Here is a 47402-nt window from a genome sequence, read left to right as displayed (position 1 = left end):
CAGAGCGGACATTACTATTTTGCTCTTACAGCAAACGGTCGAATATCTTGTAAAAACACCCTCGATGGTGATATATTCTGTCATCTCGTCCGGGCAGACTTGCTAAGTTGTCCGGATTTCCGGTTGGTAAGCAAACGGAAATGGGCTCTTCTGGCCCATTTTTTTTTCTCGGGTGAAACATGGTGGATCTGGAAGCCTTGGTCGAGCAGGTGGTCTCAGGCATGGGGTTCGAGCTCGTCGATTTCGAAGTCTCGCCCCGGGCGCGCATCCTGCGCGTGTTCATCGACATCGAACGCGGTGTCACCGTCGACGACTGCGCCACGGTGAGCGATCAGCTGCAGCGTGTCTTCGAAGTCGAGGACATCGACTACGACCGGCTGGAGGTCTCCTCGCCGGGGCTCGACCGGGTGCTGAAGAAACCGCGCGATTTCGCCCGTTTCGTCGGTTCTCAGGTCCAGCTCAAGCTGCGCGAACCCTGGCAGGGGCGCAAGAACCTGAAAGCGGAGCTGCTGGGCATCGAAGCGGATCGGGTGCGCGTGGCGAGCGAGCTGGGAGAGCATGAATTCGCGCTGGCGGAGATCGATCGGGCCCGCCTCGTTCCTCAATTCGATGGCTTTGGAGGTAAGAAGCAATGAGTCGCGAACTGCTGTTGCTGGTCGATGCGCTGGCCCATGAAAAGAACGTCTCCAAGGACGTGGTCTTCGCCGCCCTGGAAGCGGCGCTCGCCTCTGCCACCAAGAAGCATCTGCATGAAGACGCCGACGTGCGCGTGGAGATCGACCGCTCCACCGGCACCTATCGCGCCTGGCGGCGTTGGCTGGTGCTGCCCGATGCCGAGGTGACCAACGACGAGCGCGAGATGGGGCTCATCGACGCGCGCGAGCTCGATCCGGACATCCGCGTGGGGGACTACCTCGAAGAAGAGATTCCGGTGCAGGATCTCGGGCGGATCGGGGCGCAGACGGCCAAGCAGATCGTGCTGCAGAAGATCCGCGACGCCGAGCGCGAGCAGATCCTCGAAGAATTCCTCTCGCGCAACGAAACGCTCGTCTCCGGTACCATCAAGCGCATGGAGCGCGGCAACGCCATCGTCGAGATCGGCCGGCTGGAAGCGCTCCTGCCGCGCGAGCAGATGATCCCGCGCGAGGCGCTGCGCGTCGGTGACCGCATCAAGGCGGTGGTCATCCGGGTCGACCGCAGCGGCCGTGGGCCCCAGCTGATCCTCTCGCGCACCTCGCCCGAGCTGGTCGTCAAGCTCTTCGAGCTGGAAGTCCCCGAGATCGAGGAGGGGCTCATCGAGATCAAGGGCTGTGCCCGCGATCCCGGCCTGCGCTCCAAGATCGCCGTGCATTCCAAGGATCCGCGGCTCGATCCGGTGGGCACCTGCGTGGGCATGCGTGGCTCGCGCGTGATGGCGGTCAGAAACGAGATCGCCCAGGAGCAGATCGACATCATCGTCTGGTCGCCCGACCCGGCGCAGTACGTGATCGCCGCGCTGCAGCCGGCCGAGGTGCTCTCCATCGTGGTCGATGAAGAAAAGCACGCCATGGACGTGGTGGTCGACGAGGCCAATCTGGCGATCGCCATCGGCCGCGGCGGGCAGAACGTGCGGCTCGCCTCCGAGCTCACCGGCTGGATCATCAACCTGATGAGCCAGGCCGAGTCGCAGCAGAAACAGGAGGAAGAACGCCAGGCTCTGCGTGCGCTCTTCATGGAGAAACTCGACGTGGACGAGGAGCTGGCCGATCTCTTGATCGACGAGGGTTTCTCTTCGCTCGAGGAGATCGCCTACGTGCCGCTCTCCGAGATGCTGGCCATCGAGGGGCTGGACGAGGAGACGGTGCAGGCGCTGCGCGAACGCGCGCGCACGGCGCTGCTCAGCGAGGCGATCGCCATCGAGGAAGCGCTCGAAAAAGTGGAACCGGCGCTCTTGGCGCTGGAGGGAATGGACAAGGATCTGGCCGTGAAGCTCGCCCGACAGGGCATCACTCGGCTCGACGATCTGGCGGAACTGGCGACCGACGAGCTCGCCGAATTGACCGGCATCGACCATGAGCGCGCCGCCGATCTGATCACCAAGGCGCGCGCACATTGGTTCGAGTAAGGGGGTAGTAGGATGGAAGCAAAAAACGTCAAGGAATTCGCCGACGAGCTCAGGCTCGACGTGCAACGCCTGCTCGACCAGTTTCGGCAGGCGGGAGTGGAGAAGAATGGTGCCGAGGATCCCGTCACGGCCAGGGACAAGGCGCAGCTGCTCGCCTTTCTCAAGCGCCAGCACGGCGAGAACACCGGCGGCAAGATCACGCTTACGCGCAAGGAAACCACCGCCCTGAAGGCCACCGACGCCCAAGGCCGGGCGCGCACGGTGCAGGTCGAGGTGCGCAAGAAGCGGGTGCTCGTCAATCGCGATGAAGTGCTGGCCAAGGCGAAGGAAGAGCAGGCCAAGGTCGAGGCGGCGCTGAAGGCGGCGCAGGCGGTGGAAACGGCGGCGCGTGCCACGACTCCTGTCGCCGAAGAGGCCGCTCCTGCCGTGCGAGCCGAGACCGCCCCCCAGGCCGAGACCGCGCCGATCTCCGTCGAAGCGCAACCCCTTCCCAGCGAGGCCGCTGCATCCGTCGCCGAAGAAAAGCCTTCGGCGGAGGAAACTCCCGCAGAGGTTGCCGAGCCAGTCGCGACCGAGGCGTCTGCCGTGGCGGCGCCGGCCGAAGTCGCAGCGCAAGCGCCGGCCGTCGCCGAGTCCCGCGCCGCCGGGCCTCAGCTGGCTCCTTCGGCGCCCAAGACGAAGCTCACGCGGACCGCGACCCCGGCGGCCTCCATTTTGTCGCCTGAAGAGCTCGCGCGCCGGGAAGCCGAAGCGAAGCGCCAGGCCGAACTGCGCGCCCGCCAGGAGGCCGACCTGCGTGCCAAGCGCGAGCGTGAGCTCGCCCGCCAGGCGCGTGCCCAGGCGCAGCTGCAAGAAGAAGCGGCGAAGGCCAGAGAAGCTGCCGAGGCGGCTGCCGCAGCGGCCGCACCCGCTCCCGCGGTGACCAAACCGGCTACCGAGGAACGTCCGACCCTGCACAAGGCGAAAGACAAAGAGAAAAAGGTCGAGAAGAAGGCCGATGAACGCGCGCCCAGCAAGCGCGGCGGGCTCAAGGTGCGGGCACTCGACGACGGCAGCGCCGGCTGGAAAGGCGGCGGCAAGGGAGGCAAGGCCGGAAGGCGTGCCGCCCGCGGTACCGAGTCGCACGCGCAGCAATTCCAGGCGCCGACCGAGCCGGTCGTGCGCGAGGTGCATGTGCCCGAGACCATCACCGTGGCCGAATTGGCGCACAAGATGGCGGTCAAGGCTACCGATCTCATCAAAACCATGATGAAGATGGGCATCATGGCCACCATCAACCAGGTCATCGACCAGGAAACGGCCATGATCGTGGTCGAAGAGATGGGGCACAAGGCCGTGCCTGCCCGCCTGGACGAGCCCGATGCCTTCCTTGAGGAAGTCGGCACGCAGCACTACGAAGAAAAACCGCGTCCGCCGGTGGTCACCGTCATGGGCCACGTCGACCACGGGAAAACGTCGCTGCTCGACTACATCCGCCGCACCAAGGTGGCGGCGGGCGAAGCGGGCGGCATCACGCAGCACATCGGGGCGTATCACGTGGAAACGCCGCGCGGCACCATCACCTTCCTCGACACGCCGGGCCACGAGGCCTTCACGGCCATGCGGGCACGGGGTGCGCAAGCCACCGACATCGTGGTGCTGGTGGTGGCGGCCGACGACGGGGTGATGCCGCAGACGCGCGAGGCGATCCATCACGCGCGCGCCGCCGGTGTGCCCATCATCGTGGCCGTCAACAAGATCGACAAGCCCGACGCCAACCCGGAACGGGTGCGGCAGGAACTGGTGGCCGAAGGGGTGATCCCCGAGGAATACGGCGGCGACACCATGTTCTACAACGTCTCGGCCAAGATGGGGCAGGGGATCGACGAGCTGCTCGAAGGCATCCTGCTGCAGGCCGAGGTGCTGGAGCTCAAGGCGCCGGTCGAAGGGCCGGCGAAAGGCATCGTGCTGGAGGCGCGCCTGGACAAAGGCCGCGGTCCGGTGGCGTCCGTCCTGGTGCAGAGCGGCACGCTGCGCAAGGGCGACGTCGTGCTCGTCGGCTCCACCTGGGGCCGGGTGCGGGCCATGCTCGACGAAACCGGCAAGCCGGTCGACTCGGCCGGTCCGTCGATGCCCGTTGAGATCCTTGGGCTGGAAGACGTGCCGCAGGCGGGCGAAGAGTTCGTCGTGCTGCCCGACGAGCGCAAGGCGCGCGAGATCGCCCTCTATCGCCAGGGCAAGTTCCGCGAGGTGAAGCTTGCCAAGCAGCAGGCGCTCAAGCTGGAGAATCTCTTCGAGCAGATGAGCGAGGGCGAGGTGAAGACGCTGCCCATCATCATCAAGGCCGACGTGCAGGGTTCGCTCGAAGCGCTCAAGCAGTCGCTGGAAAAACTCTCCACCGACGAGGTCAAGGTGCAGGTGATCCACGGTGCCGTGGGCGGAATCAGCGAGAGCGACGTGAACCTCGCACGCGCTTCCAACGCCATCATCATCGGCTTCAACGTGCGCAGCGACGCCAGCGCGCGTAAGCTCGCCGAGAGCTACGGCGTGGACATCCGTTACTACAACATCATCTACGATGCGGTCGACGAGATCAAGGCGGCCCTGAGCGGCATGCTCTCGCCCGAGCGCAAGGAAGAGATCATCGGTCTGGCCGAAGTGCGCCAGGTCTTCCGTGTGCCCAAGGTCGGCACCGTGGCCGGCTGCTACGTGCTCGAGGGCACGATCCGGCGTGGCGCCAGGGTGCGCGTGCTGCGCGACCACGTGGTCATCCACGAAGGCGAGCTCGATTCGCTCAAGCGCTTCAAGGAAGACGTGCGCGAGGTCAAGGCCGGCTACGAGTGCGGCCTGTCGGTCAAAGGCTACAACGACATCCAGGTGGGCGACCAGATCGAGGTGTTCGAAGTGCGCGAAGTGGCGCGGGAGCTGGCATGAAGGGAGGAAACCGCACGCGCCTGCCGCGGGTGGCCGAGGGCATCCGCGAGGAGCTCGCCGAGCTGATCGCGCGGCACGTGAAGGATCCACGCGTGGGCTTCGTCACCATCACCGCCGTGGAGGTGAGTCCGGATTTCGCGCATGCCAAGGTGTACGTCTCCACGCTCGCCGATCCGGCCACCATCCCGGAGCTCCTCGAGGGGTTGCAGCACGCGGCGGGATTCCTGCGCCGCGAGCTCGGCCGTCGTCTGCGCATCCACACCATCCCGCAGCTCACCTTCGTCTACGACGAATCGATCGAGCGCGGCGTGCGCCTGGCGCATCTGATCGACGAGGCGGTAGCCAAGGAACCGGGAAGGGATGACGAGGGCGAAGACCGTGGCGCTTGACGGCGTAGCGCTGCTCGATAAGCCCGAGGGCATCACCGCGAACGCCGCGCTGCAGCGGGTGCGCCGTGCCTTGGGGGCAGCGAAGGCGGGGCATACCGGTACGCTCGATCCCATGGCGACCGGTCTCATGCTGCTCGCCTTTGGCGAGGCGACCAAGTTCGCCCAACGCTGGCTGGAAGCCGACAAAGTCTATCTCACGCGCGTGCGCTTCGGCGTGGCCACCAGTACGGGAGACGCCGAAGGCGAGGTGATCGCGCGCGCGCCGGTTTCTTTTGGCGCCGAGGCGCTGCAGGCGGTGCTGCCGCGTTTTCTCGGCACCATCGAGCAGGTCCCGCCCATGGTCTCGGCCCTGAAGCACGAAGGCAAGCCCTTGTACCGCTACGCCCGCGAGGGGGTAGTGATCGAGCGGGCGGCCCGGCCGGTGACGATCCACGAACTGCGCCTCATCGAGTGGGACGAGGCACTCGCCGCGGCCACCCTCTACGCCCGCGTCGGCAAAGGAACCTACATTCGCACCCTCGCCGAAGACCTCGGCGCGGCGCTGGGGGTGCCCGCGCACATCGACCGGCTGCGGCGCCTGGCGATCGGCCCGTTTTCGCTCGAGGAGGCGAGGACGCTCACCGAATGGGAGGAAGCGGGGGAAAGCGGGCGGGAATGGCTCTTGCCGCCCGATGCCCTGGTGCGCGATCTGCCTTGCGTTACACTGGATGTGGCGCGCACCCAGGCGTTCCTTGCCGGTCAGCGCATCGGCCGGGCCGCGCTCGGCGACTCCCTTTCCTCCGGGATGGTGCGCGTCTATGGCAGCAATGACGAGGACAAGCCGCTTTTCATCGGATTGGGCGAATACGAGCCGACGCGGGGCTTGTCCCCGAAGCGCGTCATTGCTAATATAACGCCGCCTTCGTCGCGTGTTCCGGTCATCCCGGCCGAGTGATCCCTTCCGGATCGCGGCCTGTTCCATTTTTTTGCGTTCAGATTCACGAGAGAGAACCACATCCATGGCGCTAGACAACGCAACCAAAGCCCGCATCATCGCGGAATACAAACGCGGCGACAACGACACGGGTTCGCCCGAAGTGCAGATCGCATTGCTTACCGCCCGCATCGAGGGGCTGCAGCCGCACTTCGGCGCGCACAAGAAGGATCACCACTCCCGCCGGGGGCTGCTGAAGATGGTGTCGCAGCGTCGTCGACTGCTCGACTATCTCAAGCGCACCGAACCCGAGCGTTACCTCGAGCTCATCAAGCGGCTCGGCCTGCGTAAGTAATTCCCTCTTCCGGGCCGATCGCTGTCGTCCGGCTAGGCGAGGGTCGGCCCTCTCACCGAGAAAGGATCGTCCCTTGCCTACTGCCATCAAGAAAACCTTCACCTACGGTCGTCATCAGGTCACGCTGGAGACGGGCGAACTCGCCCGTCAGGCCTCCGGCGCCGTGCTCGCTTCCATGGACGACACCGTGGTGCTCGCCACCGTCGTCGCCGCCAAAGACGCCAAACCCGGGCAGGATTTCTTCCCGCTCACCGTCGACTACATCGAAAAGTTCTACGCTTCCGGGCGCATTCCCGGTGGCTTCTTCAAGCGCGAAGGCCGCCCCTCCGAGAAAGAGACGCTCACCTCGCGCCTCATCGACCGGCCGATCCGCCCGCTCTTCCCCGAAGGGTTCTACAACGAGGTGCAGATCGTCGCCACGGTGCTCTCGCTCAATCCCGAGGTGAACGCCGACATCGTGGCGATGATCGCTTCCAGTGCGGCGCTCGCCATCTCCGGAGTGCCCTTCCACGGGCCGATCGGCGCCTGCCGCGTGGGCTATCTCGACGGTCAGTATGTCCTCAACCCCAGCGCGAGTGAGCTCGAGAAGAGTGCGCTCGACCTGGTGGTGGCCGGCACCGAGAACGCCGTATTGATGGTCGAATCGGAAGCGCAGGAGCTGCCCGAAGACGTGATGCTCGGCGCCGTGGTCTTCGGTCACGAGCAGATGCAGGCGGCGATCCAGGCGATCAACGAACTCGTCGAGGTCGCGGGCAAGCCCGCCTGGGACTGGAAAGCCCCAGAGCCCAACGAGGCGCTGGTGGCGCGCATTCGCGAGCTCGCCTTCGCCGAGCTGGAAGAGGCCTTCCGCATCACCGCCAAGCAGGCGCGCAACGAGCGGCTCAAGGCGATCCGCGCGCAGGTGATCGAGAAGGTGCTCGCCGAGTTCGATCCGCTGCCCTCCATCCCCGACATCGAGGACATCCTCTTCACGATGGAAGCTTCCATCGTGCGCGGACGCATCCTCGCCGGAGAGCCGCGCATCGATGGGCGCGACACGCGCACCGTGCGCCCGATCGACATCCGGGTCGGGGTGCTGCCGCGCACGCACGGCTCCGCGCTCTTCACCCGCGGCGAGACGCAGGCGCTGGTGGTGGCCACGCTCGGCACGGGGCGCGACGAGCAGATCATCGATGCGATCGCGGGGGAATACCGCGAAAGCTTCATGCTGCACTACAATTTCCCGCCGTTCTCCACCGGTGAGACGGGGCGCGTCGGCTCGCCCAAACGCCGCGAGATCGGCCACGGCAACCTCGCCAAGCGGGCGCTTGCGGCCGTGCTGCCCAAGCAGGAAGATTTCCCCTACACCATCCGGCTCGTGTCCGAGATCCTGGAATCCAACGGTTCGAGCTCCATGGCCACCGTGTGCGGCGGCTCGCTCGCGCTGATGGACGCCGGCGTGCCGACCAAGGCGCACGTGGCGGGCGTGGCCATGGGCCTCATCAAGGAGGGCAACCGCTTTGCGGTGCTCACCGACATCCTGGGTGACGAGGATCACCTCGGCGACATGGACTTCAAGGTGGCCGGCACCGAGCGCGGCGTGACGGCCCTGCAGATGGACATCAAGATCCAGGGCATCACCAAGGAGATCATGCAGGTGGCGCTCGCCCAGGCGCGCGAAGGGCGCATGCACATCCTGCAGCTGATGCGCCAGGCGATGGGCGAAGCGCGCGGCGAGGTCTCGGCCTACGCGCCGCGCATGATCCAGATGAAGATCAACCCCGAGAAGATCCGCGACGTGATCGGCAAGGGCGGTTCGGTGATCCGGGCGCTGCAGGAAGAGACCGGCACCGTCATCGAGATTTCCGACGACGGCAACGTGACCATCTCCTCGTTCAGCGCCGAAGGAGCCGAAGAGGCCAAGCGGCGCATCGAGGAGCTCACGGCCGAAGTCGAGATCGGCAAGATCTACGAGGGTACGGTATTGAAGCTGCTCGATTTCGGTGCCATCGTCAACATCATGCCGGGCCGCGACGGGCTGCTGCACATCTCCCAGATCGCCGACGAGCGGGTGGAGAAGGTCTCCGACTACCTGCAGGAAGGCCAGAAGGTGCGCGTGAAGGTGCTCGAGACCGACGACCGCGGGCGCATCAAGCTCAGCCTCAAGGCGGTCAAGGAAGGAGAATGAGGCTTTGACAAGAAAGGCGATCGCGTTATAATGATCGCCTTTCCGGGGTGTAGCGCAGTCCGGTAGCGCGCTTGCTTTGGGAGCAAGATGTCGGGGGTTCGAATCCCTCCACCCCGACCACGCTACACCGGAATACTGCCTGGAACGGAATCTGCCCGTAGCTCAACCGGATAGAGCACCGGCCTTCTAAGCCGGGGGTTACAGGTTCGATTCCTGTCGGGCAGGCCACGCAAGGTTTTCGGCGGCGGCATTAGCTCAGTTGGTAGAGCACTGGATTGTGGCTCCAGGTGTCACCGGTTCGAATCCGGTATGTCGCCCCAGTTTTCATGAATAGGCCGGCCCTGCGTCGGCCTATTTTTCTTGACGGGTGCCCGATGACCGCTGAACTCATCGACGGAAAAGCCATTGCCCAGGCTCTGCGCCGCCGCATCGCCGAGCGCGTGCACGCTTTGCAGGAGCGCGGAGTCGTTCCCACGCTCGCCGTAGTTTTGGTGGGCGAGGATCCTGCCTCCCAGGTTTATGTGCGCAACAAGGTAGCCGCCTGCGCCGAGGTCGGAATCCGCTCGCGCAAGTATGAATTTCCAGCCGACGTCACCGTCGAACGGCTCTTGGCCTGCATCGACGCCTTGAACGGCGATGCCGAGGTCGATGGCATCCTCGTGCAGCTGCCACTGCCGCCGCACATCGACGAGACTCTGGTGCTCGAGCGCATTGCCGTAGCCAAGGACGTCGACGGTTTTCACGCCGAGAACGTGGGGCGGCTGGTGCAGGGCCGGGAGTGCTTCTGGCCCTGCACGCCGCACGGCGTGATGCAGCTGCTTGCCTGGGAAGGCATCGAGCCGCAGGGGATGGACGCGGTGGTGGTGGGGCGTTCCAACATCGTCGGCAAGCCCATGGCGCTCATGCTGCTCAACGCGGGGGCGACGGTGACGGTGGCGCATTCGCGCACGCGGGAGCTCGCCGCGCACACCCGCCGCGCCGATCTGCTGGTAGTGGCGGTGGGTAAGCCCGAATTCATCACGGCCGAGATGGTCAAGCCCGGGGCGGTGGTGATCGACGTGGGCATCAACCGCCTGCCCGACGGTCGACTGGTGGGGGACGTGGCCGCCGAAGTGCGTGAGGTCGCCAGCCGGATCACACCCGTGCCCGGCGGCGTGGGGCCGATGACGATCGCCATGCTGCTGGAGAACACCTTGCTCGCAGCCCAGCGCCGCCGGGGGATCGCACCGTGAATGGAGAAGTCCTGCGCTACGGCGCCGGAGCGCCGCTCATCGGCGTGGTGATGGGATCTTCTTCCGACTGGCCGACGATGCGCGCCGCGGCCGAGGTGCTGCGCGAGTTCGAGGTGCCTTTCGAGGCGCGGGTGGTGTCGGCGCACCGCACGCCGGATCTGATGTTCGCCTACGCCGAGACGGCGCTCGAGCGGGGCTTGCGCGCGATCATCGCTGGCGCCGGCGGGGCGGCGCACTTGCCGGGGATGCTGGCGGCGAAGACGACGGTGCCGGTGCTGGGCGTGCCGGTGGAGTCGCGCGCGCTGCACGGGCAGGATTCGCTGCTCTCCATCGTACAGATGCCCAAGGGCGTGCCCGTGGCCACCTTCGCCATCGGCGCGGCGGGAGCGGCGAACGCGGCGCTCTTCGCCGTGGCGATGCTCGCCGCCACGGACGAAGTGCTCGGGCAGCGGCTTGCCGATTTCCGCCGCCGCCAGAGCGAGGCGGTGCTCGCCATGCGCCTGGAGCCGCTGGAATGACGGTCGGGCGGATCGATGCGCCGGCAAGGCTGGCGATCCTGGGCGGCGGGCAGTTGGGGCGTTTCTTCGTGCGGGCGGCGCAGGAGCTGGGCTACGCGGTCTGGGTGCTCGATCCCGATCCCGAGGCGCCGGCCGGGCGCATCGCCGAGCGCCATCTGTGCGGGGCCTACGACGACGAGGCGCTGCTCGCCGAGCTCGCCGCGCATTGTGCCGCGGCAACCACTGAATTCGAGAACGTGCCCGCTACGAGCCTCGCCCGTCTCGCCCAGTCCATGCCCGTGCGTCCCGGCGCGGCGGCGCTCGCCGTCTGCCAGGATCGCATCGAAGAGAAGTCCTTTCTCGCGCGCCACAGCCTGCCTCATGCCCCTTTCTTCGCCGTGCGTACGGCAGAAGACCTCGAGCGCGCACCCGAGTCGCTTTTTCCCGGGATTCTCAAGACGGCGCGCTTCGGCTATGACGGCAAGGGACAGGCGGCGGTCGCTGATCGGCAAGAGGCGCAGGCAGCCTTTGCCCGCTTCGGGCGCGACTGCGTGCTGGAAGCGCGGCTCGCCCTGGAGGCGGAGCTCTCGGTGGTGCTTGCCCGCGGCGCCGACGGGCGCATCGCCGCTTTCGCGCCCGGGCTCAACGTGCATCGCAATGGCATTCTGGATACCACCTTCGCCCCGGCCCCCTTGCCGGCGACCGTGCTGCGCGAGGCCGGCGAGATCGCCGAGGCGCTCGCCGAGGCGCTCGAGTACGTCGGCACGCTGGGAGTGGAATTCTTCTACGCCGACGGCAGGCTCTACGTCAATGAGATGGCCCCGCGGCCGCACAACAGCGGGCACCATACGCTGGATGCGCACCGCGTCTGCCAGTTCGAGCAGCAGGTGCGCGCACTGTGCGGTTTGCCGCTCGCCGTGCCCGAGGCGCATTCGCCGGCGGTGATGGTCAACCTCTTGGGCGAAGCATGGTTCGTGGGCGAGACGCTGCGCGAGCCGCCCTGGCACGAGATCCTCTCCCTGCCGGGCTTGCGGCTGCACCTCTACGGCAAGCGTGAGGCGCGGCGAGGACGCAAGATGGGTCATTTCACCGTCACGGCGGCAACGCTTACCGAGGCGCTTGCCGTAGCGAGCGAAGCGCGGCAACGTCTGGGGCTGCCGCCGCTGCCGCCCTTGCCCCGATGAGCGCGCGCATCCTATCCCCCAGCGAAGAGGCTCTGGCCGAGGCGGCAGCAAGGCTTCGCGCCGGCGAACTGGTGGGGCTGCCGACCGAGACGGTCTATGGCCTTGCCGCCGACGCGCGCAATCCCGCGGCGGTACGGCGCATCTTCGCTGCCAAGGGACGGCCCAGCGATCATCCCCTCATCGTGCATCTGCCTTCGGCCGAACACCTGCCGCAGTGGGCGCGCGACATCCCTGAAGAGGCCTGGACGCTCGCGCACCGTTTCTGGCCCGGTCCTTTGACCCTGGTGCTTCGGCGCAGCGATGGGGTGCCGCTGGAGGTGACGGGGGGGCAGGAGACGGTGGCGCTGCGCGTACCGGCGCATCCCGTGGCCTTGGCGCTGCTGCGCGCCTTCGGCTCGGGGCTCGCGGCACCCAGCGCCAACCGCTTCGGCCGGGTGAGCCCGACCACCGCCGCCGACGTGCTCGAGGAATTGGGCGAGGCGGTGGCGCTCGTGCTCGACGGCGGCCCCTGTCCGGTGGGGGTGGAATCGACCATCCTCGATCTCTCCCGCCTCGACACCGTGGGTCCCGTCATCCTGCGTCCTGGCGCGATCGGCGCCGAGGAACTGACCGAGGCGCTGGGGCGTCCCGTGGCGATGGCCGATGGCGGCGCGCCGCGCGTCTCGGGCTCGCTTCCCGGCCATTATGCGCCGGCGACGCCGGTGCGCCTCGTCGCAGCCGGGGAGATCGAACCCGTCGTGACCCAGCAGCTCGCCCAGGGAAAACGCATCGCCCTGTGGAGCAGGCATCCCGTTGCCGCCTCGCAGGTGGTGTGGCAGGAACTGCCCGCCGCGCCCGAAGATCTCGCCCGCCGCCTCTACGCGCAGCTGCGCGCCTTCGATCGGCTCGGGGTCGACGAAATCGTCATCGAACGTCCGCAGGGGAAAGAGCCCCTGGTGCGGGCGCTCGCCGACCGTCTGGAGCGCGCCGCGCGCGGCTCCGGCGGGCGCTGAACCTTTGCTCATCGAGGAGCCGTTTCGATCATGACCGTCCGCACGCGTTTCGCTCCCAGCCCCACCGGTTATCTGCACATCGGCGGTGCGCGCACCGCGCTCTTTTCCTGGGCCTATGCCCGCCACCACGGCGGTGCGTTCATCCTGCGCATCGAGGATACCGACCGCGAGCGCTCGACGCCCGAAGCGGTCCAGGCCATCCTCGACGGCATGCACTGGTTGCAGCTCGACTACGACGAAGGGCCCTATTACCAGACGCAGCGCATGGAGCGCTATCGCGAGGTGATCGCGCAGATGCTCGCGGCCGGCACCGCCTACTACTGCTACATGAGCCCGGAGGAGCTGGAAGCGCTGCGCGAGGCGCAGCGGGCCCGCGGGGAGAAGCCGCGCTACGACCGGCGCTGGCGTCCCGAGCCCGGCAAGACCCTGCCGCCTCCGCCGCCGGGGGTGCGGCCGGTGGTGCGCTTCAAGAATCCACTCACCGGCACCGTCGCCTGGGACGATCTCGTCAAGGGGCGCATCGAATTCGCCAACGAGGAACTCGACGACTTCATCATCGCCCGCGCCGACGGCACGCCCACCTACAATTTCTGTGTGGTGGTCGATGACTGGGACATGCGCATCACCCACGTCATCCGTGGCGACGATCACGTTAATAATACGCCGCGCCAGATCAATCTCTACCTTGCGCTCGGCGTGCCCCTGCCGCAGTTCGCCCACCTGCCGATGATCCTGGGGCCGGACGGGCAGAAACTGTCGAAGCGCCACGGGGCGGTGTCGGTGATGCAGTACCACGAAGACGGCTATCTGCCGGAAGCGGTGATCAACTATCTCGCCCGCCTGGGCTGGAGCCATGGCGACGACGAGATCTTCACCCGCGAGCAGTTCGTCGCCTGGTTCGACCTCAAGGACGTCAATCCGTCGCCCGCGCGCTTCGACTTCGACAAGTTGCGCTGGCTGAATGCCCACTACATCAAGCAGGCCGAGGTGCGCCGGCTCGCAGCCGATTGCGCCGAGCGGCTCGCACGGCGCGGCGTCGCGGTTACTGACACGGCGGCGCTCGAACCCGTGGTGGCGCTCTACCAGGATCGGGTGCAGACTCTGGAGGAACTGGCCGACTGCGCCGAGCCGTTCGTGATCGAGGTGCACCCCCTGCCCGAGCTGCGGGAAAAGCACCTCGACGAGGAAGCGCGCCGGGCGCTCGCCGAGCTCCGTCGCCGGCTCGAAGCGATTCCGGAAGAAGAATGGCGGCGCGAGCGGCTCGCCGCAGCGATCAAGGAAACGCTCGCCGCGGCCGGCGTGAAGATGCCCAAGCTCGGCATTCCGCTGCGGGTGGTGCTGCTGGGCGTGCCGCAATCGCCGGCGCTGGAGGCGGTGCTCGAAGTGCTGGGGCGGGAACGTACGCTTTCGCGGCTCGAGCGCGCCCTCTGAGCGCGCGGCCATGGCGGGGATCCTCGAACTCACGCCGGCGCGCCTGCAGTGGCGCGAGGGCGTGCCGGCGCACGGCGACTACGACGACGTCTATCACTCGGTACATGGAGCGCTCGCCCAGAGCCGGCACGTCTTTCTCGGCGGCACGGGGCTGCCGCAGGCGTGGGCGGGGCGGGCACACTTCGCCATCCTGGAGACGGGATTCGGGCTGGGAGGGAATTTTCTCGCCACCTGGGCTGCCTGGCGTTCGGATCCCCGACGCGCGCAGCGGCTCGATTTCGTCTCTCTGGAAAAGCATCCACTCACGGCCGAAGACTGGCGCTGCGTATGGGCGCACGGCGAACCCGAACTTCGCCCGCTCGCGCAGGCGCTGGCCTCGCGTCTGCCGCCGCTCGTGCCGGGCATCCACACCCTTGAGCTCGACGAGGGTCGGGTGCGGCTCTTTCTCGTCTATCACGACGCTGCGACGATCGGAGAGATCGAAGGCCGGTTCGACGCGGTCTATCTCGACGGCTTCGCGCCGGCGAAGAATCCCGCCATGTGGTCGGAAGCGCTCATCGCCGAGGTGGCGCAGCGCATGAAACCAGGCGCGCGCCTTGCCACCTGGTGCGCGGCGGGCGAGGTGCGCCGCAGGCTCGCCGCTGCGGGCTTGAGCGTGCATCCGGCGTCCGGATTTGCCGGCAAGCGGGAGATGACCGTCGCCTGGCGCGAGGGAGTGCTCGCCGAGGAGCGCCGTCCCGGACGGGTGGCAGTGATCGGCGCGGGCGTGGCAGGGGCGAATCTCGCCCATGCGCTCGCACGCCGCGGCGTGCCGGTCACGCTCTTCGAACGTGAAGCGTCGCCGGGACAGGGCGCTTCGGGCAACCTCGCCGGGGTGCTGCGCTGGCTGCCGAGCGCCGATGACAATCGCCTCTCGCGCTGGACGCGCGCTGGCACGCTCGCCGCCCACGCCATGCTGCGCGAATGGGAAGCGCAGGGGATCGACGCCCCTTGGGGACCGAGCGGGGTGGCGCACCTGGCACGCGACGAAGCGCAGGCGCGCAAGCAGCGGATAGCGCTCGAGCGCCTCGTCCCGCCGCCCGAGGTGTTGACCTGGCTCGATGCGGCCACCCTCTCGGAGCGCATCGGCTGGCCGGTGGATCAAGGCGGATGGTGGTTCGGCATCGGCGGCTGGATCGGCCCGCAGCGCTGGTGCCGGCGCCTGCTCGAACTCGCCGGCTCCTGTCTTACCTTGCGCTGCGCCACGGCGGTGGGCTCGCTCGAGCCGTGCGCGCCGGGTTGGCGCGTGCGCGACGCCGAGGGGAGCGTCCTGGAAGAAGTCGATGCGGTGGTGCTCGCTGCTGGCGCGGAAGTCCCTTCGTTCGCCCAGGCGGCCAGCCTGCCGATCCGGCCCGCGCGCGGCCAGGTGTCGCTCGCACCGGCCGAGGCAGGTTCGCCGCCCCGGGTGACGGTATGCCGCAACGGCTACGTGACACCGGAAGTCTCGGGGCAGCGCGCCTTCGGCGCCACGTTCGCCGTGGGCGACACGGACCCCGCCGTGCGCCCTGCCGATCACCGGGAAAACCTCGTCAAGCTCGAGGCGATCCTGCCCGGCTATACGGCGGGGCTCGATCCCGCTTCGCTCGAAGGGCGGGTCGGGTTTCGGCCGGCGGTGCCCGATCGCCTACCGGTGGTCGGGCCCGTGGGCGATGCACCGGGGCTCCTCGTGCTCTCGGGGTTTGGTGCGAGGGGGCTTGCCTTCGCGGTGCCGGCCGCGCGGCTTGCCGCGGCCCTGCTCTGCGGCGAACCCTGGCCGCTCGAGCGCACTACGGCGCTCGCAGCCGATCCGGCACGCTTCGCCCGCCGCTGAATCGCTTTACTCCTCCGGCCGCATGGCGGGGAAGAGGATGACGTCGCGGATGTTGGGACTGTCGGTGAGCAGCATCACCAGCCGGTCGATGCCGATGCCGCAGCCGCCGGTGGGCGGCATGCCGTATTCGAGTGCCCGGATGTAATCGGCGTCGAAGTACATTGCTTCCTCGTCGCCGGCCTCTTTTGCCCGCACTTGCGCGAGAAAGCGTTCGGCCTGGTCTTCCGGATCGTTCAATTCGGAAAAACCATTGGCGATCTCGCGCCCGACGATGAAGAGCTCGAAGCGCTCGGTGATCTCGGGATTGGTGTCGCTGCGGCGCGCGAGCGGCGAGACTTCGGCCGGATAGTCCACGATGAAGGTCGGCGACCAGAGTTCGGCTTCCGTCGTCTCCTCGAAGAGCGCAAGCTGTAGCGCGCCCAGGCCCATGTCGGGTTTGACCTCGACGCCCAGCTCGGTGAGCTTGGCGCGTAGCCACTGGGGATCCTCGAGTTGGGCGCGGGACCAGCCAGGATGATGTTTCTGGATCGCCTCGACGATGGTGAGCCGCGCGAAAGGCTGCGACAGGTCGAGCTCACGCCCCTGGTAGAGGAAGCGCTCCGAGCCCAGCGCCACGCGCGCCGCATGACGGATCAGCCCTTCGGTGAAATCCATCATCTTGCGGTAGTCGCTGTAGGCTTCGTAGAACTCCATCATGGTGAATTCGGGATTGTGCCGCGGCGAGATCCCTTCGTTGCGGAAGTTGCGGTTGATCTCGAAAACCTTCTCGAATCCCCCCACCACCAGGCGCTTGAGGTAGAGCTCGGGGGCGATGCGCAGGTACATCGGTATGTCGAGCGCGTTGTGGTGGGTGACGAAAGGCCGGGCGTTGGCTCCACCGGGGATGGGGTGCAGCATGGGCGTTTCGACTTCGAGAAAGCCGTATTCGAGCATGTAGTCGCGGATCGCCTGGATGAGTCGGCTACGTGCGACGAAGCGCCGGCGCGTTTCCTCGCTCATGATGAGATCGACGTAGCGCTGGCGGTATTTCAGTTCCTGGTCGGCGAGTCCATGGTACTTGTCCGGTAGCGGGCGCAGGCTCTTGGTGAGCAAGCGGATCGATTCGGCGTGGATGGTGAGCTCGCCGGTGCGCGTCTTGAAGAGATGGCCTTCCACGCCGACGATGTCACCGATGTCCCAATGCTTGAAGTCTTCATAGACTTCGGCCCCGACGGCGTCGCGCGCCACATACACCTGGATGCGGCCGGAGAGATCCTGGATCGTGATGAAGCTCGCCTTGCCCATCACGCGCTTCAACATGATGCGGCCGGCCACGACCGCAGCGGGCTTGAGTTCCTGCAGTTTTTCCGGCTCGGCTTCGCCGTAGGCTTCGTCGAGCTTGGCGGCGAGGTTGAGCCGCTCGAAATCGTTGGGAAAGGCGGGGCCGCGTACACGCAGCGCCGCGAGCTTCTTGCGCCGTTCGGCGATGATGCGGTTCTCGTCGGCAAGGGAGAGAGGCTCGGAATTCATCGGTTCCGTCATTGGAGGGCTCGGGATCTGGGCGAACGAAAGGGGGAATTTTCGCATTTCCGCAGCCGGAGGGCAAACGGAGGGGACCTCTGCTGGAGAAAGGGTGACATCTCACCGACCTCGATGATAAGCTTCTAGCACCAGAGAATGAAATCATGGAGGATGAAATGGCATCGGAGCAGATCGGGATTTGCGCCCTGCAGCTCGACAGACGCCTGGATGATCTGCCGGTCGTTTTCTATCGCCTCGTTTCGTCCTGTGATGCCGAAGACGAAAACCCCGTAAAAATCACGCGCCGTGGCGCGGCCTGCTTACGCCGAAGCAATGCCAACGTGCCAATGACCGATCTCGGGGCATGGAAATTGGTGGCGCTGCACCCATTGCAAGCCGCAGAGGGCGAGTGGGATGGGCAGCACTTCTCGGCAGAGGATCCAACGCAAGGAGCATTGCATGCCGCCGATCCCGACGAGCGTGAGGCCCTGCGGCGTCTCCTCAATGTCGCGCTCTACGAGGGGGTCAGGGCAACGCTGGATGCCGGAACAGATCGGAAATCGAGACAGGTCGTGTATGGCCTGGGCCATTCGGTCGAGATCATCGATTCCGTTCCGTCAGAACGTGTCCGCCTGCCGCGCGACGCGTATCTCGAAGTATTCAAGACGGTTCGGCTCACCCCCGAAGTGCTTCCCGACGGTACCGGCATCGTCTTCTTTCATATCCAGCATCGTTTGATGCCCAAGGACTACGTCACCCTCGAATGGGTCATCCGGCACCGCCCCCATTGGCTCGGAGGAATCCGCCGGGTCCGCCATCGCTATCGGGAAAACGGCAGGGAAGAAGCCACGGCCGAATTGCTTGGCATCGCGGAGGAGAACGCCCTGTCGACCTTTTCCGGTCCGCAAGGAGAGATCAGCTATTTCGAATATCATCGGCTTCGGGGCCGCATCCGGGAAAATGAGCTCGAAGAAGTGCGCCGCAGCACCGTCGTACGGCTACGTTATCCAGGGGGAAACAGCAAACCAAAGGAGTGGAAACACCTGGCGGCCCTGCTTCGTCCCCTGTTCGACTTCGAAACTCTGCAGGAGATCGACGGCGAGTTGCTCGGAAGCATTGCCAAACGGCTGCCCTGGTCGGTCGACGAACGTCTCCGAACGATCTCCGAGTTTTTGCAGGGAATCGAGGTTCCCCAGTTCGGTGCCCGCCTCGTTCCTCTAGCCGAAATGCAGGCGTCCGTTCGCCGCTGGTGTCCGGATATCCGCCTGCGCGTAGGAAAGTCGCGCCTTGCCACGAGCGAGCAGGCGGTGCTCACCCATGGTGCCTATCGCCCTATGAAGAAAAAACGCATCGTCTTCGTGACGATCGGTACCCCGTCGCAGCGCAGCGAGGAACACTTCTCCCAAGTGCTGGAGCGATGCCGCCACTGGTGCGGCGGTGGCATCGAGGGACAAGTCGCTCCGCCGGCAACGGATGCCCAGGAATTGGATCTTCGTCTGGAACGCAGATGCCCGAAAGATGCCGTCCTGCTCGTGGGGCTAGCGGCTGGCGCCGATAAGCGATCGGTTCGCGACGTGCTGTTTCGGCACGCGCTGCCCGTCCAGTTCATGCGCCTAGATCACCCGCCGAAGCGCTATACATCATCTTACTACAACAATCTTGCTGCCGGCGTATTCAGCAAGGGTGGCGGGGTGTTGTGCGCCATCGAGGACATGCCGGGTGAGGCGGATCTCTTTCTGGGGCTCGACCTGGGTGGTATTCATCAGAGAGTACCGGGTTTTGCCTTTCTTTTCACCCGCGACGGAGCCCAGCTCGGCTGGCAGCTGGCCGAAGCACAGTCGGGGGAGCGGATCGCCGACGAAAGCCTGAGGCTGTTGCTCGAGCGTAGCCTCGAGGCCTATCGCAAGGTTCATGGCGGGGAGGGGCCGCGGCGTATCGTGTTGCATCGCGACGGCAGATGGTACGAGTCCTTCGAGGTCATCGGTTCGTTCGAGCAGCGACATGGCATTGGCATCGACGTGCTCGAGGTGATCAAATCGGGTGTGCCGGTGCTCTATCGCCGGTTCCGTGACCAAGACACGGGACGAAAACGGTTCTGCAACCCCGGGGTTGGGGACGCATTCGAACTCTCAGGGCTCGACGAGGCGATCCTGTCAACGTACAGTGGCGCGGAGCTCGGCAAGGATTGGGGGGGCAAGGTGACGGTACGCCCCTTGCGCCTGCGTAAACGCTACGGCGACACTCCGCTCGAGATCCTTGCCCAGCAGGTCGTTCTGTTGAGCCGAATTCACGGCGCTTCTCTCTATCGGCATCCGCGTCTGCCGGTGACCACGCATCATGCCGACCGGTTCGCTTCTTTGCGCCGCGAATGCAACATCGACGACCTGTCGCGCATGGACCGTCTGTGCCCTGTCTACCTTTGACGCGTTCGCTGTCGCAGAACGGTACCCCCGTCAGCCTCGTGCAAGCGAAGCGTGCCAGAATCGGCTAAAGTTTTTTCGAGGGGAGCCGATAATCCCCAAAACACCGAGGAAAGAGGACATGGACTGGTTCTGGCGCGCCTACGACTGGGTGGAGCGAACGTTCTTTACCACGGTCACGAAGAAATTCTCGAGCTTTCTGCTCTTGCCGCTCATCGCTTCGGCGGGGTTCCTGCTGCTGCATTCGTTGCGGGCCAGGATCGACGAGCTGCTCTTGCGGCAGGGGAACGAGGCCTTGCGCGCCGAGGTGGCGGCGGTTTTCGCCGATGTCTTTGGCGAATTCGGGGTGCTCATGGTCGCGATGCTGCTCGTCGCCGTCGGCCTCATCCTCTACATGCGCCACCTCGTCGTGCGGCCGCTGCGGCGCATGACCGAGATTTTTCGCACCCTCAGCAACGACCGGCGCGAAGGGGATTTCTCCGTCGACCTGCCGGTGATGACGCACGACGAGCTGGGGGAACTTGCTAAAGCCTACAACGCTTTTGCCGAAAAGATGCGGGGCATCATCGCCGATCTGCGTCGCGCGAGCGTGGAAGTGGGAGGGGATGCGGTGCGCGCCGATGCCAAGGCGATCGCGGCCGAACGGCAAGCGCAGGCGCAGCTGCAGCTGGCCGAGGAGGTATTCGCCGCGAGCGAGCGCACGAGCGCCGCGATCGACGAAGTGCGGCAGCGCACCCTCGGGCTCGATGCCACGATGCGGAAAAACCTGGAGGAAGTCCTGGAATCGCTGCAGGAACTGCACTCGGTCGTCGAACGGGTGGGCGCCTCGCGCGAGCACCTGGTCGGTTTCACCGCCACCGTCGGGGAACTGGCGCAGCGCTCCGGAGAGATCCGCCAGATCGCGGGGCTCATCCGCGAGGTGGCCGATCAGACCAACCTGCTGGCGCTCAATGCGGCGATCGAGGCGGCGCGCGCCGGCGAGTACGGCCGCGGTTTCGCGGTGGTGGCCGACGAGGTGCGCAAGCTCGCGGAGCGGGTCAACCAGTCCTCGCAGGAGATCACGCGAGACATCGATGCCATGATCGGCATCGTACAGCAGACCCAGGCGCAAAACGAGGCGATCAACGCCGACATGGACGAGACGCAGCGCTCGATCGCCCTGGTGGAGGGTAGTTTCACCCGCATGGCCGAAGACTTCCGGCAAGGGCGCGAGAGCCTCGAAGAGATCGTCTCGGCCACGGATCACTTGATGCAGGCCAACGAGGTGGCCCACGGTCACGTCAAGGAAATCTCCGGGGTGAGCGCCTCGGTGCGCAACCTCATGCAGGAGACGCGCAGCGACATCGACGCTCTGACCGAACGCACCGAGACCATCCTTGAGATGCTGGCGCGCTACCGGGTCGGGCGCGGCCGCTTCGACCAGGTGGTGCGCGAGGAGCGGAGCATTCGCGACGCCATCCAGGCCCAGCTCGAAGCGATGGCGCGCGAGGGGATCGACGTATTCGACCGCAACTACCGGCCGTATCTCAATTGCGATCCGCCGAAATTCAAACTCGCCTGGAGCGACGAGTTCGTGCGCCGCTGCCAGCATCTGTTGGACGAGGGGCTCGCGCGGATCCCCGAGGCGGTGTTCGTGGTGGCCGTCAATACCGACGGCTACCTCTCGGCGCACAACGCGAAGTTCAGCAAGCCCCTCACCGGCGACAGGGAAAAAGATCTGGTGGGCAACCGCACTTACCGCAAGTTCGACAATCCCCGCGAGCTGCGCGCAGCGCAGAATACCGCTCCGGTGCTGATGCAGACCTACCGCCGCGACACGGGCGAGGTCCTCGTCGATGTCGCCATGCCGATCTACGTCGATGGCCGCCTGTGGGGGAACGTGCGCGTCGGCCTGCCGATCGAAGCCCTGAGCAAGGACTGAGCGCTGCTCAGTGGTGCAGGATCTGCCCGAGGAAGCGGCGCGTGCGCTCTTCCTTCGGGTGGAGGAAGAATTCCTCCGGCGGGGCCTGCTCCACGATCTCGCCGCGGTCCATGAAAATCACCCGGTCGGCCACGGTGCGCGCAAAGCCCATCTCGTGGGTCACGCACAGCATGGTCATCCCCTCGGCGGCGAGTTCGATCATGGTGTCGAGCACTTCCTTGACCATCTCCGGGTCGAGCGCCGAAGTGGGCTCGTCGAAGAGCATGATCTTGGGCTTCATGCACAGCGCCCGGGCGATCGCCACGCGCTGCTGCTGTCCCCCCGAGAGCTGGCCCGGATACTTGTGCGCCTGATCGGCGATGCGCACCCGCTGAAGATACTGGAGCGCCAGTGCTTCGGCCTCTTTCTTTGGCATTTTCTTCACCCAGATCGGCGCCAGCGTACAGTTTTCGAGCACCGTGAGGTGAGGGAAGAGGTTGAAGTGCTGGAAGACCATCCCTACCTCACGGCGGATGGCATCGATCGCTTTCACGTCCTCGGTGAGTTCGATGCCGTCGACGACGATGCGCCCTCGTTGATGCGCCTCCAGCCGGTTGATGCAACGGATGAGGGTCGATTTGCCCGAACCCGAAGGGCCGCAGATCACGATGCGCTCGCCGGCCATCACCGTGAGATCGATGTCCTTGAGCACGTGGAAATCCTGATACCACTTGTTGACGCGCTCCATGAGGATCATCACCTCCTGGGTCTTGTGCGATTCGAGGCGCGTGAGCGTCTCTTCCATCAGTTCCATTCGGTTCTCCCGTCGGGGAAATGAAGGGGGTCAGCGCTTTTCGCTACGCGCCAGGCGTTTTTCCAACGCGATCGAATAGCGCGACATGCCGAAGCAAAACAGGAAATAGACGAAGGCGGCGAAGACATAGCCTTCGGTGGAAAACCCGAGCCACTCGGGGTCGACTGTGGCCCGGTGCACCGCGGTGAAGAAGTCCGCCAGGCCGATGATGATCACCAGGCTCGTGTCCTTGAAAAGGGCGATGAAGGTGTTGACGATGCCGGGAATCACCAGACGCAGGGCCTGCGGCAGGATCACGAGCCCCATCGACTGCCAGTAGCTCAAGCCGAGGGCATGGGTGGCTTCGTATTGCCCCTTGGGGATGGCCTGCAGCCCGCCGCGCACGACTTCGGCGAGATAGGCCGCCTCGAAGAGGATGACGGCGATGAGCGCCCGCACGAGTTTGTCGATCGACATCTGCTCGGGCAGGAAGAGCGGCAGCATCACCGAGGACATGAAGAGCACCGTGATGAGCGGCACGCCGCGCCAGAATTCGATGAACGTGATGCAGACGATCCGGATCGCCGGCAGCTGCGAGCGTCGCCCCAGGGCGAGCAGGATGCCCAGCGGCAGGGCACCGGCGATCCCGACGGAGGCGATCACGAGCGTGAGCATCAGCCCGCCCCATTGGTCGGTAGGCACGGTCGCTAGCCCCAGGATGCCCGCCCCGTAGAGCAGCCACCACACCAGCAAGGGCGTGAGGAGGAAATAGCCGAGCGCCCAGCGGCGCCGCTGCGGAAAACGGGAGAAGAAGAGCGGAGCCGCCAGCACGATGATCGACAGGGCCGCCAGATCGACCCGCCAGCGTTGCTCTATGGGGTAGAAGCCGTAGAGGAATTGCCCGAAGCGCTGGCCGATGAAGATCCAGCAGGCGCCGCCGGGATGGCAGTCGGCACGGGAACTCCCTTGCCAGGTCGCGTCGAAAAAGAGCCAGTCGAGCACGGGGGGAACGAAGCGCCACAAAAGGTAGATGGCGAGCAGGGTGAGCGCCGTGTTGACCGGGCCGGAGAAAAGGTTCTCCCGTAGCCAGCGCAGAACATCGATGCGCACGACGGGAGGGCGAAGGGAAGGGGAGGAGGACATGGCGGTTCCTCAACGTTCGACCAGCGCCATGCGCCGGTTGTACCAGTTCATGACGAGCGAGATCGTCAGGCTGATGAGCAGATACACCGCCATCGTCATGGCGATGGTCTCGATCGCCTGTCCGGTCTGGTTGAGCACCGTGCCGGCGAAGAGCCCCACGAGGTCGGGATAGCCGATTGCCGCGCCCAGGGAAGAGTTCTTCGTCAGATTGAGGTACTGGCTGGTGAGCGGCGGGATGATGACGCGCATGGCCTGCGGCAGGACGATGAGGCGCAGGCGCTGGCGCGGCGTCAGACCCAGGGCGATCGCCGCCTCGATCTGCCCGCGCGGCACCGACTGGATGCCGGCGCGCACCGTCTCGGCGATGAAGGCAGCGGTGTAGAGCGACAGCGCGACCGTGAGCGCGACGAGCTCGGGCAACAAGACCCAGCCGCCGCGGAAATTGAATCCCTGCAGCTGGGGGAGTTCCCAGGTGAAGGGAGCGCCGAAGATCAGGCGGGCGGCGAGCGGCAAGCCGAAGAGCAGCAACAGGGCGACCCGTCCCGTGGGAAAAGGCTCGCCGGTGTGCTCCTGCCGGCGTCGCGCCCAGCGTCTCAGGATGATCACGGCGGCGAGCGCGATGCCAAGCGCGAGCACGATGGGGGCGAATCCCTCGGCGGGAATGGGCCGCGGCACGTAGAGTCCTCGGATATTGAGGAAGAACGCACCCAGGAACTCGTGGCTCTGGCGCGGCGAAGGCATGGCGCGCAGCACCGCGAAGTACCAGAAGAAGATCTGCAGCAGCGGAGGAACGTTGCGAAAGGTCTCGACGTAGAGGGCCGACAGGCCGCGGATGAGTGCATTCTCGGCCAGACGCCCGATGCCCACGAGAAAGCCCAGCACGGTGGCGAAGACGATGCCCAGCGCCGCTACGAGCAGCGTATTGAGCAGACCGATCACGAAGACGCGCGCGAAGCTGTCGGTTTCGCGATAATCGATGAGCGTCTGCAGGATGCCGAAGCCGGCGGGATTCTTCAGGAATCCGAAGCCGGAAGCGATGCCGCGCACCGTGAGATTGTGCACGGTGTTGTGCACGATCCAGCCGGCGAAAAGGGCGATCGCCAGCACGGTGAGGATCTGGGCCGCGAGGGCGCGGATCTTCGGGTCATAGAGCCAGCGGCGCGGTCCGCCGCCGCGAAGCGTCTCGCCAGGGGTCATGTCGGATCAGCCGGAACGGTCCGCCGTCAGGACGACGGCGGACAGGGGAGAAGGAAGAGGGATCAGCGGAAAGGCGGGGCGTACTGCAATCCGCCCTTGTTCCATTGGGCGTTGAGGCCACGTTCGATCTTGAGGGGGCTTCCTTTGCCGACGTTGCGCTCGAACATCTCGCCGTAGTTGCCCACCTGCTTGACGATCTGGTAGGCCCAGTCTTTCTTGAGCTTCATGTCCTTGCCGAAATCGGTGTCCAGCCCCAGCAGGCGCCGTACCTCGGGGTTGGTGGAGGTCTTGGCCATCTGGTCGACGTTGGCCGAGGTGATGCCGTATTCCTCGGCGGCGACGAGGGCGAAGAGCGTCCAGCGCACCACGTTGAACCACTCGGAGTCCCCCTGCCGCACCACGGGGCCGAGCGGCTCTTTGGAGATCACTTCGGGCAGCACGACGTAGTCGTCGGGGTTGGCGAGCTTGATGCGCTGGGCGTAGAGCTGGGACTGGTCGGAGGTGAGCACGTCGCAACGGCCCGATTCGAGCGCCTTGGCCGACTCGTCGGACTTCTCGTAGGTGACAGGTGTGTATTTCATGCCGTTGGTGCGGAAGTAGTCCGAGAGGTTCATCTCGGTGGTGGTCCCCGCCTGGATGCAGACGGTGGCGCCGTCGAGCTCACGGGCGCTCTTCACGCCCAGCTTCTTGTTCACGAGAAAGCCCTGGCCGTCGTAGTAGGTGACGCCGGTGAAGGACATGCCCATGCCGACGTCGCGCGAGATGGTCCAGGTGGAGTTGCGCGACAGCACGTCGATCTCGCCCGATTGCAGCGCGGTGAAACGCTCCTTGGCGGTGAGCGGCGTGAATTTCACTTTCTTCGCATCGCCGAAGAGCGCCGCGGCCACCGCACGGCAGAAATCCGCGTCGATGCCTGCATAGTTGCCGCTCGCGTCGGTGTAGGAAAATCCCGGCAGGCCGTCGCTGACGCCGCAATGCAGCACGCCGCGTTTGAGCACGGTGTCGAGCGTCTGTCCCGCCCAGGCGGGAGTAGCGAGGGAGCACGCCGCGGCGAGCGCCGCAACGAGGGTTTTTTTCTTCATGGGGAGCTCTCCTTTGGGATGCGGGACCGTTGGAGAGTATCGGACAGAGGCTGGCGGATCGCAAGAGGGAATGGGGAAATCAGCGACTAGGGATTTCCCTAAGGGGCGGCAAGCCAGAAAGGCTCGCCGCCCAAGGTCGAGTCAGCGTTTGCGGGCGGGAGGCAGGTCGGTGCAGCTCCCTTCGGCCACTTCCGCCGCCAGTCCTACCGTTTCGATGAGCGTCGGGTGGGGATGGATGGTGCGGGCGATGTCGCTCGCTTCCGCCCCCATCTCGATCGCCAGGCAGATTTCGCCGATCAGATCCCCCGCGCCGGTGCCGACGATGGCCCCGCCGACCAAGCGATGCGTTTCGGCGTCGAACAGCAGTTTGGTGAATCCTTCCTCGCAGCCGTTGGCGATCGCTCGCCCCGAGGCAGCCCAGGGAAAGACGGCTTTCTCCACTTTGAGTCCGCGGGCCTTGGCTTCGGTTTCGGTGAGCCCGGCCCAGGCGATCTCGGGGTCGGTGTAGGCCACCGAGGGGATCTGCAGCGCATCGAACGCCGCTTTCCGGCCGGCGGCCGCTTCCGCCGCCACGTGTCCTTCGTGCACGGCCTTGTGCGCGAGCATCGGATTGCCGGTGAGGTCCCCGATCGCAAAAACGTGCGACACATTGGTGCGCCGTTGCGGATCGACCGGGATGAATCCTCGCTCGTCGAGATGCACGCCCGCCGCCTCGAGCCCGAGCAGGGGGCCGTTGGAGCGACGCCCCACGGCCACCAGCACGAGGTCGTAGCGTTGCGCTTCCTTGGGCGCCGCTTCGCCATCCAACATCGCCCAGATGCCGTCGTCGCGCGCCTCGAGCGCCGTGGTGCGCGTGTTGCGGTAGAGCGCGCCGAAACGGCCGGCATTCTTCTTCTCCCACACACGTACGAGGTCGCGGTCGGCACCGGGAAAGAGATCCGCCGTCGCCTCGACCACGTCGACCGTGGCGCCGAAGGCGGCATAGACCGTACCCATTTCCAGGCCGATGATGCCGCCGCCCACCACCAGCATGCGCCGTGGCAGCAAGGGCAGCGCCAGCGCACCGGTGGAATCGACCACGCGGGGGTCGTCCGGCTGGAATGGCAGGCGCACTGGCCGCGAACCGGCGGCGAGGATCGCCTGTTCGAATTCGACGATCTCCACGGTGCCGCTCGGGCGCGCCGGATCGCCCTCCATGCGCCGCACTTCGAGGTGATGGGGCCCGACGAGCCGGCCTTCTGCCTGCAGCACCCGCACGCCGCGCGCCTTGGCCATGCCCGCAAGGCCTTTGGTTAGCCGTCCGACGACCTCGTCGCGGTGCGCGCGTACCCGCTCGAGCTCGATTGTTGGCGCCTCGAAGACGATCCCGGCCTGGGCGAGATGCGTGCGCGCATCGATTGCTGCAGCCAGATGCAGCAGGGCCTTGGAGGGGATGCAGCCCACGTTGAGGCACACCCCTCCGAGCACCGCCTCGCGTTCGACCAACAGCACGTCGAGCCCGAGATCGGCCGCGCGAAACGCCGCGGAATAGCCGCCGGGGCCGCCGCCGAGTACGAGCAGCTGGCAGCGGTGGTGGACTTCTCCGGCGAAGGCGGGTGCGGCCGACACTGCCGCTGCTGCGGCGTCGGATCGAGGAGCGGAATGCGTCGCCGCCGGCATGGGAGCCGATCCGGTCTGCGCCGGAGCGGACGCAGCGACGGCTCCGGCTGGGGCAGAGGATGCTTCGGCCTGCTTGCCCGCCTCGGCGGCTTCGAGGCGGATGAGGGGAGTGCCTTCGGAGACCTTGTCGCCGACCTGGACGAGCACCTCGCGCACGATGCCGGCCACGGGGCAGGGCACGTCCATCGTGGCTTTGTCCGATTCGAGGGTGCAGATCGGATCCTCGGGCGCGAGCACGTCGCCGGGCTTGACCAACACCTCGATCACCGGCACGTCGTGATAGTCGCCGATGTCCGGTACCTTCACTTCGATGAGGGACATGGGATTTGCTCCGCTTTTTAGAGCAGCACCCGCCGGAAGTCGGCGAGCAGCTGGGCAAGGTGGGTGGTGAAGCGCGTGGCGTACGCCCCGTCGATGACGCGATGATCGGCCGTGAGCGACAGCGGCAGGATCTGGCGCGGCACGAACGCCTTGCCGTCCCACACCGGTTTGACGGCGATCTTGTTCACGCCCAGGATCGCCACCTCGGGCGCGTTGATGATAGGGGCAAACCCCGTGCCGCCGATTCCTCCCAGACTGGAGATGGTGAAGGTGGCGCCTTGCATCTCGGCCGGCTTGAGTTTGCCTTCGCGCGCCTTGCGGGCGAGTTCGGCCGTTTCGGCGGCGATCTCGCGCAGCCCCTTCTTGTCGGCCTCTTTCAGCACCGGCACCACCAGACCTTGCGGCGTGTCGGCGGCAAAGCCGATGTGGTAGTAGCGCTTATAGACGAGCTTGTCCCCGTCGAGGCTGGTATTCATGTCGGGGAAGCGCTGCAGCGCCGCCACCACCGCCTTGATGAGGAAGGCGAGCATGGTGAACTTGATCCCTTCCTTTTCGTGCTCGCGGTTGAGCTCGCGGCGGAAGGCTTCGAGCTCGGTGACGTCGGCCTCGTCGTGGTAGGTGACCGCCGGGATCATGATCCAATTGCGCGCAAGATTCGCCGCCGAGATCTTCTTGATGCGCCCCAGCTCCTTGACCTCGATCGGGCCGAACTTGGCGAAGTCGACCTTGGGCCAGGGCGGCAATTCCAAGCCGGCGAGCAACGAGCCGCCGCCCGCCTTGGACGGCTCCCTGGTTTCACTTTGCATCACGCGCTTGACGTGGGCGACGACGTCTTCACGCAGAATGCGGCCGTTCGGCCCGGACGGAGTGACCTTGGAGAGATCGACTCCGAGCTCGCGGGCAAAGGCACGCACCACGGGGCTGGCGTGGATCTTGCCGCCGAGCTGGATCGGTGTAGGTGCGACGGGGGCAGGGGCTGCGGGTTCAGCCACCGGCGCCCATGCCGCCGCACCGACGGCAGGAGCCGATCGGGGCGGCTCGGCAGGGGCTGACGTTTCGCCGCCGGTTGCCGATGCCGGCGTGCCCGATTCGGCGGGAGGCTCGGCCGGTGTCGCCACGGAGGCATGCGCCTCGGCCTCCTTGCCGGCTTCTTTGGCTTCGAGGCGGATGACGGGGGTACCTTCGGAGACCTTGTCGCCGACCTTGACGAGCACTTCGCGCACGACGCCGGCCACGGGGCAGGGCACGTCCATGGTGGCCTTGTCCGATTCGAGGGTGCAGATCGGATCTTCGGGCGCGAGCACGTCGCCGGGCTTGACCAACACCTCGATCACCGGCACGTCGTGATAGTCGCCGATGTCCGGTACCTTCACTTCGATGAGGGATGCCATCGGGAATCTCCTTTAGGCCGTGCGCGGGTTGGGTTTGGCGGGATCGATGCCGTAGCGGACGATGGCCTCGGCCACCTTGCGCCGCGGCAGTTCGCCGTCTTCGGCAAGTGCCATGAGCGCGGCGAGCGTCACCCAATGCCGGTCGACCTCGAAATGGAATCGCAGCTTTTCGCGGGTATCGGAGCGCCCGAAACCGTCGGTGCCCAGCGTGTAATAGGTGCGCTTGACGAAGGGACGGATCTGCTCGGCAAAGAGCTTGACGTAGTCGGTCGCCGCCACCGCTGGTCCGCGGTGCCCGGAGAGCTTCTGCTCGACGTGGCTCTTGCGCGGCGATTCCAGCGGATGCAGCAGGTTCCAGCGCACCGTATCCTGGCCGTCGCGGGCGAGCTCGTTGAAGCTCGTGCAGCTCCACACGTCGGCGGCCACGCCCCAGTCCTCGCGCAGGATGTCGGCCGCGGCCATCACTTCGCGCAGGATGGAGCCGCACCCCATGAGCTGCACGCGGGGCGCGTCGCCGGCCGGGGCAGCGCGCAGCAGATACATTCCCTTGAGAATGTCCTCGCGCACGCTCTCGCCTTCGGGCATGGGCGGATGCTCGTAGTTCTCGTTGAGCACGGTGATGTAGTAGAAGACGTCTTCCTGTTCCGCCATCATGCGCCGCAAGCCTTCGTGCACGATCACGGCGAGTTCGTACTGGAAGGTCGGGTCGTAGCTGATGCAGTTGGGCACGACGTGCGCGAGCACGTGGCTGTGGCCGTCCTGGTGCTGCAGCCCTTCCCCGTTCAAGGTCGTGCGCCCCGAGGTGCCGCCGATGAGAAAGCCCCGGGCGCGCTGATCTCCCGCCGCCCAGATGAGATCCATCGTGCGCTGGAAGCCGAACATGGAATAGAAGATGTAGAAGGGGATCGTGATCACGTCGTGCACGCTGTAGCTCGTGGCCGCCGCGATCCAGTCGCTCGTCGCGCCCGCTTCGTTGATCCCCTCCTCCAGGATCTGGCCGTCGCGCGACTCCTTGTAGAACATCAGCTGGTCATGATCCTCGGGAACGTATTTCTGCCCTTCCTGGTTCCAGATGCCGAACTGGCGAAACATCCCTTCCATGCCGAAGGTGCGCGACTCGTCCGGTACGATGGGCACCACGCGCTTGCCGATCTTCTTGTCGCGCATGAGCTGGATCATCATGCGTACCAGCGCCATGGTCGTGGAGATCTCGCGCCCTTCGCCGCTGCCGGCAAAGAAGGAGGCAAACGATTCGAGCGGCGGAATTTCCAGCGATTCGCTCGCTTTCTGCCGCCGCTGCGGCAGATAGCCGCCCAGCGCCTGGCGCCGTTCGTGCATGTAGCGCGCCTCGGGCGAGTCGGGCGCGAAAGTGAGGAAAGGCAGCGCATCGATCTGGTCGTCGGGGACCGGGAGACGGAAACGGTCGCGGAAACTGCGGATCGCGTCGTGATCCATTTTCTTTGCCTGGTGGGCGATGTTCATCGCCTCGCCCGCCTGGCCCATGCCGTAGCCCTTGATGGTCTTGGCGAGGATCACCGTCGGCTGCCCCTGGTGCTCGACAGCGGCCTTGTAGGCGGCGTGCACCTTGAAGATGTCGTGGCCGCCGCGGTTGAGCTGCCAGATCTCCTCGTCGGTCCAGTCGGCCACCAGTGCTTTCAGCTCGGGGGTGTTGAAGAGGTGTTCGCGGATGTAGGCCCCGTTCTTGGCGCGGAACGTCTGGTAGTCGCCGTCGCACAGCTCCATGAGGCGCTTTTTCAGGATGCCCTGCTTGTCGCGGGCAAAGAGCGCGTCCCAGCGCGAGCCCCAGATCACCTTGATGACGTTCCAGCCGGCGCCGCGGAACTCGGCTTCCAGTTCCTGGATGATCTTGCCGTTGCCGCGCACCGGACCGTCGAGCCGCTGCAGGTTGCAGTTGATGACGAAGATGAGATTGTCGAGCTTCTCGCGCGCGGCCATACCGATCGCGCCCAAGGTCTCGACCTCGTCGACTTCCCCATCACCGATGAAACACCACACTTTGCGCTTGGCGGCTCGTTCCGCGTCGAGCAGCCCCCGGCAGGCGAGATACTTGATGAAGCGCGCCTGATAGATCGCCTGGATGGGACCCAGCCCCATGGAGACGGTGGGAAATTGCCAGAAGGCCGGCATCAGCCAGGGGTGGGGATAGGAGGAAAGCCCCTTGCCGTCGATCTCGCGCCGATAGCTGATGAGCTGCTCTTGCGTGAGCCGCCCCAACATGAAGGCGCGCGCGTAGATGCCCGGAGCGGAGTGTCCCTGGAAGAAGACGAGGTCCCCTGGATGCTTTTCGTTCGGCGCATGGAAAAAGTGGTTGAACCCCACGTCATAGAGCACGGCGGCCGAGGCGAAGGAAGCGATATGCCCGCCCACGTTGGAATCGCGGTTGGCACGTACCACCATGGCCATCGCATTCCAGCGGATGTACGAGTGGATCTTGATTTCCAGATCGGGGTCGCCCGGATAAGGCGGCTGCAGTTCGACCGGGATGGTGTTGATGTAGGCGGTGTTGGCCGAATAGGGAATGTCAACGCCGTGTTCTCGGGCCTCTTCGATCAAGGTCTCGAGGAGCGCGTGCGCCCGCTCCGGGCCTTCGTGTTCGAGGACGGCGTCGAGCGCGTCCAACCACTCGCGTGTTTCTTCGGGATCCGGATCCGGATGGACGTGGTGCTGGGACTGGACGGACATGAGCGGCTCCTTTTGCGGTGTACATCCCGCAATATAAAATTTAATTTCACGAAGCGCAATCGTGCGCTGCAGCACGAAGAGACGGTGGCATGACTACGGGTTTCCCCTAGTGGTGGAATGGCCAGGAATGCGCGACATTGTCGGTCGAGGAATTTTTCCGTCTCCGTGCGTTCCCACCTACCGATGAAGACCAGTCTCCCCGTCAGTTCCTCGCGCGACGATGCCCCTGTGCGTTTTGGCGCCGCAGGGGCCCTGTTTGCCCTGATCATGTTAGGCGCCGGAGCCATGCTTTACCAGTGGGGCGCTTCGGAAGCCGCCACCGGCGTCAACGCCGAGATGCTGACCATGCTGCTGGTGATCGCTGCGCTGGGAGCGTGGGTGATCGTGCTCCTCGTTCGCGTTCGGCAGCGTGGTTTGGCCCTGAGGCGGCTCGAACGCGAGCGGGACCGGCTCTTCCATTTTTCGCTCGACCTGCTGGCAGTGCTGGGGCAAGACGGAAAGATCCTGCGCTGCAATGCGGCGTTCCCCCGAGTGCTCGGCTATACCGAGAGGATGCTGCAGGGCAAGTCGCTCATCGATCTGGTGCACCACGACGACTTGGCCGAAACGATGTCGGCCCTGCGCCGGCTCTCGAGCGGCGAGGCGGTGGAATTCGTCGCCCGCATGCATGGTATTACCGGCGAATATCGTTGGCTGTCGTGGCACATCAACCCGGTCAATGACGAGGATGCCTGCTACGCCATCGCTCATGACATCACCCGAGCAAAACAGACCGAGCAGGCGCTGCAGGCCGAGATGGCCTTTCGCCGCGCGATGGAGGAATCCCTCGTCACCGGCCTGCGGGCGATCGATCTGCAGGGGCGCATCATCTATGTGAACCCCGCCTTCTGCCGATTGGTGGGGTTCACGGAGGAAGAACTGCTCGGGTGCGGGCCACCGTTCCCCTATTGGCCGGAGGAATCGCTCGAGACGTGCTGGGAGAGCCTGCGCATGACGCTGGCGGGCCGTTTCCCTCCCGAGGGGTTCGACATGCGCATCCGGCGCAAGGACGGCGAGCGGCTCGACGTGCGCTTCTACCTCTCTCCGCTCATCGATGGCGAGGGGCGGCACACCGGCTGGATGGCGGCCGTGACCGACGTGACCGAGGCGCGGCGGGTGCGCGCCGCGCTCGAAGCGGCCCAACGCCGTTTCGCCGCGGTGCTGGAGGGGCTCGATGCCGCAGTCTTCGTGGCAGACTGGGAAAGCGACGAGATCCTCTTCGCCAATCGGGCATTCAAGCGCATCTATGGTTTCGACGCGGTGGGACAACGGGCGGCGGCCTTGGGCGTGCCGCGTCCGCTCACACTGGGGCAAGACGGCGAGCCGATCGACGAAGAGACGCTACCCCGCGAGCTGTTCGACGGCGAAGTGCAGCATCCCGAGTCCGGGCGCTGGTACCATGTGCACGAGCAGCTCACGCGCTGGGTCGATGGGCGCATCGTGCGCATGGCGATCGCCACCGACATCACCGTTCATCAGCATCTGCGCGCGCTGGAGCTGCAGCGCCAGGCCCAACTGCAGCAGACGGCGCGGCTCATCACCATGGGCGAGATGGCGTCGACCCTCGCGCACGAGCTCAACCAGCCACTCGCGGCGATCGCCAATTATTGTCGCGGCGGCATGAGCCGGCTGGAGCAGGGTCGGCTCGACGAGGCGGCCGCGCGTGCCGTGCTCGAGAAAGCGGCGACTCAGGCCGAGCGCGCCGGCTCCATCCTCAACCGCATCCGCGACTTCGTGCGCAAGTCCGAACCGCGGCGCGAGTCGGTGCCGCTTGCCGAAATCGTAGAGGGGGCCGTCGAGATCATGACACCCGAGGCCAAGCGGCACAACGTGCGTCTTCTGGTGGAGCTTCCCGAGGTGCTGCCGCCGGTGCGCGCCGACCAGATCCTCATCGAGCAAGTTCTGGTGAATCTGATCCGCAACGGCATCGAAGCGATGGCGCGCACGAGGCCGGCTGCGCGCCAGATCCGGGTACAGGCGGCACGTCAGGACGAACGCCACGTGGCCGTGGCCGTCATCGACCGGGGCCGCGGTCTCTCGCCGGAAGAACGAGAGCAGATCTTCACCTCCTTTTTCACCACCAAACCCGACGGTCTGGGCATGGGCCTGAAGATCTGCCGCTCCATCGTCGAATTCCATGAGGGACGGCTCATGGTGGAGGACAATCCCCAAGGGGGGACGGTGTTTCGCTTCACCCTGCCGCTGGAGGAATGAGGAAATGAACGGGATGGAGGAAGGGCGCCTCGTGCATGTCGTCGACGACGACGAGGCGATGCGCGATTCCCTGCAGTGGCTGCTCGAAGGCAGCGGCCATTGTGTGCGCACCTACGTCGATGCGGCGAGTTTCCTTGCTGCCGTCGGACCGCAGGACGGCGGCTGCGTGCTGCTCGACGTGCGCATGCCCGGCATGAGCGGACTGGAACTCTTCGATGAGTTGCGCCGGCGCGAGCTGCCGCTGGCGGTGATCTTCATCACCGGACACGGCGACATTCCCATGGCGGTACGCCTGTTGCGCAAGGGGGCGGTCGACTTCCTGGAAAAGCCGTTTTCCGATGCACAGCTTCTCGATCGCATCGAGGAGGCGCTCGGGCGTTCACGCACCCTGCGCGAGCGGCAGCGCCGGCGCATGGAAATCGAGCGGCGCCTCGCGAGCCTGTCGCAGCGCGAACGCGAAGTGCTCGCGCTCATCGTCGCGGGTCGCCTCAACAAGCAGGTTGCAGACGATCTGGGTATCTCGATCAAGACGGTGGAGGTCTATCGTGCCCGCGTGATGGAAAAGATGGCGAGCGATTCGCTCGCCGAACTGGTGCAGACGATGACCTGGTGGGAGGAAGAGCGTGTCCGCCCCTGGGGACAGCTCGAATAGAGGCCGCACCCGGCAGCACTCAAACCCGCACCGACCATTCGTTCAGCAGGCGCCGCGCCGCGCTCACCGTCTCGCTGGCAGTGAGCCCGATCGGGCCGATCCCTTCTGCAACGAGCCGATCGGCCGCGGCGCCATGGAGGAATGGGCCGAAGCGCGCCGCCAGCGGTACCGGCCAGCCCTGGGCGAGCAGCGCCCCCAGCAGGCCGCTCAGTACGTCGCCCATGCCGGCGCTCGCCATGCCCGGATTCCCCGTGGGGTTGATCGCCCAGGCGCCGTCGGGGTCGGCCACGACCGAGCCGCAGCCCTTGAGCACGACATGCGCCCGGTAGCGCTGGGCGAGTTCCTGCGCGGAGGCGATGCGGTCGCGCTGCACGGCGGCCACCTCGGTGCCGAGCAGGCGCGCGGCTTCCATGGGGTGGGGCGTGAGGATTGCCGGAATCGGGCGTGAGCGCAGGGACTCCTGCAATTCGGCGTCGACGGCCAGGCGATTGAGCCCGTCGGCGTCGAGCACGAGCGGCAGAGAGGAAGGCAGTAGTCGCGCGAGCTGGGCGCGGGCTTCGGCCGAGGCGCCCAAGCCCGGCCCGACGACGAGGACATCGACGCCGCGCTCGGGAATCGCGTTTCCCACCATCAACTCCGGATGCACTGGACTGAAGGAGAGAATGTTCGGGTCGAGCGCGCACAGGGTCACCTTGCCGGCGCCGGTGGCGAGCGCCGCGTGCCCCGCCAGGAAGGCCGCTCCGCTCATGCGCGGCGCGCCCCCCACCACCAGCACGTGGCCGAAACTGCCCTTGTGGGTGTTCTTGCGCCGCGGCCGCAGGTGGCCGGCGAAGGCGTCCAGCCCGAGCAAACGCCCCCGTCCCAGGTCGTGGCGTGAGGCATCGACTCCCAGCGCATCGACCATGACCACACCGGCCCGATCCGGGCCGTCGAGCGTGTGCAGACCTGGCTTGTCGGCGAGGAAGGTCAGGGTGGCGTTTGCCTCGAAACATGGCCCCGTGCAGCGCCCTGTGTCGGCATCGAGCCCGCTGGGGACGTCTACTGCCAGTTTGAACGCCGTCTGCCGCGAACCCCACTCGATCCATGAGGCGTAGGGCTCGCCGATGGGGCGGGCAAGGCCGATGCCGAAGAGGGCATCCACGATCGCTGCCGGCAGCTCGTCGAGCGCTTCCGGACCAGGAAGCACGGTGCCGCCAGCCGAGAGAAAGGCGGCGCGCGCCGCCGCGGCTTCGCCTTCCATGCGCGTCGCGTCGAAGCAGCCGATCACCACGGCGCGTCGTCCGAGGGCGAGCAGCCGACGTGCCGCCACGAACCCGTCCCCCCCGTTGTTGCCCGGTCCGCACAGGATGCACACCAAACCGCCCGGAGGGACGTGCGCGATCACCGAGCGGGCGATCGTCGCCCCGGCACGCTCCATCAGCGGCGGATCGGCCAAGGGGACTTCCACCGCCTCGATCGCCCGGATCTCCTTCAGACGGAGCAAGGGGCGGGAAGAAAGGGGCGCAATGAAAGGGGAAAAGGGCGCGAAAGGCATGATGCGACTCCTGGCTGGAGATCAAACCATGTTAAAATGAAAAACCGTTTTCTTCACCCACGAATGCAAGGAACTCGGATGGAAGTCGCCGAACAGACGCCCGCGCAACAACCCGCCAATCCGCTCGAACGTTCGCTCACGCTCAACATTCCCGTGGCCGACGTCGAGAAAGACGCCGAAAAGCGCCTCAAACGCATCGCACCCACCGTCAAGATGCCTGGGTTTCGTCCGGGCAAGGTGCCGATGCGCCTCGTCAAGCAGATGTATGGCAACGAAATGTGGACCGAAGCCGTGAGCGAGGCGATCGAGCGCACCTTCAACGAAGCCGTCGCCCGCGAAGGCTTGCGCGTGGCGGGCGGTTTCCGCATCGAACCCGCCGAATCGGCCGATGCGGCGATTCTCGCCTTCACGGCCCGCTTCGAAGTCTACCCCGAAGTCGAACCCGCCGATCTCTCCGGCCGCACGGTCGAACGTCCGCGGCTCGAGATCACCGAGGCCGAAATCGACAAGACCCTCGAGCGCCTGCGCAAGCAGCGCACCACGTACCACGAAGTCGACCGGCCGGCGCAGGAAGGCGATCGCGTCACCGTCTCTTATACCGCGCGCAAGGATGGCGAGGTGGTCGAGAACGGCCAAGTCGAAAACTTCCCCTTCGTCATCGGCGCTGGCGCTTTGCTCGAAGATATCGAGAAGGCGCCGATCGGCATGCGGGCTGGCGAAACCAAAACCTTCGAGGTAACCTTCCCTGAAGGCGAGGACAACAAGTTCGCCGGCCAGACGCTGCAGTTCGAGCTCACGGTGCATCGAGTCGAAGAGCCCGAATTGCCTGCGGTCGATGCCGACTTTGCCCGTGCGCTCGGCATCGAGGATGGCGACGTGCAAAAGTTGCGCGACGAGATCCGCGCCTCGCTCGAGCGCGAACTCAAGCAGCGCATCGACAACGAAGTAAAGAAACAGGTCTTCGATCTGCTGCTCTCCGCCCACGACTTCGCCGTGCCGAGCGCCCTCGTCGAGACCGAAGCCGAACAGCTCGTCGAGCGCATGCGGCGTGACCTGAGCATGCGCGGGTTCGACGCCGGCAAGCTCGAGCTCTCGCCGCAGCTCTTCGAAGAAGAGGCCCGCCGCCGCGTCAAGCTCGGCCTCGTCATCGGCGAGCTCGTCAAGCGCCATGAACTTCAGGCGAAACCGGAGCAGGTGCGCGCCCTCGTCGAAGAGGTGGCCGCCGAGTACGAGCACCCAGAGGTGATGGTCAATTGGTATTATTCCGATCCGGAGCGCCTGGTGTCGGTGGAAGCGGTGGCGATCGAGAACAACGTCGTGCAATGGGTGCTCGAGCAGGTTCAGGTGGTCGACAAGCCCGTCGAGTTCGACGAGTTCATGACGCAGCGCCCCGCCTGAAGATGGGCAAACCCGCGCGGCCGCGACGTTCGGCGGGCGAAGTTTGTTCGCCGCGCGAACCCGCCGCGCGTTTTCGCGTCAACTACAATTGAACGAATTCCTGCGTGAGGAACCATGAAACAATCCTTTGAGGCGAACACCCCGCTCGGGCTCGGCCTCGTGCCGATGGTGGTGGAGCAAAGCGGTCGCGGCGAGCGCGCCTACGACATCTACTCGCGCCTGCTCAAGGAGCGCGTCGTGTTCCTCGTCGGCCCTGTCGACGATGCGGTCGCGAGCCTCGTCGTCGCGCAGCTCCTCTTTCTCGAATCCGAGAACCCCGACAAGGACATCCACTTCTACATCAACTCGCCGGGTGGCTCGGTCACGGCCGGCATGGCCATCTACGACACCATGCAGTTCATCAAGCCCGACGTGAGCACCCTGTGCATCGGCCAGGCGGCGAGCATGGGCGCCTTCCTGCTCGCGGCAGGCGCCAGAGGCAAGCGCTACTGCCTGCCGAATTCCCGCGTGATGATCCACCAGCCCCTGGGTGGTTTTCAGGGACAGGCCACCGACATCGAGATCCACGCCCGCGAGATTCTCAAAATCAAGGCCAAGCTCAACGAGCTCCTGGCGTTTCACACCGGCAACGACGTCGAGCGCGTCGAGCGCGACACCGAGCGGGACAACTTCATGGACGCGGAAGAAGCCGTGAAGTATGGCCTGGTCGACAAGGTCCTGATCCGTCGCGAAGACATCTGAGGAACCATGGCGAAGAATAAACGCAGCGACAACGGCGAATTCTACTGTTCCTTCTGTGGCAAGAGCCAGCACGAGGTCAAGAAACTCATCGCCGGCCCGTCGGTGTACATCTGCAACGAGTGCATCGAGTTGTGCAACGACATCGTGCGTCAGGAGTTGGCGGAAGACCTGGGCGAAGGGGAAGGGCACACAGGGCACTTGCCCACGCCCAGGGAGCTCGTCGATTATCTCGACCAGTACGTCATCGGCCAGGACTACGCCAAGCGCGTGCTCTCGGTAGCGGTCTACAACCACTACAAGCGTCTGGCGCTCGCCGGCCGCGACGACGACGTGGAGATCGCCAAGAGCAACATCCTGCTCATCGGCCCTACCGGTTCGGGCAAGACCCTGCTCGCGCAGACCCTTGCGCGCAAGCTCGACGTGCCCTTTGCCATCGCCGACGCCACCACGCTCACCGAGGCAGGCTACGTGGGTGAAGACGTGGAGAACATCCTCGCCCGCCTGCTTCAAACCTGCGACTTCGACGTCGAGCGTGCCCAGCGGGGCATCGTCTTCATCGACGAGATCGACAAGATCACGCGCAAGTCCGAGAACCCCTCCATCACCCGCGACGTCTCCGGCGAAGGCGTGCAGCAGGCGCTCTTGAAGCTCATCGAAGGCACGGTGGCTTCCGTGCCGCCTCAAGGCGGGCGCAAGCACCCGAACCAGGACTTCATCCAGCTCGACACCACCAACATCCTCTTCATCTGCGGTGGCGCCTTCGAGGGGCTGGAGAAGATCGTCGAGCGGCGCACGGAAGCCGCCGGCATCGGGTTCGGCGCCATGGTCGCGAGCAAGAAAGAGCGCAAGAAATCCGAACTGCTGCGCCAGGTCGAACCCGACGATCTCGTGCGCTTCGGCTTGATTCCCGAGTTCGTCGGGCGTCTGCCGGTGATCGTGCCGCTCGAGGAGCTCGACGAAGAGGCGCTCATGCGCATCGCCACCGAGCCGAAGAACGCGCTCGTCAAGCAGTATCGCAAGCTCTTCGAGATGGAAGGCGTGGCGCTCGAATTCACCCCCGGCGCGATCCGGGCGATCGCCCGTAAAGCCATCGAACGGCGCACCGGCGCGCGCGGGCTGCGCTCCATCATGGAAGACGTATTGCTCGACCTGATGTTCGAGCTCCCCAACCTCAGCAGCGAAGGCGTGCACAAGATCCTCATCGAGGAATCCACCGTGACGCAGGGCACCCCCCCCCTCAAGCTCAGCGGCGAAGAAGCCCGCGTCAGCGGCGCCAACTGAAGTTCGACGTTTCGTTTTTCTCTCTTCGGTGCGGGGCCGTTTCGGCCCCGCCGCCAATGTGCTTTTTTCTCCCCTTGATTTTTGCCGTTCAAGCTACCATATTGCACGGTAGCGATTCCTCGCCTCATCAGGATTTCCACTCATGACAGAGCTCATCCAAACCCAGGGGAAAACCCTCGAACACCTGCCGCTGCTGCCCTTGCGCGACGTGGTGGTGTTCCCGCACATGGTCATCCCGCTCTTCGTTGGGCGGCCCAAGTCCATCAAGGCGCTCGAGCGCGCCATGGAAAACGGCGGACGGCTCGTACTCGCCACGCAGAAAGACGCCGCCAAGGACGATCCCGGTCCCGACGACATTTTCACGCTCGGGTGCATCGCCCATGTGCTGCAGATGCTCAAGCTGCCCGACGGCACGGTCAAGGTGCTCATCGAAGGGCGGCAGCGCGCGCGCTTTGCACGCATTCTCGAAGAAGGCGACACCTTCGTCGCCCTGGCCGAGCCGCTGGAAACCCAGACCGGCGATGCCCGCGAGACCGAGGCCCTGCGCCGCTCGCTGCTCTCCGCTTTCGAAGAGTACGTCAAGCTCAACCAGAAGCTGCCGCAGGAGCTCGTCGCCTCGCTCGCCGCGCTCGAAGATCCCGAGCATCTCACCGACATCATCGCGGCCCATCTGCCGCTCAAGCTCGACAAGAAGCAGGAGCTGCTCGAGATCCTCGCCCTCGTGCCGCGCATGGAGCGGCTCTTGGCGCTGCTCGAGGCCGAGATCGACATTCTCGAAGTCGAGAAGCGCATCCGTAGCCGCGTCAAGCGGCAGATGGAAAAATCGCAGCGCGAGTTCTACCTCAACGAGCAGGTCAAGGCCATCCAGAAGGAACTCGGCGAAGGCGACGAACAGGCCGAGCTCGAAGAGCTCGAGAAGAAGATCAAGGCCGCGGGAATGCCCAAGGAGGTGCAGGAAAAGGCCGAGGCCGAACTCAAGAAGCTGCGCATGATGTCGCCCATGTCGGCCGAGGCCACGGTGGTGCGCAACTACCTCGACGTGCTCGTGAGCCTGCCCTGGAACAAGAAGACCAAGGTCACGCTCGATCTGGCCAAGGCGCAGAAAATCCTCGATGCCGATCACTACGGCCTGGAGAAAGTCAAGGAGCGGATCGTCGAATACCTGGCGGTACAAAAGCGCGTCGACGTCGTCAAAGCCCCCATCCTGTGCCTGGTCGGTCCTCCCGGCGTGGGCAAGACCTCGCTCGGCCAGTCGATGGCACGCGCCACCGGGCGCAAGTTCGTGCGCATGGCCCTGGGTGGGGTGCGGGATGAAGCCGAAATCCGCGGCCATCGGCGCACCTACATCGGCGCCATGCCGGGGCGCATCATCCAGAGCCTCATCAAGGTCGGCGTGAAAAACCCGCTCTTCCTGCTCGACGAAGTCGACAAGATCGGCATGGATTTCCGCGGCGATCCGAGTTCGGCGCTCCTGGAAGTGCTCGACCCCGAACAGAACCACGCCTTCCAGGACCACTACGTCGAGGTCGATTTCGACCTCTCGGAAGTGATGTTCGTGGCCACGGCGAACACGCTCAACATCCCGGCGCCGCTTTTGGACCGCATGGAGGTGATCCGGCTCTCCGGCTACACCGAGGACGAGAAGATCGCCATCGCCGAGCGCTATCTGCTGCCCAAGCAGATGAAGCTCAACGGCGTGAAGAAGAACGAGCTCAGCGTCACCACCGCGGCGATCCGCGACATCGTGCGCTACTACACGCGGGAAGCCGGCGTGCGCAGCCTCGAGCGAGAGATCTCCAAGATCTGCCGCAAGGTGGTCAAGGGCATTCTGCTCAAGGCGCTGAAGGCTCCGGTGACGGTGGATGCGGGCGATCTCGAGACCTATCTCGGCGTGCGCAAGTACACCTTCGGCGTGGCCGAGAAAGAGAACCAGGTGGGGCAGGTCACCGGACTTGCCTGGACCGAAGTGGGCGGCGAACTCCTCACCGTGGAAGCGGCGGTGATGCCGGGCAAAGGCAAGGTCATCACCACGGGCAAGCTCGGCGAGGTCATGCAGGAATCCATCCAGGCGGCCATTACCGTGGTGCGCAAGCGCGCGCGCAAGCTCGGCATCCCGGAGGATTTCTACGAGAAGACCGACGTGCACGTGCACCTGCCCGAAGGCGCGATCCCCAAAGACGGTCCTTCGGCCGGTATCGCCATCACCACGGCGCTCGTCTCCGCGCTCACCGAGATTCCGGTGCGCTGCGACGTGGCCATGACCGGCGAGATCACCCTGCGGGGGGAAGTGCTGGCGATCGGCGGGCTCAAGGAGAAGCTCCTTGCCGCCGTGCGCGGCGGCATCCGCAAGGTGCTCATTCCCGAGGAGAACGTCAAGGATCTGGCCGAGATCCCTGACAACGTGAAGAACGCCGTGGAGATCATCCCCGTGCGCTGGATCGAGCAGGTGCTCGAGCTCGCCCTCGAACGCAAGCCCGAGCCGCTCGCGCCGGCAAGTGAGCCGCCTGTGGCCACGGTCGCGGTTACGGCGACCGCCGCGGGCACGGGGGCAGCCGAACTGCCGCACTGAGCCCGCGGCGTTTGCCAGGAAGCGCCGGTGATGGTACCATTGCCGGCGCTCGAGGCGGGTGCTTAGCTCAGTTGGTAGAGCGTCGCCCTTACAAGGCGAATGTCGGCGGTTCGAGTCCGTCAGCACCCACCATGCTCCTACCCCGCCATGCTATCATTGAACGATTGGTACATGAGAGGGCTGGCGCGATGGTGCAGCCATCGTTTCTGGGGCGGAACGTGGAGATGCTGGAACACGCCATCGCGGCCAAACTCGCCGTGCTGGGGCTGGATCCGACGAACGCGCAGCAGATGCGCGATCTCGCCCGAGAAGCGCTCGACACCGATCCGCAAAAAATCTCCCAGCATTTCTATGCGTCTTCGCTCGAGCCGCGCGTGCGCGCCGAGCTCTTGGGGCTCATCGCCCTCATGTTCCAGACCATGGCCTCCTCGGCGAACATGGGGGAGGAGCTGCACGGCGGCCCCGTGTGGAAGGCCGTGGCGCGGGCGATCTACGAAGAAGCCGAGGCCCGCGGGCTCCTGCCAGCAAAAGGGGCGTGAATGCGGTCCGATCCTGCCTCGTCCCCTGCTCGACTCGAGACGCGCCTGCGGCTCGCCCTGGAAGCGGCCGGACTGGCGACGTGGGATCTGGATTTCGTGCATGAGACCGCCTGGCTCGATGCCCAATGGAGCCGTTGGATGGGCTTGGGTAACGAGCCCGTCAGCCTCAGCTTTGCCGAATGGCGTTCCTTGGTCCATCCCGATGACTGGCCCAAGGTTCGCTCGGCCCTCATCGATCTGCTCAAAGGAAAAACTGCTATTTATCAGCAGCGTTACCGTATTCGGACACCGGATGGCCGCATCCTGTGGCTCGAAGATCGTGGCCAGGTATGTGACCGCGATCCTACGACGGGGCGCGCGTTGCGTGCGATCGGTGTGTCGCGTGACGTGACCCAGGAAGAAGAAAAAATCCAGCGAGATCGCCTCTTGACCGCAGCGCTGCGCCATGCGCCGGTAGGCATCATGATCGCGGCGGCCGACGGTACCGTCGAATGGGTCAATCCGGCTCTCGAGCAGATCACCGGTTTCAGTGCCGACGAACTCATTGGCACGCGGACCGGCCTTCTGTTTCATAGTGGTCTCCAACCAGACTCGTTTTATCGGGAATTATGGGAGACGATTTCCCAAGGAGCGGTTTGGCAGGGACGGATGGTGAACAAGACGGCGACGGGGGAGTTGCGTTACCACGACGTGACCATCGCCCCCGTCACCGACAACGAGGGGCGGCCTGTGCACTACATCGCCACCTACCGCGACGTCACCGAGCAGGTGCTGCTCGAAGAGCGGCTCGAACGCATGGCCATGACCGATCCCCTCACCGAGCTGCCCAACCGCCGCGCTTTTCTCGAGGTGATGCAAAAGGAGTTTCAGCGCGTCGTTCGTTCCGGATTCACGATCGATTCCTCCTTTTGCCTCGTCGATCTCGATCACTTCAAACGCATCAACGACACCCTTGGGCATGCCGCTGGCGACGCCGTGCTGCGTCATTTCGCCCACACGGTTCGGCAATCCCTGCGTCAGATGGACGTCTGTGGCCGCCTGGGGGGAGAGGAGTTCGGCATCCTGTTGCCGCAAACCGACGATAAAGCAGCGACCCAAGCGATCGAACGCCTCATGCGTACCATTCGCCAGAGCGTCGTCGTCTACGAAGGCCATGCGATCCGCTATACGGTGAGTGCAGGGGGGACCTCTTTCTCGATCAAGGACCGCACCATCGACGATGTTTTCGCCCGTGCCGACCGGGCGCTCTATCAAGCCAAAGAGCATGGCCGGGATCGGCTGGTCTGGATCGATCCGGAAGAAGAGGATTGAAACGTTTCACTTCGAGGAGTTTTTCATGGATTTGTGCGTGATCGGGACCGGCTATGTCGGCCTCGTGACGGGGGCGTGTTTTGCCGAGATGGGCAACGAGGTGTGGTGCGTCGATGTCGATGCGGCCAAGATCGAGGGGCTGAAAGCCGGGAAGCTGCCCATCTACGAGCCGGGGCTCGACGAGATCGTGGTCCGCAATTACCGCGAGGGGCGGCTGCGTTTCACCACCGATCTGGGCGAGGCGATGGCCGAGTGCGATGTGCTCTTCATCGCCGTGGGCACGCCACCGCTCGAAGACGGCTCGGCCGACCTGCAGCACGTGCTCACGGTGGCGCGCGACATCGGCCGGCGGCTTACGCGCTACAGCGTGATCGTCGACAAATCCACGGTTCCGGTGGGAACCGCCGAGCGGGTGCGCCGTGCGATCCAGGCAGAGCTCGATGCACGTGGCGTGTCGATCCCGTTCGATGTCGTCTCCAACCCCGAATTCCTCAAGGAAGGCGCTGCGGTCGAAGATTTCATGCGCCCGGACCGCATCATCGTCGGTACGGATTCGGAAGCGGCGCGCGAGCGCATGGCCGAGCTCTACGCCCCCTTCAACCGCAGCCATCAGCGCGTCATTTACATGGGCGTGCGCGACGCCGAGATGACGAAATACGCCGCCAACGCCATGCTCGCCACCAAGATCTCATTCATGAACGAGATCGCGGCGCTGTGCGAGCGCTATGGCGTCGATGTCGAAAACGTCCGCTTGGGCATCGGCTCGGATCAGCGCATCGGCTACCACTTCATCTATCCGGGCTGCGGCTACGGCGGCTCGTGTTTTCCCAAGGACGTCAAGGCGCTCATCGCCATGGCACAGGCGGCCGGCGTTGAACCGGAGGTGCTCACGGCGGTGGAAGAGCGCAACGCGAAGCAGAAGCGCGTGCTGGAAGAAAAGATCGTCGCGCGTTTCGGCGAAGACCTCACCGGACGGACTTTCGGCGTGTGGGGGCTCGCCTTCAAGCCGGGGACCGACGACATGCGCGAAGCGCCTTCCATCCCGCTCATCGAGGGCCTGATCGGGCGCGGTGCCACCGTGCGCGCCTACGATCCGGTCGCGATGGACAACGCGCGGCGAGTGTTCCCGGCGCAATGGTTCGACGAAGGCCGTCTCGTCTTCACCCGTCACCAGTACGACGCGCTCGACGGAGCCGACGCCATGGTGCTGGTGACCGAATGGAAGCCTTTCCGCCATCCCGACTTCGGGGCGATCAAGCGGCTTCTGAAAACGCCGCAGATCTTCGACGGGCGCAACCAGTACGACCCGCAGCAGCTCGAGCGGCTGGGGTTTGCCTATGTCGGCATCGGGCGGGCGAACGCGCTGGCAGAGCAGGGGGCGATTGCGGCCTGAGCGGCTGGAAGAGGGCGGGGCGGTCGCGCCCTGAAGCTTCGATGCCGCCCCGTCCCCTTCGGGTTGGGAGCGGCAGGCTCAGGCGGCCGCGAGCGCCTGATCGAGATCGGCGATGAGATCGTCGACGTGCTCGATGCCTACCGACAGGCGGATCATGTCTTCGCTCACGCCGGCTTTCTCCAGTTCTTCCTTGCTCAATTGCCGGTGGGTGGTGGAGGCCGGGTGGCAGGCGAGCGTCTTCGCATCGCCGATGTTCACGAGCCGGGTCACCAGCTTGAGCGCATCCTGGAATCGCGCCCCGGCCTCGCGGCCGCCCTTGACGCCAAACGTGAGGATGCCGGACGCGCGTCCGCCGAGGTATTTCTGCACCAGGGCGTGATCGGGATGATCTGGCAGGCCGGCGTAATTGACCCAGCTCACTTTGGGGTGGGTGCGCAGGAAGTGGGCGATGCGCACGGCGTTGTCGCAGATGCGATCCATGCGTAGCGGCAGGGTCTCGATCCCTTGCAGGATGAGAAAGGCGTTGAAGGGGCTCAGCGCCGCGCCCATGTTGCGCAGCGGCACCACGCGCGCCCGGGCGATGTAGGCCGCAGCGCCGAAGGTTTCCGTGTAGCTCACGCCGTGATAAGACGGATCGGGCTCGACGAGCACGCGAAAACGTTCCTTGTGCTCGGCCCAGGGAAACTTGCCGCTGTCGACGATCACCCCGCCGATGGAATTCCCGTGTCCGCCGAGGTATTTGGTGAGCGAATGCACCACGATGTCGGCGCCGTGCTCGAAAGGGCGGCACAGGTAAGGGGAGGGGACGGTGTTGTCGACGATGAGCGGGATGCCGTGCTCGTGGGCGATCGCCGCGAGCCGCTCGAAGTCGGTGATGTTGCCCAAGGGATTGCCGATCGATTCGCAGAAGATCGCCTTGGTCTTGCCGTCGATGAGCCGCGCGAAGGAGGCGGGGTCGCGGTGGTCGGCGAAGCGGATCTCGATGCCGTATCTGGGCAGCGTATGGGCGAAGAGGTTGTAGGTGCCGCCGTAGAGGGTGGCCGAACTCACCACGTTGTCGCCGGCTTGGGCGATCGTCTGGATGGCGTAGGTGATGGCAGCCATGCCCGAGGCGAGCGACAGGCCCGCGATACCGCCTTCCATGGCGGCGACGCGCTTTTCCAGCACGTCGCAGGTCGGGTTCATCATGCGGGTATAGATGTTGCCCGGCACCTTGAGGTCGAAGAGATCGGCGCCGTGCTGCGTGTCGTCGAAGGCGTAGGACGTGGTCTGGTAGATGGGCACCGCCACGGCCTTGGTGGTCGGGTCGGGCGTGTAGCCGCCGTGGACGGCGATCGTCTCGATGCGCATGGAGGGGCTCCTGTCGGATGAGTCGCGAAAAATGAATCGCGAAAATATAGCACGACGGCCAGGGTCGCACAGGGGAAGGAAGGAATGTCGTTATTCGCACGCGAAGAATTTCAATTTACGGACTTGCTGGCGTTCAAACCAACCAGCAAACCTCCAGCCTCACGACCTCACTCGCCGCGGTTTCCCCACGGCATCACGGGAACCGTCGATAAGCTATTGGGTACCTCGAAAAACCCCCACCCCCTC

34 protein-coding genes and 4 tRNA genes are annotated in these 47402 nt (G+C 65.4%); 28 read left to right on the top strand and 10 right to left on the bottom strand.

Features of this window, described 5'->3' with window-relative positions; genetic code table 11:
• The first annotated feature begins 179 nt into the window (after positions 1–179).
• The 16 genes from rimP (at position 180) to mnmC (ending at position 16026) form a co-directional block, all read left to right on the top strand.
• Positions 180–635, top strand: a complete 456-nt coding sequence (rimP, locus tag OA56_RS08805) for a ribosome maturation factor RimP (protein WP_055423564.1) — start codon at positions 180–182, stop codon at positions 633–635.
• Entirely contained in the window at positions 632–2104 is a 1473-nt protein-coding gene (nusA, locus tag OA56_RS08800) for a transcription termination factor NusA (RefSeq protein ID WP_141056004.1), read from the top strand. The genes rimP and nusA overlap by 4 nt, the downstream gene beginning before the upstream one ends.
• 12 nt (positions 2105–2116) lie before the next feature.
• Positions 2117–5017, top strand: coding sequence for a translation initiation factor IF-2 (gene infB / locus OA56_RS08795; protein ID WP_055423566.1), 2901 nt, complete (start codon positions 2117–2119; stop codon positions 5015–5017).
• Positions 5014–5406, top strand: coding sequence for a 30S ribosome-binding factor RbfA (gene rbfA / locus OA56_RS08790; protein WP_055423567.1), 393 nt, complete (start codon positions 5014–5016; stop codon positions 5404–5406). Before infB ends, rbfA begins: the two co-directional genes overlap by 4 nt.
• A complete protein-coding gene (truB, locus tag OA56_RS08785) occupies positions 5378–6340 on the top strand; it encodes a tRNA pseudouridine(55) synthase TruB (protein ID WP_055423568.1) in 963 nt (320 codons plus the stop codon). The genes rbfA and truB overlap by 29 nt, the downstream gene beginning before the upstream one ends.
• Positions 6341–6404: 64 nt before the next feature.
• The gene (gene rpsO / locus OA56_RS08780) at positions 6405–6674 is read left to right on the top strand and encodes a 30S ribosomal protein S15 (protein ID WP_055423569.1); all 270 of its coding nucleotides are present in this window, start codon (positions 6405–6407) and stop codon (positions 6672–6674) included.
• 73 nt (positions 6675–6747) lie between these two features.
• Positions 6748–8841: a polyribonucleotide nucleotidyltransferase gene (pnp, locus tag OA56_RS08775; RefSeq protein ID WP_055423570.1), complete on the top strand. Its 2094-nt coding sequence runs from the start codon at positions 6748–6750 to the stop codon at positions 8839–8841.
• 43 nt (positions 8842–8884) lie between these two features.
• Positions 8885–8961: transfer RNA gene (locus OA56_RS08770), tRNA-Pro, on the top strand.
• A gap of 31 nt (positions 8962–8992) precedes the next feature.
• Positions 8993–9069 (top strand) — tRNA-Arg (locus tag OA56_RS08765).
• A gap of 16 nt (positions 9070–9085) precedes the next feature.
• Positions 9086–9161: transfer RNA gene (locus tag OA56_RS08760), tRNA-His, on the top strand.
• A gap of 54 nt (positions 9162–9215) precedes the next feature.
• On the top strand, positions 9216–10073 hold the full coding sequence (gene folD / locus OA56_RS08755) for a bifunctional methylenetetrahydrofolate dehydrogenase/methenyltetrahydrofolate cyclohydrolase FolD (RefSeq protein ID WP_461584727.1): 858 nt from the start codon (positions 9216–9218) through the stop codon (positions 10071–10073).
• A 50-nt stretch (positions 10074–10123) separates the two neighbouring features.
• Positions 10124–10591 (top strand): 5-(carboxyamino)imidazole ribonucleotide mutase, encoded by a 468-nt coding sequence (gene purE / locus OA56_RS08750; protein ID WP_461584732.1) that lies wholly within the window; start codon positions 10124–10126, stop codon positions 10589–10591.
• Positions 10588–11754 carry a 5-(carboxyamino)imidazole ribonucleotide synthase gene (locus OA56_RS08745; RefSeq protein ID WP_461584725.1) on the top strand — a complete coding sequence of 389 codons (1167 nt, stop codon included), beginning with the start codon at positions 10588–10590 and terminating at the stop codon, positions 11752–11754. Before purE ends, OA56_RS08745 begins: the two co-directional genes overlap by 4 nt.
• On the top strand, positions 11751–12746 hold the full coding sequence (locus tag OA56_RS08740) for an L-threonylcarbamoyladenylate synthase (RefSeq protein ID WP_055423573.1): 996 nt from the start codon (positions 11751–11753) through the stop codon (positions 12744–12746). Before OA56_RS08745 ends, OA56_RS08740 begins: the two co-directional genes overlap by 4 nt.
• A gap of 30 nt (positions 12747–12776) precedes the next feature.
• Positions 12777–14177, top strand: a complete 1401-nt coding sequence (gene gltX / locus OA56_RS08735; RefSeq protein ID WP_461584723.1) for a glutamate--tRNA ligase — start codon at positions 12777–12779, stop codon at positions 14175–14177.
• Between the two features lie 10 nt (positions 14178–14187).
• Entirely contained in the window at positions 14188–16026 is a 1839-nt protein-coding gene (gene mnmC / locus OA56_RS08730) for a bifunctional tRNA (5-methylaminomethyl-2-thiouridine)(34)-methyltransferase MnmC2/FAD-dependent 5-carboxymethylaminomethyl-2-thiouridine(34) oxidoreductase MnmC1 (RefSeq protein WP_461584721.1), read from the top strand.
• Positions 16027–16032: 6 nt separating this feature from the next.
• On the opposite strand, the gene lysS is transcribed toward mnmC, so the two are convergent.
• Entirely contained in the window at positions 16033–17535 is a 1503-nt protein-coding gene (gene lysS / locus OA56_RS08725; RefSeq protein ID WP_461584719.1) for a lysine--tRNA ligase, read from the bottom strand.
• A 155-nt stretch (positions 17536–17690) separates the two neighbouring features.
• Between lysS and OA56_RS08720 the strand changes: the two genes are divergently transcribed.
• A complete protein-coding gene (locus tag OA56_RS08720; RefSeq protein ID WP_461584717.1) occupies positions 17691–19949 on the top strand; it encodes an argonaute PAZ domain-containing protein in 2259 nt (752 codons plus the stop codon).
• A gap of 118 nt (positions 19950–20067) precedes the next feature.
• Positions 20068–21867, top strand: a complete 1800-nt coding sequence (locus OA56_RS08715) for a methyl-accepting chemotaxis protein (protein ID WP_141055998.1) — start codon at positions 20068–20070, stop codon at positions 21865–21867.
• Between the two features lie 7 nt (positions 21868–21874).
• On the opposite strand, the gene OA56_RS08710 is transcribed toward OA56_RS08715, so the two are convergent.
• From OA56_RS08710 to aceE, 7 genes are all read right to left on the bottom strand, one after another.
• A complete protein-coding gene (locus OA56_RS08710; protein WP_055423647.1) occupies positions 21875–22603 on the bottom strand; it encodes an amino acid ABC transporter ATP-binding protein in 729 nt (242 codons plus the stop codon).
• Positions 22604–22690: 87 nt separating this feature from the next.
• The gene (locus tag OA56_RS08705; RefSeq protein ID WP_055423578.1) at positions 22691–23782 is read right to left on the bottom strand and encodes an amino acid ABC transporter permease; all 1092 of its coding nucleotides are present in this window, start codon (positions 23780–23782) and stop codon (positions 22691–22693) included.
• A 9-nt stretch (positions 23783–23791) separates the two neighbouring features.
• Positions 23792–24979: an amino acid ABC transporter permease gene (locus OA56_RS08700; RefSeq protein WP_461584714.1), complete on the bottom strand. Its 1188-nt coding sequence runs from the start codon at positions 24977–24979 to the stop codon at positions 23792–23794.
• A 62-nt stretch (positions 24980–25041) separates the two neighbouring features.
• Positions 25042–26061 (bottom strand): amino acid ABC transporter substrate-binding protein, encoded by a 1020-nt coding sequence (locus tag OA56_RS08695; protein WP_461584712.1) that lies wholly within the window; start codon positions 26059–26061, stop codon positions 25042–25044.
• A 141-nt stretch (positions 26062–26202) separates the two neighbouring features.
• A complete protein-coding gene (gene lpdA / locus OA56_RS08690; RefSeq protein ID WP_461584710.1) occupies positions 26203–28041 on the bottom strand; it encodes a dihydrolipoyl dehydrogenase in 1839 nt (612 codons plus the stop codon).
• A 17-nt stretch (positions 28042–28058) separates the two neighbouring features.
• The gene (locus OA56_RS08685; RefSeq protein ID WP_461584697.1) at positions 28059–29432 is read right to left on the bottom strand and encodes a dihydrolipoyllysine-residue acetyltransferase; all 1374 of its coding nucleotides are present in this window, start codon (positions 29430–29432) and stop codon (positions 28059–28061) included.
• Between the two features lie 12 nt (positions 29433–29444).
• The gene (aceE, locus tag OA56_RS08680) at positions 29445–32135 is read right to left on the bottom strand and encodes a pyruvate dehydrogenase (acetyl-transferring), homodimeric type (RefSeq protein WP_461584695.1); all 2691 of its coding nucleotides are present in this window, start codon (positions 32133–32135) and stop codon (positions 29445–29447) included.
• Positions 32136–32420: 285 nt separating this feature from the next.
• Between aceE and OA56_RS08675 the strand changes: the two genes are divergently transcribed.
• Positions 32421–34388, top strand: coding sequence for a PAS domain-containing sensor histidine kinase (locus tag OA56_RS08675; protein WP_461584693.1), 1968 nt, complete (start codon positions 32421–32423; stop codon positions 34386–34388).
• 4 nt (positions 34389–34392) lie between these two features.
• Positions 34393–35040 carry a response regulator transcription factor gene (locus OA56_RS08670; protein ID WP_461584691.1) on the top strand — a complete coding sequence of 216 codons (648 nt, stop codon included), beginning with the start codon at positions 34393–34395 and terminating at the stop codon, positions 35038–35040.
• A 19-nt stretch (positions 35041–35059) separates the two neighbouring features.
• On the opposite strand, the gene OA56_RS08665 is transcribed toward OA56_RS08670, so the two are convergent.
• The gene (locus OA56_RS08665; RefSeq protein ID WP_461584689.1) at positions 35060–36574 is read right to left on the bottom strand and encodes an NAD(P)H-hydrate dehydratase; all 1515 of its coding nucleotides are present in this window, start codon (positions 36572–36574) and stop codon (positions 35060–35062) included.
• Positions 36575–36652: 78 nt separating this feature from the next.
• Here OA56_RS08665 and tig point away from each other — a divergent pair, with 78 nt between their 5' ends.
• From tig to OA56_RS08625, 8 genes are all read left to right on the top strand, one after another.
• Positions 36653–37972, top strand: a complete 1320-nt coding sequence (gene tig / locus OA56_RS08660; RefSeq protein ID WP_055423586.1) for a trigger factor — start codon at positions 36653–36655, stop codon at positions 37970–37972.
• A 114-nt stretch (positions 37973–38086) separates the two neighbouring features.
• The gene (gene clpP, locus OA56_RS08655) at positions 38087–38713 is read left to right on the top strand and encodes an ATP-dependent Clp endopeptidase proteolytic subunit ClpP (RefSeq protein WP_055423587.1); all 627 of its coding nucleotides are present in this window, start codon (positions 38087–38089) and stop codon (positions 38711–38713) included.
• 6 nt (positions 38714–38719) lie between these two features.
• Entirely contained in the window at positions 38720–39994 is a 1275-nt protein-coding gene (gene clpX / locus OA56_RS08650) for an ATP-dependent Clp protease ATP-binding subunit ClpX (protein WP_461584686.1), read from the top strand.
• A 142-nt stretch (positions 39995–40136) separates the two neighbouring features.
• The gene (gene lon / locus OA56_RS08645; RefSeq protein WP_055423589.1) at positions 40137–42563 is read left to right on the top strand and encodes an endopeptidase La; all 2427 of its coding nucleotides are present in this window, start codon (positions 40137–40139) and stop codon (positions 42561–42563) included.
• Positions 42564–42619: 56 nt separating this feature from the next.
• A tRNA-Val gene (locus OA56_RS08640) sits at positions 42620–42695 on the top strand.
• A gap of 92 nt (positions 42696–42787) precedes the next feature.
• Positions 42788–43102 carry a hypothetical protein gene (locus OA56_RS08635; protein ID WP_461584683.1) on the top strand — a complete coding sequence of 105 codons (315 nt, stop codon included), beginning with the start codon at positions 42788–42790 and terminating at the stop codon, positions 43100–43102.
• Positions 43103–44413, top strand: coding sequence for a sensor domain-containing diguanylate cyclase (locus tag OA56_RS08630; RefSeq protein WP_461584681.1), 1311 nt, complete (start codon positions 43103–43105; stop codon positions 44411–44413).
• A gap of 25 nt (positions 44414–44438) precedes the next feature.
• Positions 44439–45806, top strand: a complete 1368-nt coding sequence (locus OA56_RS08625; protein WP_141055981.1) for a UDP-glucose dehydrogenase family protein — start codon at positions 44439–44441, stop codon at positions 45804–45806.
• Between the two features lie 78 nt (positions 45807–45884).
• Here OA56_RS08625 and OA56_RS08620 read toward each other — a convergent pair whose 3' ends face one another.
• Complete coding sequence (locus tag OA56_RS08620; protein WP_141055979.1) at positions 45885–47156, bottom strand: bifunctional O-acetylhomoserine aminocarboxypropyltransferase/cysteine synthase; 1272 nt, start codon at positions 47154–47156, stop codon at positions 45885–45887.
• Positions 47157–47402: the final 246 nt, after the last annotated feature.

It is taken from the genome of Tepidiphilus sp. HLB4 (genome assembly GCF_054823945.1).
Note: the sequence above shows the minus strand (reverse complement) of the source record. Positions and strands in the feature narration are given on the sequence as shown.

Bases quoted from the DNA above. Each gene is read 5' to 3' on its own strand.
- rimP (WP_055423564.1), top strand. From the start codon at position 180: ATGGTGGATCTGGAAGCCTTGGTCGAGCAGGTGGTCTCAGGCATGGGG.
- nusA (WP_141056004.1), top strand. From the start codon at position 632: ATGAGTCGCGAACTGCTGTTGCTGGTCGATGCGCTGGCCCATGAAAAG.
- infB (WP_055423566.1), top strand. From the start codon at position 2,117: ATGGAAGCAAAAAACGTCAAGGAATTCGCCGACGAGCTCAGGCTCGAC.
- rbfA (WP_055423567.1), top strand. From the start codon at position 5,014: ATGAAGGGAGGAAACCGCACGCGCCTGCCGCGGGTGGCCGAGGGCATC.
- truB (WP_055423568.1), top strand. From the start codon at position 5,378: ATGACGAGGGCGAAGACCGTGGCGCTTGACGGCGTAGCGCTGCTCGAT.
- rpsO (WP_055423569.1), top strand. From the start codon at position 6,405: ATGGCGCTAGACAACGCAACCAAAGCCCGCATCATCGCGGAATACAAA.
- folD (WP_461584727.1), top strand. From the start codon at position 9,216: ATGACCGCTGAACTCATCGACGGAAAAGCCATTGCCCAGGCTCTGCGC.
- purE (WP_461584732.1), top strand. From the start codon at position 10,124: ATGGGATCTTCTTCCGACTGGCCGACGATGCGCGCCGCGGCCGAGGTG.
- OA56_RS08745 (WP_461584725.1), top strand. From the start codon at position 10,588: ATGACGGTCGGGCGGATCGATGCGCCGGCAAGGCTGGCGATCCTGGGC.
- OA56_RS08740 (WP_055423573.1), top strand. From the start codon at position 11,751: ATGAGCGCGCGCATCCTATCCCCCAGCGAAGAGGCTCTGGCCGAGGCG.
- gltX (WP_461584723.1), top strand. From the start codon at position 12,777: ATGACCGTCCGCACGCGTTTCGCTCCCAGCCCCACCGGTTATCTGCAC.
- mnmC (WP_461584721.1), top strand. From the start codon at position 14,188: ATGGCGGGGATCCTCGAACTCACGCCGGCGCGCCTGCAGTGGCGCGAG.
- lysS (WP_461584719.1), bottom strand. From the start codon at position 17,535: ATGAATTCCGAGCCTCTCTCCCTTGCCGACGAGAACCGCATCATCGCC.
- OA56_RS08720 (WP_461584717.1), top strand. From the start codon at position 17,691: ATGGAGGATGAAATGGCATCGGAGCAGATCGGGATTTGCGCCCTGCAG.
- OA56_RS08715 (WP_141055998.1), top strand. From the start codon at position 20,068: ATGGACTGGTTCTGGCGCGCCTACGACTGGGTGGAGCGAACGTTCTTT.
- OA56_RS08710 (WP_055423647.1), bottom strand. From the start codon at position 22,603: ATGATCCTCATGGAGCGCGTCAACAAGTGGTATCAGGATTTCCACGTG.
- OA56_RS08705 (WP_055423578.1), bottom strand. From the start codon at position 23,782: ATGTCCTCCTCCCCTTCCCTTCGCCCTCCCGTCGTGCGCATCGATGTT.
- OA56_RS08700 (WP_461584714.1), bottom strand. From the start codon at position 24,979: ATGACCCCTGGCGAGACGCTTCGCGGCGGCGGACCGCGCCGCTGGCTC.
- OA56_RS08695 (WP_461584712.1), bottom strand. From the start codon at position 26,061: ATGAAGAAAAAAACCCTCGTTGCGGCGCTCGCCGCGGCGTGCTCCCTC.
- lpdA (WP_461584710.1), bottom strand. From the start codon at position 28,041: ATGTCCCTCATCGAAGTGAAGGTACCGGACATCGGCGACTATCACGAC.
- OA56_RS08685 (WP_461584697.1), bottom strand. From the start codon at position 29,432: ATGGCATCCCTCATCGAAGTGAAGGTACCGGACATCGGCGACTATCAC.
- aceE (WP_461584695.1), bottom strand. From the start codon at position 32,135: ATGTCCGTCCAGTCCCAGCACCACGTCCATCCGGATCCGGATCCCGAA.
- OA56_RS08675 (WP_461584693.1), top strand. From the start codon at position 32,421: ATGCTTTACCAGTGGGGCGCTTCGGAAGCCGCCACCGGCGTCAACGCC.
- OA56_RS08670 (WP_461584691.1), top strand. From the start codon at position 34,393: ATGAACGGGATGGAGGAAGGGCGCCTCGTGCATGTCGTCGACGACGAC.
- OA56_RS08665 (WP_461584689.1), bottom strand. From the start codon at position 36,574: ATGCCTTTCGCGCCCTTTTCCCCTTTCATTGCGCCCCTTTCTTCCCGC.
- tig (WP_055423586.1), top strand. From the start codon at position 36,653: ATGGAAGTCGCCGAACAGACGCCCGCGCAACAACCCGCCAATCCGCTC.
- clpP (WP_055423587.1), top strand. From the start codon at position 38,087: ATGAAACAATCCTTTGAGGCGAACACCCCGCTCGGGCTCGGCCTCGTG.
- clpX (WP_461584686.1), top strand. From the start codon at position 38,720: ATGGCGAAGAATAAACGCAGCGACAACGGCGAATTCTACTGTTCCTTC.
- lon (WP_055423589.1), top strand. From the start codon at position 40,137: ATGACAGAGCTCATCCAAACCCAGGGGAAAACCCTCGAACACCTGCCG.
- OA56_RS08635 (WP_461584683.1), top strand. From the start codon at position 42,788: ATGCTGGAACACGCCATCGCGGCCAAACTCGCCGTGCTGGGGCTGGAT.
- OA56_RS08630 (WP_461584681.1), top strand. From the start codon at position 43,103: ATGCGGTCCGATCCTGCCTCGTCCCCTGCTCGACTCGAGACGCGCCTG.
- OA56_RS08625 (WP_141055981.1), top strand. From the start codon at position 44,439: ATGGATTTGTGCGTGATCGGGACCGGCTATGTCGGCCTCGTGACGGGG.
- OA56_RS08620 (WP_141055979.1), bottom strand. From the start codon at position 47,156: ATGCGCATCGAGACGATCGCCGTCCACGGCGGCTACACGCCCGACCCG.